Origin of the sequence: Ferrimonas aestuarii (genome assembly GCF_005116665.1) — a bacterium.
In the GTDB taxonomy this organism is placed as follows: domain Bacteria; phylum Pseudomonadota; class Gammaproteobacteria; order Enterobacterales; family Shewanellaceae; genus Ferrimonas; species Ferrimonas aestuarii.
Genome location: NZ_SWCJ01000011.1, coordinates 57,672 through 115,342, shown reverse-complemented (window position 1 = coordinate 115,342; position 57,671 = coordinate 57,672). Strand labels below are relative to the sequence as shown.

The following is a 57,671-nucleotide window of genomic DNA, read 5'->3' as shown; positions in this document are numbered from 1 at the left end:
AGATGTCAGACGAAATTCGCGTTACTGTTGTAGCAACGGGAATTGGTGCCGATAAGAAACCAGATATCCAAATCGTGGTTCCGCCAAAAGCGGCTACGCCAGCGCCTCAACAGACTCAGCCAGCACCAAAGCCTGCGATGGAGCAGCCTGCGGTGGCGATGCAGCCGATTCGTGTTGAGCCGACGGTAACCCCTGAGCCTGCACCGGCTCCGGCGCCAGCTCCCGCGGCCAACCCGCAGAGCAATGCAGCTCCAGCTCAGGCGCAAGACGCGCAGAAAGGCGCTTACTTGGATATTCCGGCGTTTCTGCGTAAGCAGCTGGACTAACCGCTAACTATCGGTAACCGTTCGGTATTCGCACAGATTTTGGTCTGGCCAGTTTTTTCTGGTAGAATACCGCCCCTAATTTTGAGACTTTCAGGAGAGCAGGACGAGTTATGAGTAAACAACGCACTCTACAACGCCCGGTTCAGACCACTGGAGTGGGACTACACTCTGGCAATAAAGTAACGATGAGTATCCTTCCGGCCGCCCCAGGCACCGGCATTGTGTTCCGTCGTACTGATTTGAATCCCGTTGTTGAGATCCCTGCTGCGGCAGATTTGGTGCGTGAAACCACTCTTTGTACTGGTCTAGTGAATGAGCAGGGGCACCGTATTGCCACTGTTGAGCACCTGTTGTCAGCCTTGGCTGGTCTCGGCGTGGACAACGCCGTGATTGAGGTGGACGCTCCTGAGATTCCAATTATGGATGGCAGTGCCAGCCCATTCGTCTTCCTACTTCAATCTGTTGGCTTAGTGGAACAGTCTGCGTCCAAACAGTATCTGCGTATCCGCAAGCCGATTCGCGTTGAAGAGGGTGATAAGTGGGCTGAGTTTCGTCCATACAACGGTTTCCGTTTGAACTTTGCCATTGACTTCGATCATCCTGAGATCGCTCGTAGTCAGCAAAAGATGGTGATGGAGTTCTCCTCCAGTGAGTACATTAAGCTGATTAGCCGTGCTCGTACTTTTGGCTTCATGCGTGACATTGAGTATCTGCGTTCCAATAATCTGGCTTTGGGCGGCAGCATGGAGAATGCGGTGGTTCTGGATGAGTTTAAGATTCTGAACCCAGATGGTCTGCGTGTGGACGATGAATTCGTGAAGCACAAGATTTTGGACGCGGTTGGCGACCTGTATTTAGGTGGTTACGCCATCCTTGGTGAGTTTACCGCCTATAAGTCTGGCCACGCTCTGAACAATAAGCTGATTCGAGCGGTGCTTGAACAGCAGGAGTGCTGGGAGTTAGTGAGCTTCGAGCAGCCTCAAGAGGTACCGATGACCTACTTGGCACCGGTAACCGCCTAACCCAAAGAATTATTTAATTGGCCGCCCCCCTAGGGCGGCCAATTTTTTTAGCTTCTCTCCCAAGCTGCCACCAACCGTTTCCGCCAGTTCATTTAGCCCTTTGGCTGCTTCAGGACTGATGGAATTGAGGTTTTTCTCTTGATGTCGCTCAACCCTAGAGAGCTTCGGGTTGACTTTGATCTCAATAGTGGTGAGCATTGGGTAGTTTTGTTGCCGTAAATGTTGAAGCAATTGCTGCTTCTGAAATTGCAGGCGAGTGGCCCAAGCGCCAGAGTTCGTCTCAATCACCAGCACCCCTTGGCGCAGGTTGGCAACACGATATCGGCCCTGCAGATCGTCGCCTAAAACTTGGCGGACGCTTTGCTCTAGTTGCTGTAGCGCGTGCGTGCGCTGCTGTACTTGAGACAACTTCTGTCCCATGAGTTCAGAGATGTCGGTCGGTTTAGATTTCATACAAATACACAACAATAGATAACGACTCCATGAGTGTAACAGTCTTTATTAAGGGAAAGAACGGCGTCAAGCGCTGGCAACCGGGAGCAGTATGGCTGCTACTTCCGGTCGCGCTAGTGGCCGCGAATCTCTACGCATGGTCGTCGTCTCGACAGCAAACCCAAGAGCTCGAAGCTCAACTCCAACTCTCCAAGCAAAACCAGCAAGAAGATCAACATCAGGTTGATGAGATCAAACAGCTGACCCAGACTCAATTAGCGACCCTTGCTATGCGTGTTGGTCGTCTGCAAGCGCAGATGAACCGCATTGAGTCTTTAGGCATTGCTATGGCTGATGAGGCGGAGCTTAGCGATCAGTTTAACTTCGATATTGAAGTGGGCTTGGGCGGTGCCAACGCCGACGAACTTGGGGATGTGGAACTCAAATCCCTGCTGCTCGAGATGGAACAGTTAGCCAAGCGTCTACAAAATTCAGATAAACAGTTGGCACTACTTGAAAGTGTCGATCGTAATCTCCATATCGACATACATAGCTTCCTGTCGGGCCGTCCCATCACCAAGGGGTGGCAGTCTTCCGACTATGGCATGAGAAATGATCCATTCACTGGGCGTCCTGCGATGCACAAAGGCATCGATTTTGCGGGTACTGAAGGTGGCGACGTAGTAGCAACCGGAGCGGGAGTGGTGACCTACTCTGGGGTGATGTCCGGCTATGGCAATCTCGTTGAGATTGATCATGGTAACGGTTTAAAAACCCGATATGGGCATAATAAAGCACTTCTGGTTAAAGCGGGTCAGGTTGTTGAGAAAGGCGATACCATCGCCGAACTTGGCAATACCGGTCGCTCAACGGGGCCACACGTGCATTACGAAGTACTGAAAAACGACAGACAGGTGGACCCAAACCGCTACGTTTATCGTAAGCCCCGTACCTGAACCCAATTGGTAACCTTTCCTAGCCCTGGCTAGGTTGCAAGAAAAGTGAATTAGAAACAATGTTTACACAACTCCTCACCAAAGTTTTTGGTAGTAAAAACGAGCGCACACTGAAACAGCTGCGCAAAGTAGCCGAAAAGGTAAACCAGTTGGAAGAAGCCTATGAGGCCCTGAGCGACGAAGAGATTAAGCAGAAGACTGAGGAGTTTAAAAAGCGCATTGCCGATGGGGCGGCGCTGGATGATATCCTGCCTGAAGCTTTTGCCACCGTACGTGAAGCGTCCAAGCGCGTGTTTGGTATGCGTCACTTCGACGTGCAGTTGATCGGTGGTATGGTGCTGCAATCTGGCCGCATCGCCGAGATGCGTACTGGTGAGGGTAAAACCCTGACCGCAACACTGCCAGCCTACCTAAACGCCCTGACTGGCAAAGGCGTGCACGTGATTACCGTGAACGATTATCTGGCCACTCGTGATGCCGAGTGGAACCGTCCACTGTTTGAATTCTTGGGCATGACCGTGGGCATCAACGTACCGGGTATGGCACCACAGGCGAAAAAAGACGCCTACGCCGCCGACATCACCTACGGTACCAACAACGAATTTGGTTTTGATTACCTGCGTGACAATATGGCGTTTTCTGCGCCAGAGCGGGTTCAGCGCCCACTGTTTTACGCCATCATCGATGAAGTGGATTCCATTCTGATCGATGAAGCTCGTACGCCACTGATTATCTCTGGTGCCGCGGAAGACAGCTCTGAAAGCTATATTAAAGTTGATAAGATCATTCCTCGCCTGACCCGTCAGGACAAAGAGGACACCGAGGAGTACACCGGTGACGGTGACTTCACCATCGATGAGAAAGGCAAGCAGGTTCACCTGACCGAACGCGGTCAAGAGAAGGTAGAAGAGCTGTTGGTAGAGATTGGGATGCTGCAAGAGGGAGATTCCCTGTACAGCGCCGCCAACATTTCGTTGCTGCACCACGTGAACGCTGCTCTGCGTGCCCACACCCTGTTTGAAAAAGACGTCGACTACATCATCCAAGAGGGTGAAATCGTTATCGTCGATGAGCACACCGGCCGTACCATGCAGGGACGTCGCTGGTCAGAAGGTCTGCACCAAGCGGTAGAGGCCAAAGAGGGCGTGAAGATCCAGAATGAAAACCAGACTCTGGCTTCCATCACCTTCCAGAACTACTTCCGCCTGTACGACAAGCTGGGCGGCATGACCGGTACGGCGGATACCGAAGCGTTCGAATTCCAAAGCATCTACGGTCTAGACACCGTGGTGATCCCAACCAACCGTCCAATGGCTCGTGACGATCGCCCTGATCAGGTTTACCTGACCGAGGAGGAGAAGTTTGAAGCCATCATCGCCGACATTCTTGATTGTCAGCAGCGCGGTCAGCCAACGCTGGTGGGTACCATTTCCATTGAAGCGTCTGAGCTGCTGTCTAACGCGCTACGTAAGGCTAAGATTAAGCACAACGTTCTGAACGCTAAGTTCCACGAACAGGAAGCCAACATCGTTGCGAACGCCGGTCTTCCTGGAGCGGTAACCATCGCCACCAACATGGCCGGTCGTGGTACCGATATTGTGTTGGGCGGTAGCTGGCAGGCTGAGCTAGAGCAACTGCAAGAGAAAGGTGCTGATGAAGCTCAGATCGAAGCGAAGAAGGCGGAGTGGCAGCAGCGTCATGATGCAGTTCTGGAAGCGGGCGGTCTACACATCATCGGTACCGAGCGTCACGAATCTCGTCGTATCGATAACCAGCTACGTGGTCGTTCCGGCCGTCAGGGTGATGCGGGTTCCTCTCGTTTCTACCTGTCGATGGAAGACTCCCTGATGCGCATCTTCGCCTCGGACCGTGTGTCAGGCTTGATGAAAAAGCTGGGCATGCAGCGTGGCGAAGCCATTGAGCACCCATGGGTGACCAAGTCCATCGAAGGGGCTCAGCGTAAGGTTGAAGCTCGTAACTTTGATATTCGTAAGCAGCTGCTTGAGTACGATGATGTTGCCAACGATCAGCGTAAAGTGGTGTACGCCCAGCGTAACGAGCTGATTGAAAGCGACAGCATTCAAGACACCATTGAGGTGGTTTGCCAAGACGTACTTTCTGGCGTGATTGACAGCTACATCCCACCTCAGTCTCTGGAAGAGATGTGGGACATTCCTGGCTTGGAAGAGCGTCTTAAGACTGAGTTCAACCTAGAGCTGCCTGTTGGCGAATGGTTGAAGGAAGATGACGATCTGCACGAAGAGACCCTGCGTGAGCGCATCATCGAAGCTTGGACTGCCGATTACAAGCACAAAGAGGAATCTGTGGGTGAGCCAGTTCTGCGTCAGTTCGAGAAAGCGATCATGCTGCAGACTCTGGACAACCTATGGAAAGAGCATCTGGCGGCCATGGATCAACTGCGTCAAGGTATTCACCTGCGTGGTTACGCTCAGAAGAACCCGAAGCAGGAGTACAAGCGTGAGTCTTTCGAACTGTTCGAAGGCCTGCTGGATAGCCTGAAGCACGATGTCATCAGTGTTCTGTCGAAGGTTCGCGTTCAGACTCAATCGGAAGTGGACGAGATGGAAGCCAAGCGTCGCGAGCAGGAGGAAGCTTTGGCCGCCCAGCGTAACTACTCTGGTGCTGGTGAACAGGAGCAGCCTCAGCAGCCTAAGGTTGGCCGTAATGAGCCTTGCCCTTGTGGCTCTGGTAAGAAATACAAGCAGTGCCACGGTAAGCTGGCATAACGCTTAGTAAGCTAGACAAATGCCAGCCCTAGGGCTGGCATTTTTGTAAGGAAGCAAAATGAAAAGACAACATATCGCCATCGGTCTGGTTGCGAACTCAGAGGGTAAGTATCTCATCAGCTTGCGACAGGGAGAGCAGCACTTGGCTGGTAAGTGGGAGTTTCCTGGCGGTAAGGTCGAAGCCGGTGAAAGTGAGCTAGAAGCCCTTAAGCGAGAGCTTGATGAAGAGGTTGGTTTAGAGGTTAAAACCGCAGAGCTTATTGAAACTAAGGCGTTTGATTTTCCCGATCTGCAGTTGCAGTTAAGCTTCTATCGAGTGACCGAGTATTTGGGGCAGGCCGAAGCCAAAGAGGGGCAACCGCTGCGCTGGGCCAGTGTGGACGAGCTTAAAGCATTGCCGTTTCCCAAAGCCAATGATTCGGTTATTGCGGTGCTTTAAGCGCTAAGAACGGGACAAAAACAGAAGGCCAGCATCTGCTGGCCTTTTGCTTTTTGTCAGAGTTAGTCTTCCTTGAAGAAGCCGCCCTCGTCATAGCCTAGATCATCTGGGATGTCGTCATTGAGCTGTGGTTCAACGGGAATGGCGTGCTTTTCGTCGGCCCAATCCCCTAAGTCAATCAGCTTGCAGCGCTCGCTGCAGAAGGGCTTAAATGGATGGTCGTTGTCCCAAGTTACTTTTGCGTCACAGGTTGGGCATTTTACTTCTAGGGTCATGGGGTCTCCACGGCCAGCGCCATTTCGAAAGGAATATCTCGGCATTCGGTGCTGGCGTTATCGTTCATCATGTTGATGCTAAAGCGGCTACGGTGACCACTGACAACGGGGTAAACCCCATGGAGAGTGTCCAGACGGATGCGCAGTAGAGCCAACGAATTGGGGTCATTATGGAGAAACTGCCCCTGCTTTGCCAGTTGCCCTTGCCAAGGGCTGCACTCGCGAATGAGCTGTAGCTGTTGGCCAATCACTTCTGGCATGGGAGCAAGAGCACCAAGCCATTGCTCCAGTTGTTGACGCCGTTTCGGTTCTGGCTGGTAGAGCCAATGTTGCAGCCGCGGTAGATCAAACCCCACTAAACCTCCGATGGCATTGAGGCGCTGCTTTACCTGACACAAAAACCGATCTTGCTTCAGAGTTTGCCCCGGTTTATCCATCTGGTGCAATTGTTGGCAATGCTCACCTAAACGATCAATAAGTTGCTGGAGCTGCTGCTGATCCACGCCAGGTAGCGATTGCCACTTTTTAAGCTGGGCACTGCTGAGCTCGACCTGTTTGAGCAGGTCCTGCTTGAGATCGCTGCGATCCAGCAGTTCGGCAAGGTCAAATAGGGGACGAAAGGCATCAAGGTGGCACTGACGGTCGCCGCTGGCCACGGCACGGCGAAGTTGCTGGGTCAGTTGTTCGACTCGTAGGTAGAGGCGAGTGCGTTCATTGAGTGGGTGTTCAAATAGATTGCTTTGGCTCATTCGCTGTGGCTAGGGTTAGGTAATGTTGGTGTAAACGTTCAACCTGTTGATTAAGTTGGTTTAGATTTGCGCTATTGTCAATGATATCGTCCGCAGCATCCAGTCGCTGCTGGCGGCTGGCTTGATTTGCCATGATCTTTTTAACCAAGGTTTCATCATTGTTATCGCGGCTGGCGGTGCGCTTAACTTGCTGACTTTCGTCAATGTCGACCACCAGAACCCGTTCCACTAAAGACTGTAACTGGTTTTCCACCAATAGGGGAATCACCAATAGGGCATAAGGGGATGTCGCCTTTTGGCCCTGTGCCACCATGGTTTGGCGAACCAAGGGGTGAATTAGCTCATTGAGCCACTTAAGATCTTCTGAGTTTTCAAAGACCTTCTGTCTTAATGCGGCGCGGTTAAGTTGGCCATTATCCAGAATTTCGTCGCCAAAGCGAGCCGTGATCGCATTTAGTGCTGGGGTGTTGGGGGCAACCACCTCCCGGGCGATGATATCGGCATCGATAAGTTCAATACCGCGCTCGGCAAATAGGTTGGCGACGGTGGTTTTTCCGGAGCCGATGCCACCGGTCAATCCAATCAGTAAGCTGCTCATAACCCTAATACCTGATGAAAGTACCATTGAATAATGTGATCGCCCCAAAGCAAAGCGATCCAGCCAGCAAGGATGATCCAAGGACCAAAGGGCATCGGATTGCCTTTTTGTTGGCGACCAAGGGCGATCTGAGCGATGCCGTAGATGGCGCCGAGTACCGAAGATAACAGGATGATAAGCAGCAGTGGCTGCCAACCGAGCCAAGCACCAAACAGTGCCATCAGTTTGAAGTCACCATATCCCATGCCTTCTTTACCGGTCAGTAGCTTAAAGCCTTGGAATACGCTCCACAGGCTTAAGTAACCGAACACGGCGCCCAGCACCGCATCTTCTAACGTGGCGATGCTGCCATTGAGGTTGATAAGTAGACCGAGCCACAGCAGTGGTAGGGTAATTTGATCTGGCAGCAGCATGGTATCGGCATCGATAAAAGCCAAGGCGATCAGCCCTAGGCTCAATACCCAAAGCCCAAGGAAAAGGGCATTGGGGCCAAAGTAGTGGGCTAAGGTCATGGAAACGGCAGCCGTTAATGCTTCCACCAGAGGGTAGCGCATGCCAATGGCGGATTGACAGTGATGGCAGCGGCCTTTGAGCCACAGGTAGCCTAGGATGGGCACATTGTATTTCGCCGGGATCTCACTTTGGCAGTGGCCGCAGCGAGAGCGTGGCACAGCGATGTTAAAGGGTTCAGGTAGGTCAGCTTGAGCAATGGGCTGCTCGCAGTACTCCTGACACTCTCGACGCCAATCTCGGTCCATCATCAATGGTAGGCGGTGGATCACCACATTGAGGAAGCTTCCCAGAATCAACCCGGTAAGACCAACTAAAGTGATAAAGAGGGCTGGGTGCTGACTAAAAAGGGTAATCCAATAATCCATCTTATTGTTTCTTTGAAAACTATCTCGATGGTTGATCCTAGCCGACCACGGCCCCTAATTGGAAGATCGGCAAGTACATTGCTACCACTAAACCGCCAACTAGGGTGCCCACTATGACGATAAGCAGAGGTTCAATGAGGGCTGATAGGCCATCTACGGCATCGTCGACTTCGGCCTCATAGATGGCAGCGAGGCGATTAAGCATCTCATCCAGTGCACCAGACTCTTCGCCAATCATCACCATCTGCACCATCATGTCGGGAAACTGGTGTTGCAGCTTTATGGCTTGATGAAGCTGTTGGCCGCTAATCACTTCCTGCTTTACCTGTGAAATTAAGTGTTGATAATGGCCATTGCCGGTGGCAGCACCGGCGGAATCCAGCCCTTCAATCAGTGGCACTCCCGCGGAGAACGTGGTGGCTAGAGTTCGAGAGAACCGAGCTAGAGCACCCTTGTGCAATATGGCACCGACAACGGGCAGCTTAAGGATGATTGAGTCTCGCTTTAGACGCAGTGCGGCAGAGCGTTTTAAACCAGTGACGACAATCCAACTGATGACCAACAGGCCGGCGACAGCGTACAACCAAGAGTTGCTTACCATTCGGGACAGTTCGATAACCAGTTGGGTAAAGATTGGAAGCGAGGCATTAAAGCTGGCGAAGATCGCTTCAAATTGAGGAACGACAAACAGTAATAAGATGGCGGTGACGATGATGGCCACGGCGATCACTGAGATTGGATAGATCATCGCCTTTTTGATTTTTGCTTTCAGTGCTTCCAGCTTTTCTTGATAGGTGGCAATTCGGTCAAATACCTGCGCGAGGGCACCGGACTGCTCTCCGGCGTCCACAAGGTCGCAATAGAGGGCGTCAAACTGTTTAGGATGAGGGCTGAGTGCTTGAGCTAGGGGCATACCCGCTTCAAGGTCGGCCAATACTAGGCCTAGCATCTGGCGTATGGCCCCGTTATTGTGGCTGCTAGCCAGCATCTGAATCACGGTGATAAGTGGCACCCCAGCGCTGAGCATGGTTGCGAGCTGACGGCTGATAATGGCGATCTCTTGGGGGCGGATACGAGGTTGGCGTTGAAATCTGGGGTTGGGTTTTGGCTGAAGCCGAATGCCTTTGAGTCCCCGTTTTTGAAGCTGACTGCGAGCCTCTTGCTGAGTGAGGGCAACGACCTCCCCCTGCTGCCGCTTTCCTTGAGCATTTTGTCCGCGCCAGATAAAGGTGGAGGCCCCTTGAGATTTGGTGGCTGAACTAGCGGCTAGTGACACGATTTACCTCCTCCAAGCTGGTGATTCCCTTCAGAACCTTGTTGAGGCCACTGCGGCGTAATGTCTGCATTCCTTCGCTTAAAGCCAATGTGGTGAGCTCATTCCCTGTGGCGCCTTTTAAGATCGCCTGCTCAAGAGGGGCGCTCATGGGCAGAAGCTCGTAAAGGCCGATGCGTCCTTGGTAACCGTCGGTGCAGTGTTTGCAGCCTTGAGGCAGATAAAGTTCGGGGAGGCTGTTGGCCGTGGCAGCATCAAAACCGGCGTCCATCAGTACTTGTGCTGGCAGCACATGCGGACGTTTACAGTGGTGGCAGAGCTTACGACATAATCTCTGGGCGATGATCAAACTCACTGAGGAGGCGATGTTGTAGCTGGCAACCCCCATATTGAGCAGTCGAGTTAGGGTTTCCGTTGCCGAGTTGGTATGCAGTGTCGATAGCACTAGATGCCCAGTTTGGGCTGCTTTGATGGCGATCTCTGCGGTTTCTAGGTCGCGGATCTCCCCTACCATCACCACATCGGGGTCTTGCCGTAGAAAGGCTCGAAGCGCGGTAGAGAAGTTCAGTCCGGCTTTGGGGTTTATCTGCACCTGATTGATGCCCGGGAGGTTGATCTCCACCGGATCCTCGGCGGTGGAGATATTGCGACTTTCGGTGTTGAGGATATTGAGGCCGGTATAGAGGGAAACGGTTTTGCCGGAGCCGGTGGGGCCGGTAACCAGAATCATCCCTTGGGGTTTGTTTAAGGTGTCTAGATACTGCTGCTGTTGTGCGTCTTCGTAGCCGAGCCCAGAGATATTCAGCATGGTCGATGAGCCATCCAATATCCGCATGACAATCTTCTCACCAAACAGGGTGGGCAATGTTGAGATGCGGAAATCGATGGCCCGTTTGGGGCCAATTTTCAGCTTGATTCGACCGTCTTGGGGCAATCTGCGCTCGGCAATATCGAGCTTAGACATCACCTTTAATCGAGCTGAGATGCGCCCGGCCAATGCCACTGGCGGCGTGGAGATCTGGTGGAGGATGCCGTCGATGCGAAACCGGACCCGATATTCCTGTTCGAACGGTTCGAAATGCAGATCCGATGCGCCTTTTTTAATGGCGTCGGTGAGCAGTTTGTTGATGTAGATAACGATGGGGGCGTCATCTCCGCTGCTGTCTGGCTCCGGGATGGTTTGCTGTTCTTGGACTTCGATTTGGCTCAGGCTTTGCTCGTCCAGATCGCCTAGCTCAAGTTGATCCAATTCATCTCCCAGCAGTTTGTCGATTACCTGTTGCAGCTGATTGGCGTCCACCAAAACGATGCTGGTCTTTAATCCCGTGTTGAACTCAAATTCGGTGAAGGCGCCGAACTGGCAGGGATCAGAGGTAGCGAGGAACAGGCGGTTATGCCGGTATGAAATCGGCAGGCAGCGATGAGTCTCCACCAGTTTATGATTGATAAACTCTAGGGGCAGCGTGTCGAGCTCAAGGGCGCTCAAATCGAACAGCGGCACACCATGCTGCTTAGCCAAGGCGAGAAGAGAATCGCTCATTTTTGAAGACTGGGCGCCGAGGCGCCCGAGTGATTAGCAGAGTCCGGCTGCAGCGCAGGTGCCGCTTTGTGCCCAAGTGATGGTGCCGTTATCAGCAGTGGGAGTTAAGATGTAGGTGTAGTCTGCATCGTCTGCGTCCTGACCAAAGGAGGCGGACTCTCCAGTGGCGACGATGCCATCATCTTCAGTAAAGGCCACGGACTCGACATGACTGCCGGAATCCGCGCCACTGGCGGAGACCAAACCACCACAGGCAGTGTGCACGGCGGCGTTATCACCATCGGTTCCCTTGGTTTGAACGCAAATCTCTATCTGGGTTTTTAGGGAGCCGGTGGCTGAGATCACCTCACTGAATTTGGCTCGTTTGGTGTAGGTTTGGTAAGCGGGCAGGGCGATCGCGGCTAGGATGCCGACAATGGCGACGACGATCATCAATTCGATTAGGGTAAAACCACGTTGGGATTGACGGATATGCATCAGGATACTCCTTTCCAATACAGGCTGTCCGTAAGCGATGTTCACCGATCATCTTGGTGAAAAGGCACGCATGGATTACTGAGATTAGATGAATATTCTGATTGGGTGCGTCAGGGAAGCGTAAGCAGGTGGTGGAAGCAAGCAAGGGCAGTTCTATGCAACTTGCTTGCTAACGTCGGATTATTTAAATCGCATCGATAGGTCGACAGCACGAACATGCTTGGTCAGTGCGCCAACGGAGATGTAATCGATGCCGGTGTGGGCAAAGCTGGCAATGGTATCGATGGTTACGTTGCCGCTGACTTCCAGTTTGGCTCGGCCTTGATTGAGCTCCACCGCTTGCACCTGCATGGTAACGTCGAAGTTATCCAGCATCACGATGTCAGCGCCTCCTTCAAGGGCTTGCTGAAGCTCGTCGAGGTTTTCCACTTCCACTTCCACTGGCTTGTCGGCATGCAGGGCGCGGGCGGCGACGATGGCATTGGCGATGCCACCACAGGCGTTGATGTGATTCTCTTTGATCAAAAAGGCATCGAACAAGCCAATACGGTGGTTTTTCCCTCCGCCGCAGGTAACGGCGTACTTTTGCGCCGTGCGCAGGCCGGGAAGGGTTTTTCGCGTGTCCAGTAACTGAGTTTGGGTGCCATCAAGCTTCGCGACGTATTGACCAACGATGGTGGAAACGCCCGATAGGGTTTGTACGAAGTTCAGTGCTACCCGTTCGCCGGTGAGCAAAATACGTGCGGGGCCTGCAAGTTCGCACAGCACTTGATTGGCGACGACCATATCACCGTCATCCACGTGCCAGTGCAGCGCCACATCGCCACCTAGCTGATTAAATACCTGCTCAACCCAGGCTTTGCCACAGAAGATGGCATCTTCACGGCTGATGATGGTGGCTTCGCTGTAGCGATCCGCTGGGATCAACTGGGCGGTAATGTCACCCTGAGCAGCATCAAGGCCGCCGAGGTCTTCATTGAGCGCGTTGGCCACGGCCAAGCGGATGTCGTTTTCCAACATAGAGTTACTTCCTAATGGTGAGCGTTTGCCCACGCTGTACCAATTCCAGATGGCGCAGCGCATTCATCCCAAGCAGAATGGTGTCATCCTGTTGACCTGGGTTGAGGCTGGCGTCGAGATTATACAGGGTTAGCGGCCCGATTTTCAGGCTTTGTACTTGAGTTCGGTAAACCGTCACCGTGCCATTGGCGGTGCTGACTGGGTAGGGGTGACCCGCTTCCAGTTGCAATCGGTTGGCAAGGTGAGCGGGAATTGAGGTGGTGGTGGCTCCGGTATCCAGCATCAAGGTGACCAACTTACCGTTGATCTCACCGTCAACCACGTAGTGCCCTTGTCGATTTTGCTCAAGGGTAATGGCACCGCCTTCAAACTGCAGATTTTGATTGGGGTTAAACCGGTTACTGAGGCTGTCATCAAAGTAGAGGTACAGCAGCAACAGCAAGGTCGCCCATGCCAGAAACATCATGGGCTTAGCGAATGGCGAGCGGGTATGTGTCTTGTTCATGGGTGACCTGATACAGTATAACTTCGCTTTATTATTGAGTTTTTGTATGCAAAAGGCCACTTTGCCACAGTTTCAATTGGAGCCCAATGGGCGTTGGTTTGAACAGATTCCGCTTCGGCTGTCGCCGTTTCAGAATGCCCGCCCTGCTGACGTTGACGTGGATACCCTAGTGATTCACAACATCAGTTTGCCGCCCGCGGTGTTTGGTGCCGACTATATTGAGCAGCTGTTTCTTGGTTGCGTACAGGTGGATGTGCCGATCTTAGAGGACGTGCGTGGGCTCAAAGTATCCAGCCATTTGTTGATTCGTCGCTGTGGCGAAGTGATCCAATATGTGCCCTTTGATCGCCGCGCTTGGCATGCGGGAGTGAGCGAGTTTCATGGGCGAGCGAATTGCAATGATTTCTCCATTGGCATTGAGTTAGAGGGCACCGATGAGCTGCCCTACTCCAGTTCACAATATCGCAGTTTAGTTGGGGTAACCCTATCTTTATTAGAGGCTTACCCTAGAATGACTGTAGACAGAATTTGTGGCCACAATCAGATTGCTCCGGGCAGAAAAACCGATCCCGGGCCAGCATTTGATTGGGCCTACTACCGACAGCAATTGAGTAAGGCAAGCTAGATGGCACTGTTTTCCCTATTGGTGGTTTTGATCCTTGAGCGGCTGAAGCTGGTTGGCGGCCTGCTGCAATTTGAAACGGTATTTGAGCGTTATCGTAGGGCAACCTTTGATGATTCGGCGCTGCGTTCTCCGTGGAAGTTGGCGTTGGTGTTGCTGGCACCGGCGCTGTTGGTGGCGTGGTTGGCGGACCTGCTGCAAGGCGTTCATCTTGGGCTGTGGCACCTGCTACTTTGGCTAGTGGTTGGGGTGGTGCTCTTTGGTAATCAGTCGCTGCGCCAGCGCTTTAAGCAGTATCTGGAGGCCGCTTGTCGCGGGGATCTTCAAGCGTGCTTTTTAAATGCAGACAAAGTGGATCCGGTGCCTTTTGAAGCCACCGACGAAGCGCAGCTTGGCCAGCGTATGGGCCAGGTTGCCGCTTGGCTCAATTACCGCTACTACGCGGCCACCGCCCTCTACTTCGTGCTGCTTGGCCCCGCCGCTGCAACCTTCTATTGCACCGTTCGTGGATACCATGATCACAGCCTTCGCCAGCAGCTGCATCGCCCTGTGCTAACTGGCTTGATGACGTTAATGGATTGGATTCCCAGTCGCATTGTCGCCTTTGGTTTTGCATTGACGGGGCATTTCAGTCGCGCGCTGTCGGTATGGCTGGCGCTGGTGTTTAAACCTGCGGTGTCGGCGAGGGAGCTTATCTATCGGGTGGCGGTGGTTGCCGAGGAGATCCCGCAAGAGTCTGAGGCGCCGGTTTGCGTCCAGTCTACTCTGGCGCTGTTAAAGCTGGCCAAGCGCAATGTGACTTTGCTGCTTCTAGTGGTGTCGATATTGACCATTCTTGGCTGGATAAACTGAGATTCAGCCTCGTGAACTAAGGAGCCGATTGGCTCCTTTTTCTTTGCCAATCTGTTAAAAAATAGACAGTTTTTAACCAATTGACCAAGGTTAGTGATCTAAATCTCGATTTTTGCGAACTGGTCGATTGATCTCACGCAAAAAGCGCGGATGATCCATTTTCATACCCAATTTCGACCTGAAGCAAAAGTTCCTATTTAACCCGATTTTCCTGAATCTGAGTGCAGCTGGTCAAACCATGCTCAAAACCAAGGCAGCACAAGGCTTGAACTTGGTTGAACTTTTGCCATTATCTGTGACGACGATCAAGAAGGTTGTCATCCAATAATGTGATCTGCTATAGTCCTTAGCAGTTAAATGGTCATACCAATTTACAATTTATAAAACTGAGAACTTATCCGACCATGGCCTACCAAAAAATTAGCCAACCTAAGCTATCCGACGTCATCGTAAAGCAACTTGAAAAGATGATCTTGGAGGGCAGCCTAAAACCGGGGCAAAAACTGCCTCCAGAGCGAGAGTTGGCCCAGCAATTTGAAGTGTCTCGCCCATCGCTGCGTGAGGCGATTCAGAAGCTGGAGGTAAAAGGCCTGCTATTCCGTCGTCAAGGCGGAGGCACTTATGTACAGGATCAGTTGTGGAACAGCTTGGCGGATCCCTTAGTGGAACTGCTGGCGGATAACCCAGAAACTCAGTACGACTTGTTGGAGTTCCGTCATGCGACTGAAGGCATGATGGCCTACTATGCGGCGCTTCGTGGCACAGATGCTGATCATGCCATCTTGAAGCAGCGCATTGAACGACTTGGTGAAGTACAGGGTCAGCTTGAGCTTGAAGCTCAGGCGATCGTGGACTTCTACCGAGCGGTTGCGGAAGCTTCCCACAACGTAGCTATGCTGCACGTGGTGCTGAGCCTTTCGCCTCTGCTCGTGCGTAATGTTGCTGAAAACCTTGAACTTTTATACCGACGCGAAGGTTCAGCGCAGCACGCAAACTTGCACAGAGAAGCCCTGTTAAAAGCGATATTAAATCGACAGCCCGAAGTGGCACGCAGAGCCTCTAATGAACACTTGGCCTACATTGAAGAGGTGACTCTCGAGGTGCGTCAAGAAGACAGTCGCGAGCAACGCAGCCTACGGCGGTTGCGCAACGACTTCTAACAAACTGCAAGAAAGGTGGCTGAACTTCAGCCTCCCCATCACAAGCAACGGAAGAGGAATTTTGTGATGCCGGAAATTTTGCCACACGATGTGGATCCGCAAGAAACTCAGGAATGGCTAGGTGCTCTGGCCGCGGTATTGGAACAAGAGGGTCCGGAACGGGCTCACTACTTATTGGAGCAGATGATCGATAAAGCCCGCCGCAGCGGTGCTTATCTTCCTTACAAAGCCACCACGGCTTATGTAAACACCATCCCAGCAGGTCAAGAGCCTGTGATGCCTGGTAACCTTGAGCTTGAAGGTCGAATCCGCGCTATCGTGCGCTGGAACGCCCTCGCTATGGTTTTGCGTGCATCCAAAAAAGATCTTGAACTTGGCGGTCACATCTCCAGTTTCGCCTCCAGTGCGACACTGTATGACGTCTGCTTTAACCACTTCTTCCGTGCTCCAAACGAGAAAGATGGCGGCGATCTGGTCTATTTCCAGGGTCACATCGCTCCGGGCATCTACTCTCGCTCTTTCCTTGAAGGCCGCTTGACTGAAGAGCAGCTGGATAATTTCCGACAAGAGGTTGATGGCAAAGGTATTCCATCCTACCCACACCCTCGTCTAATGCCTGATTACTGGCAGTTCCCAACCGTATCCATGGGTCTTGGCCCAATTGCGGCCATCTATCAGGCTCGCTTCCTGAAATACCTGACTGACCGTGGCATCAAAGATTGCTCCGAGCAGAAGGTGTACTGCTTCCTGGGTGACGGTGAAGTGGATGAGCCAGAAGCGCTGGGCGCAATCGGTCTGGCCGCTCGCGAAGAGCTGGATAACCTGATCTTCATCGTTAACTGTAACCTGCAGCGTTTGGACGGCCCGGTACGTGGTAACGGCAAGATCGTTCAGGAGCTGGAAGGTGAGTTCCGCGGCGCAGGCTGGGAAGTGATCAAGGTACTGTGGGGTCGTTACTGGGATCCTCTGCTGGCCCGCGACACCTCAGGCAAGCTGCTGCAGCTGATGGAAGAGACCGTTGACGGTGAGTACCAGAACTGCAAAGCCAAAGGCGGCGCTTACACCCGTGAGCACTTCTTTGGTAAATACCCAGAGACTGCCGAGATGGTGGCCAACATGTCCGATGCGGACATCTGGCGCCTGAACCGTGGTGGTCACGATCCAATTAAGGTTTACGCGGCACTGAAGAAGGCCAACGAAACCAAGGGTCGTCCAACGGTTATTCTGGCTAAGACCGTAAAAGGTCACGGCATGGGTGAAGCCGGTGAAGGTAAGAACATTGCCCACCAGGTTAAGAAGATGGACATGGAAGCGATTAAGCACTTCCGTGACCGTTTCCACATCCCACTGACCGATGAGCAGTTGGAAGACATTCCGTACTACCACCCAGGAGAAGACTCCGAAGAGGTGAAGTACCTGCGTGAGCGTCGTGAAGCCCTGAAAGGCTACATGCCAGCTCGTACCCCACAATTCACCGAAGAGCTGGTAACCCCACCTCTGAAGGCGTTTGATGCGGTACTCAAAGGCTCCAATGGTCGTGAAATCTCCACCACCATGGCGTTTGTTCGCGTACTGACGGCTCTGCTGAAAGACAAGCAGATCGGCAAGCGCATCGTTCCGATTATTCCGGATGAGGCCCGTACCTTTGGTATGGAAGGCCTGTTCCGTCAGGTGGGCATCTACGCCCACGAAGGTCAGAAATACACCCCGCAAGACCGTGACCAAGTGGCTTACTACCGTGAAGACAAGAAAGGTCAGGTACTGCAGGAAGGCATTAACGAACTTGGTGCGATGAGCTCCTGGTTGGCGGCGGCGACTAGCTACTCCACCAACGACTCGCCAATGATTCCGTTCTACATCTATTACTCGATGTTCGGTTTCCAGCGTGTGGGCGACATGGCTTGGGCAGCCGGTGATATGCGTGCTCGCGGTTTCTTGGTTGGTGGTACCTCCGGTCGTACTACCCTGAACGGCGAAGGCCTGCAGCACCAAGATGGTCACAGCCACATCATGGCCAACACCATCCCAAGCTGTATTACTTATGACCCAACTTACGGTTACGAAGTGGCAGTCATCGTTCAAGACGGCCTTGAGCGTATGTATGGCGATGACCAAGAGGACATCTTCTACTACCTGACCACCCTGAACGAAAACTACGAGCAGCCAGCCATGCCAGAAGGCGTGGAAGAGGGCATCATCAAAGGTATCTACAAGCTGGATACTCTGAAAGGCTCTGGTAAAGGTAAGGTTCGTCTATTGGGTTGTGGCTCTATTCTGCAGCAAGTTCGCAAAGCGGCGGATGCACTATCTAAAGACTTCGGTCTGGATGTCGACGTCTACAGCGTTACCAGCTTCAACGAACTGACCCGTGATGGTCAGGCTATTGAGCGCATCAACCTACTGAACCCAGAAGCTAAGCCTGAGCAGGCTTACGTGACTAAGGTGCTGGAAGGCGACGCTCCGGTGATTGCGGCTACCGATTACATGAAGTCCTACGCGGATCAGATCCGTGCTTGGGTTCCTGCAGACTATAAAGTGCTGGGTACCGATGGTTTCGGTCGCTCCGACAGCCGCGCTAACCTGCGTCACCACTTTGAAGTGGATGCACGCTGGGTAGTTCTGGCAGCACTGAAGTCGCTGGTTGACCGTGACGAACTGCCTGTGAAGGTGTTGACTGACACCATCGAGCAGTACGGCATTGATACCAACAAACCTAACCCTCTGTGGGCCTAAGGGGATAAGCGAATGGCGAATGTAAAAGAGATCCGCTTACCGGACGTAGGCGGGGATGCCGTTGAGATCATTGAGGTCTGTGTGGCCGCCGGTGATGCCATCGAAGCCGAAGGCGCACTGCTGACCGTTGAGACCGACAAAGCCACCATGGATGTGCCAAGCGAAGAGGCCGGCACTGTGGTGGAGCTGAAAGTACAAGTTGGCGACAAAGTTAGCGAAGGCGACCTGATTGCCCTAGTTGAAGTGGCTGGCGGCGAAGCGGCGGCAGAAACTCCTGCTCCTGCCCCAGCTGAAGAGCCTGCACCAGCACCGGTTGCAGAGGCGGCCCCAGTGGCAGAGCCTGTACCAGCTGCAGCACCGGCAACGGCCAGCGTTGAGTCAGTCGTGGTTCCAGACATCGGTGAGTCCGGTGAAGTGGACATCATCGAAGTGCTGGTTGCCGTCGGCGACACCGTTGAAGCGGAGCAGGGCCTAATTACTCTGGAAACCGACAAAGCCACCATGGAGGTGCCTGCACCTTTCGGCGGCGTGGTGAAAGCGCTGCACGTAAACGTGGGTGACAAAATCGGCGAAGGTGGTTTAGTCGCTGAGATTGAAACCGCAGCCTCGGCGCCAGCCGAAGCGCCAGCACCCGCACCAGCCCCTGCGGCGGAGCCTGCACCGGCCCCAGCGCCTGCGAAAGCGGACGCGCCAGCCAAGCGAGCGGCACCAGTTCCTCATCACCCATCTGCGGGTGCTCAGGCGCCATCTGGTGCGGTGTACGCTTCTCCGGCGGTTCGCCGTCTGGCTAATGAGTTTGGTGTTGATCTGACCAAGGTGACTGGTACGGGTCGTAAGAACCGCATCCTCAAAGAGGACGTTCAGGCTTACGTTAAGTACGAGCTGTCTCGTCCTAAGGCCAGCTCTGCTACTAGCACTGGTGCCGGTAACGGCCTGCAGGTGATTGAGCAGCCGAAAGTCGACTTTGCCAAGTTTGGTGAAGTGGAAGAGGTGCCACTGTCTCGTATCCAGAAGATCTCTGGTCCGAACCTGCATCGCAACTGGGTAACCATCCCTCATGTGACTCAGTTCGATGAGGCGGACATAACCGAGCAGGAAGCGTTCCGCAAGCAGCAGAACCAACTGGCGGCTAAGATGGACGACGGCGTGAAACTGACGCCGCTGGTATTCATCCTTAAAGCGCTGGCTCGTGCACTGGAGCTGCATCCTAAGTTCAACTGTTCGCTGTCGGCGGACGGTGAGAACCTAGTGATGAAGAAGTACGTGCACATCGGTGTGGCGGTCGATACGCCAAATGGTCTGGTGGTTCCTGTGGTACGTGATGTCAATAAGAAGGGCATCAACGAGCTGTCTAAGGATCTGGGTGAGCTGTCTGCCAAAGCACGTCAGGGCAAACTCAAAGCTCAAGACATGCAGGGCAGCTGCATTACCATCTCCAGCCTAGGTGGCATTGGTGGTACTCAGTTCACACCGATTGTGAATGCCCCTGATGTGGCCATTCTGGGTGTGTCTCGCTCTGAGATGAAGCCGAAGTGGGATGGACAAGCGTTCCAGCCACGCCTGATGCTGCCGCTGGCACTGTCTTACGATCACCGAGTGATCGACGGTGCCGATGCCGCACGCTTTATCACTACCCTGAGCCAGAATTTGGCGGATATCCGTCGATTGATTCTGTAAATCTGTAGATAAAGGTCAGCCCTTCGGGTTGGCCTTTTGTTTATCGAGCTTGGGCAGTACAATGCCATCACCCCCTTAGAGGGTGGCGTCTGCCCCAACGGAATGAAAATAAAAATAGAGGACAATATGAGCAACGAGATCAAAACCCAAGTCGTGGTTCTCGGTGCCGGACCTGCCGGTTACTCCGCAGCGTTTCGAGCTGCCGATCTAGGCCTTGAAACCGTCATTATCGAGCGTTTTAGCACCCTAGGTGGTGTGTGTCTGAACGTTGGATGTATCCCTTCAAAAGCACTGCTTCACGTTGCCAAAGTGATCGATGAAGCCAAAGCGATGGCTGATCACGGCGTGAGCTTTGGTGAGCCTCAGATCGATCTGGACAAAGTGCGTGCCCACAAAGAGAAGGTTATCGGTCAATTGACCGGTGGTCTGGGTGGCATGGCCAAGATGCGTAAGGTGAATGTGGTTAACGGTTTCGGTAAGTTTACCGGTCCTAACAGCATCGCCGTTGAAGGCGCAGACGGCACCACAGTGATCAACTTCGACCACGCCATTATCGCTGCCGGCTCTCGCCCAATCGAGCTGCCATTCATCCCTCATGAAGACCCACGTATCTGGGATTCTACCGACGCACTTGAGCTCAAAGAAGTTCCTGAAAAACTGCTGATCATGGGCGGTGGCATCATCGGTCTGGAGATGGGTACCGTATACCATGCGCTGGGTAGCCAAGTGGAAGTGGTTGAGATGCTGGATCAGGTTATTCCTGCGGCAGACAAAGACGTGGTTCGTGTGTTCACCAAGCGCATGAAGAACAAGTTTAACTTCATGCTGCAAACCAAGGTGACCACAGTAGAAGCCAAAGACGATGGCATCTACGTGACCATGGAAGGCAAGAAAGCCCCGGCAGAGCCTCAGCGTTACGACGCAGTATTGGTGGCCATTGGTCGTACACCAAACGGCAAGTTGATCGACGCCGACAAAGCTGGCGTGAAGATTGACGAGCGCGGCTTCATCAACGTTGATAAGCAGATGCGTACTAACGTTAACCATATTCACGCCATCGGCGACATCGTCGGTCAGCCAATGCTGGCGCACAAAGGTGTGCATGAAGGCCACGTGGCTGCGGAAGTGATTGCCGGTAAGAAGCACTACTTCGATCCTAAGGTGATCCCATCCATCGCTTACACCGATCCGGAAGTGGCATGGGTTGGTCTGACCGAGAAGGAAGCCAAAGAGCAGGGCGTTAACTACGAAACTGCGACCTTCCCTTGGGCCGCCAGTGGCCGAGCCATCGCTCAGGACGCTTCTGACGGCATGACCAAGTTGATCTTCGATAAAGACTCTCACCGCATCATCGGTGGCGCGATCGTAGGCAGCAACGGTGGTGAACTGCTGGGTGAGATTGGCTTAGCAATTGAGATGGGCTGCGATGCCGAAGATCTGGCATTGACCATCCACGCTCACCCAACTCTGCATGAGTCCATTGGCTTGGCCGCAGAGGTATACGAAGGCAGCATTACCGATCTGCCAAACCCAAAAGCTAAGAAGCGCTAACGGTTAAAGTAATTGAAATTAAAAAAGCGGCTTCGGCCGCTTTTTTTGTGGTTAAATACTGAGCAGGAGTTTGAACCAAAACTGAATATCGCGCACAAATTTCAACGATAAATAGATCTTTTCTAGCCGCATCTTTAAAGTGAGCGCTAGCAGACCACAAAAGTGCAATCCCGTGAAAACAATAACGACATTATTTTTGTGTCTGGCTCTTTTTTGTTCGTCGCTGATGGCGACAGAGTTAGTCACGCGACACTTTGACCAAGCCAATGGGCTGTCGGTTAATTCGATCTACGATATCGATATCGCTCACAACGGCATGGTGTGGGTGGCGTCCCATAATGGCCTCTATCGTTTGGCTAGCCACAAAACGCGTCGCATCGATGTCGCTTCTGGCTCCACCATGTTTGGTGACGGCATCATTCGTGCTGTGCGAGAGCTGACCCCCGAACTGCTGTTGGTTTCCACTGAACACGATCTCTATCTCTATTACCCCAATGAAGAGCGAACTGAGATGCTTGGGGTACAGCGTTTTGGCAACTTCCGCCGTTCCAGTAGCATTGCAATTAGTGAGATCAGCGACAACAAATTGTGGCTGGTGAATGATAAAAATGAGCTTTATCGACTCGATATTAGCGCCATGTCATTGCGTTTTCTTGGGGTGCTTCCGAGCGGCAGTGGCGTCGCTCACACCATCGTTCATCATGATCAGCAGGTGATCATAGCCTCGAGAGAGCGCTTGATTGGCTTTGATCTGGAGCAGGAGTCGTTTCACTCTATCCCGTGGTCGAAGGACAATGGCCGCATTTCGTCGATGTTTGTGGATGACCATCAGCAGCTGTGGTTATCGGGCAGCGAAGGTGTGTTCCTGCAACAGGGGGATGCATTTACCTTGTTGGCCAGAGAGTTTGGTGGGGTACGAAGTATTGAGCAAGGTCCCCAAGGGATGCTGTGGATGCTGGGCCAGCGGCACCTGTTAAAAGTGAATCCAGACACCAAGGAACTGACCACCCTTGGCGATCACGATAAGTTCTTCGCGGAGAGCAACAGCCTCTACAAGTTGCAGCTGGATCCTTTGGGCAACATCTGGCTTGCCACACTTAATGCGGGCGTGGTGGTGATGGAGCAACCGGAGCCCTATATTCTCGCTAAATATAACAGTCGAACCGAGCCTTCGTTATCCAATGAGCTGGTTTGGTCTACCTGGGGCGATGAAAACGGTTTTTACGTTGCCCATGAGAATGGTCTGGATGAGATCAACTTCGCCACTGGGGAACGCATAACCCATCAAATTCGCGATCTGGATAATGTAGATGCCGTATTTGGGCTGATGCCTGTAGGTAAAGACCAACTGCTGCTTGGTACCTCGAAAGGGCTGTTTCTGTGGAATCGACAGGATTACAGCCATCGATTATTGGTCACCGAAAACGGTGAATCGATGAGGCAGCGAGTGATCTTGGGCCTCCAACAAGGAAAAGACAGCATCTGGGTAAGTACCGATACCTTCTTTTACCGTTTCGATAAAGCCAGTGGTCAGGTGGAGCGGGTATTGGTTGATGGTAAACCCATTGAAAGTGTTCGAGTTGCCTATGAGCTTGGTGACACGCTGTGGATTGGTGGCATGCGCCGTTTTGGAGAGTTATCACTGACAACTGGAGCTTATCAGGACCGCCTGTATTGGCTCCCTGATACCAACGAGCAATACCACATAGGTAACATCATCGCTTTGAGTGATGAGCGCTTGCTGATCGGCAGTTATGGTGAGGGGGTGTTCGAGGTTGATATCCCTAAACAACAGGCCGTGAACAAAGACATTGAGTGGCAGGTCAATTGCCGTACCCCGTTTTCCATGCTGGCTTCAAAAGAGGGAGCCATCATCGGCTGCCTTGATCAGATCTTACTTTATCAGCCTGAGAAACATCAGCTTATTCCCTTGGGGGACGACCGAGGCCTGCATGGTTTGGAGGTCAGTGAAGGCGCTCTGTTTGAAGACAAGCAAGGCATCTTGTGGCTTGGTAGCACTTCAGGGCTGTGGAAGTTAGACCCATCCTTGATTGAGGAGGAGGCGTCACAGGGGCAACTGCTGATCGAATCGGTGCAGGTTCAGTACCCTCAGCGTAGTCGGTTATACCTCTCCCCTGGGCGTGAACCTGTGGTGATAGAGCCTAACTACAGCTTAGTGACCATCGGCTTTGGGGTGGAGGCGATCTCTGACGCCAATGGGGTGCCAGTGCGCTACCGATTGAACTTGAATGGCAAGGAAGCGCCCTTTGTGGAGATTCATGACGAAACCGCCGTGAATCTGTCCCAGTTGCCTGCGGGGAAACATCAGTTGGTGCTTCAGGGGCAGGTAAACGGTGCCTGGTACCCGAAATTGGTGACGCTGGATTTCGAGGTTCAGCAGTACTGGTGGCAATCTCGCGGCATTCAGATTTTATCGATCCTTCTGATCTTGGCGTTGGCCTTGTTACTAACCGAGTATTGGCGAAATCAGTTGAGGCGCCAACGACAAATTAACGATGCGCTGAAGCAGAGCCAGCATCGATTGCAGCTCGCCCTGCAGGGCAGCGGTTCAGACATCTGGGAGTGGGACGCCAGCAGCGACAGCTTCTATATCGAAAATCGGCAGTCGACGCTGTCTCATTCCACCCGGCCGATGCGCCTGCCTCGCAAGGGGATGAATCTGCATCGGTATGATCGTGATGCCGCTGAGCAAGCGTGGAATGCCATCGTAAATGGCGAGCAGCAGCGGCTTAATGTGGAGTTTCGAGTGATTAGCCCCCTAGGGGAGTGGCGCTGGTTATGGGTGTCGGGTACCGCCATTGAGCGCGATCTGGATACCGGCAAGGCCAAAGTGATTGCAGGGGTATTTACCGATAAAACCAATGTGCGTCAGATGGCACACCAGCACACGCTCTATGCGCACGCGGTTGAGAACACCTCCGAGGGGATGTTGATCATCGATGAACAGGGCTTGATTGGCGCCAACAACGCCTCCGCGGTATCCATTCTTGGTTACAGCGTTGGCGAGTTGATTGGGCGTCCGGCCCATCAATTGCTTCATGATTCTGAGGTTATCGCGTCCCTTCAGCAGAAGCATAACTGGGGCGGAGAGCTGGACCTGAAAACCCGAGCTGGTGGCACGGTGCCCGTGTGGCTGAACCTGTCCCGGATGACGGTAGACGACGGTGATGATTATTATGTGGCGCTGTTCTCGGACATCTCAGAGCGTAAAAAGCGAGAGATTGAGCTGAAGCAACTGGCCAACTACGACCGAGTGACTGGCCTGCCCAATCGCAGCTACTTCGATAAACTGATGAAAGGCTATCTGGTGGACGGCAACACCACTCAGTTAGCGCTACTGTTCCTCGATTTGGATCGCTTCAAACACATCAATGACACCTTCGGTCATGGTACCGGTGATGCATTGCTCCAAGAGATCAGCTCCTTACTGGCGGCGCGGCTTGATGATGCTGGAACGCTGTGCCGCTTTGGTGGTGACGAGTTCGTAGTGGTGGTGCCTGATGTGGCGTCCAAAGAGCAGGTGATGGAGCTTGCGCAGGGGCTGATCAACTGCTTAGAGCGTCCTATTAAGGTTCGCAGTCAGCAGTTTTACTTGTCGGTCAGTATCGGAGTGGCTTGCTACCCTGAACATGGCCAGCAAGCTGAAGAGCTGTTGAAAAACGCCGATCTGGCGATGTATCACGCCAAAGAGCAAGGGCGCGGCCAGGTGTGTTGTTACACGCCCGACAAAGACGCCAAAGCCACCTATCAGTTGGAGATGGAAACCGAATTGCGTCAAGCTCTGGCATTGAACGCTCTCGATATCCATTTTCAGCCAGTGCTGGATGTCACTCGCGGCAAGGTAGTGGCAGTGGAAGCCTTGATGCGATGGCGCCGCGAAGATGGCCAGCAGGTGTCTCCGCAGCGATTCATCGAGTTGGCTGAGTCCAGCGGTTTGATCATTGCGCTGGATCGCTGGATGCTCAAGCAAGCCTGTCGCCAATTTGTGAAATGGCCGAGCTATGATGAGATGACGCTGTCGGTGAACGTGTCTGCCAGCCACTTCTGCGAACACAACTACGTGGAAGTGATTAAACAGACTCTACAGCAGGTGGGCATGGATCCTCGGCGGTTGTGTCTTGAGATCACCGAAGGGGTATTGATGCAGCAGGTCGGTCTAGCTAAAGACCACCTCAAAGCCTTGAGAGAGCTTGGAGTGAGAGTGGCGGTGGACGATTTTGGTACTGGCTACTCATCATTGGCCTATCTGAGCCAGTTTGCGGTGACCAGCCTCAAGATCGACCGCTCTTTCATCCAATCTATGTTGGAAAACAAAGCGAATCGGGCTATTACTTGCAGTATTCTAGACTTAGGCCGAAACCTAGAGTTGTCGGTGATTGCGGAAGGGGTGGAGACACTGGCTCAACAGCAGTTTTTGATTGAGCAGGGCTGCCACTTTATCCAAGGATTCCGCTTTGCTCGGCCGATGCCGGAGCCTCAATGCCTAGCATGGATTGAAGGCTACAGCGAAAATAAACAGATGTCCCTAGAAGACGCGTTAGTTGATTGAGGAAGCCTGTGTTAATTCGATTATTGGTGATGGCCTTAGCCCTGTCTGTTGTTGGCCTACAAGCGAAAGAGCGCCCTGAAATTGGGGTTGTGCTCTCCGGTGGTGGTGCCAAAGGAGCCGCCCACATTGGGGTGCTGAGAGTGCTGGAGCAAAATCACATTCCGGTGGATCATATTGCGGGTACCTCAATGGGAGCCTACATCGCTGGCCTATATGCTTTGGGTTACAGTGCCGATGACATCGAAAGCATCATGATGTCGATGGATTTTAATACCGGCTTCGATGACGACGTGCCTCGAGAAGATCTCTCCTATCGACACAAGCAACAACATAATGAGTTTCCACTGCCCCTCAAAATGGGTTTTGACGGCAGCGAAGTGAAGTTTCCAAAGGGGGCGCTTCAAGGGCAGACCATGCGTTCGCTGATTCGGCGCTCGGTAGGTACCATCCCTGAGCTAAATCATTTTGACGATCTGGCGATTCCGCTGCGCACCGTGGCCACCAACTTGGCGGATCGCAGTGAAGTGGTGCTTGACTCCGGTAATCTGGTGGTGGCGATGCAGGCCAGCATGACCGTTCCTGGTGCGCTGGCTCCCATTGAATATCAGGGCAAGATGCTGGTGGATGGTGGCATGGCCAACAACCTTCCGGTGAGCGTGGTTAAGGAGATGGGGGCCGACATCATTATTGCCGTCGACATCGGCACCCCACTAAAGAGTCAAGATGAGCTGAAGTCGGTCTTCGATGTAGTCGATCAGTTAACGGGGTATTTGACCAACATGACTCGAGACCAACAGGTGACGTTGATGTCTGAACAGGACATCCTGTTGGTGCCTGAAATTGATGGTGTGGGAACCAGTGATTTTGACCTGATGCCGGAGATGATTCCTCGAGGTGAAAAGGCGGCGAAGGTAGAGTTAGCTCGACTGAAAGAGTTGTCCATTTCTGAGGAGGCGTATCGCGCCTACCAAGATCAGAAGATTGCGGTGCGAGAGTTTTGGTTGCGTAAGGGCCGTGGCGAACTGATGGCCGTGGAGCTCAACAACAACTCCTGGGTCAATGATGCGCACATCATGAATGCCTTAGGGGTGAAACCTGGGGAACTGCTTGAGCAGGACGAGATCGAAAACGCCATCGCCCGGGTGTATGCGTTAAATGAATTTGAGCAGGTGGATGCCCACATCGATGAGCGTCCCGAAGGCCACGTGCTGGTGTTGGATGTCGCTGGCAAGAGCTGGGGCCCCAATCTGCTTGAGCTTGGCCTGCGTTTTGAGGATAACTTCGATGATGTTTCTCGAGTTAACGTCGACGTGGCCTACACAGTAAACAACCTACACCTGTTCGGTGCCCAGTGGCGAAATGAGCTGGGGATCGGCAACGATCAGCGCGTTAAAAGCGAACTCTACTTGCCTTTGGAGACCACCCAGAAATGGTACCTTCGAGGTCACTTTGAGTATCACAAAGAACTGTGGGACAGCATCATTGAAGATGAGGCGTTTCCCTTTAAAGAGGTGCGTCGTGACAGCAGTAATTTCACTGTGGGTGCCGGCATCAATATCGGGACTGAGGCGCAGCTGGAGCTGTCCTACATGTACGAGACAGGCGATCTGGAAAACCAAAGCTCCAACTTTTTCAGCAACCTCGGCGAATACGAGGTTAATGGGGCGCGTTTAACGTTCGGCTATGATTCGCTGGATCAGTTTATGTTTCCCACCGAGGGAACCAAACTGTTGGTGAGTGTGGCTCACCTTGATGAGCGCTCAGATCTTACGTTCGATGATCAACCTCGGTCTAATGCCCGCTCCATCCAGTACGAGTTTCAATGGGTTGGCGCCACTCATTGGGATCAGCACAGCGGGTTCATTAAAACCGAATACCAGTCGGTGAATGAAGATGGAGTCAGCTTAAGTCAGCTGCAGTCTTTAGGTGGTTTCTTGAACCTGTCCGGATTCTATCGTGATTCTCTGTTTGGCAGTCACCGAGCACTGGCTGCGGGTGTGTACACCTACGATCTGTCAGAGGGCACGTTGGGGTTATCGATTCCAGTCTATGTGGGCTTCTCTCTCGAAGCCGGTAATGTTTGGCTAGAGAAAGACAGCGTGGATATGGGCGACCTTATCTACTCTGGTAGCTTGTTTCTCGGTGCGGAAACGAAATTGGGCCCCGCAGCATTGGCATGGGGTCATGCCGATACTGGGGACGACAGCTTCTACCTGTTCTTAGGTAAATCGTTCTAAGTCGAATTGCTGCAGGCTATCGAAGCGGTAGTCTGCAGCAGCAAATCGGGCGTCCTGCTTGTGGTCAGCATCGGGAATCGCTACGACAGCTAAGCGTCCTGCTTTGGCGGCGATTACCCCATTGAAAGAATCTTCAATCGCCAAACAGTGCTCAGGTGCAACGCCCAGTGCGTCGGCGGCATTGAGATACACCTGTGGGTGAGGCTTGCCTAATGGCAGGTGCTCTGCCGAGCAGGTAGCATTGAAGTAGCCCTGGATATTCAGCGCCTTAAGGGTGGTTTCCATCAAGCGATGAGGCGATGACGTGGCCACCGCCATGGGGATCCCTGCGGCTTTAATTGCATCCAGAGTCTGCATGACCCCTGGCATCGGCTGGCCTTGTGCTGCAATCACCTCCACCATGGTATCTAGAATTTCAGCTTCTACTTGAGCCAGATTGGGGTTTTCCCAAGGTTGGCGGTCGAACCAATACTTCACCACCTCGTCGATGCGAAGCCCTTGCGTCTTGAGGGTGTCAGCTAACGTTAATTCGACACCATAACGAGGAAATACAGCTAATTCAGCCTGTTGCCAGAAGGGTTCGGAGTCTACTAGCACCCCGTCCATATCGAAGATGATTGCTTGATACATAAAGCCTCGAATTCAGATGAGTTTTGTTCGTTTGCCATTGCCTTGAACGTGATTACCCTGCGTGTCTCCAACCTTATATTCATGGGTTAACTACACTTAAGGCTGGCGAAATATGACGCTTAGAATAGAGAGTTAGGACGTATATATGAACCGAAAACTTATCGCATTGGGATTGGGCTCCACTTTGGCTCTCGTTGGCTGTGGTGGTAGCAGCGGTGGAGGCGACTCCAGCCCCCAGGTGGGAAGCTTCTCTTTGGCGGTGTCTGATGCTCCTGTTGATGAAGCGTCTGAAGTGGTGTTGTTTTTCAATGAGGCAGTGTTAGTGCCACAAGGCGGTGGCGACCCAGTTTTGATTGATCTTAGTGGTGACGGTGCTGATAGCGTGGATCTGCTCAAGTATCAGGGCGATAACAGCAAGGCACTAATTAGCGGTCAAGAGTTGCCTACGGGCGTCTACACCATGTGTCTCTATGTACTAGATGGCAATGGGCAAATTGACCTTTCTTATGTAAACAGTGAATCTGATGGCATTCAGCCGCTGCGAGTGAACAGCAAAGGCAGTTGCAGTGGTGTGTCTGGTGATACCCAGAGTGCGGGGCGCATCTTTTTTAATCAGCCATTTACCATTAATGCAGGCAGCAACAGCTTTGTCGCAGAGTTTGATCTGCGCAAGGGGTTGGTGAACCCCGTGGGGCAGGCTGGCTATTTCATCAAACCAACTGCGGTACAGCTAGTGAATCTTGCTGGTGCGGGTACCATTACCGGCCAACTTCAAGATGAGCAGCGTCTAGCTTGTGAAGCCGATGAGTCGCAGCGACTCGGTGCCAGCAGTTTCCAGCATACGGCGTACCTTTATGCCAGTGCGCCGACCCTAGAGCAGATGGGAGATTTCATTGGTGAAGCGAGTTATCCAGAGGCAAGCGAACTTCAGGAGCCTATTGCGGCGGCGGACATCAGCCTAGATGACGTCACTGGAGAGTATCGTTATACCTTCGGTTTTATTGGTGAGGGTGACTATCAGCTCGGCTATACCTGTGTAGCCAATGCCGATCTGGCGGACAGTCATGAAACGCAATCTGAGGGCTTTGGGATCTATCAATCCTATGGTCCAGTAACCGTGCTTGCCGAGGCGGTTGTTGAACAAAATCTTACCCTGCCTGAATAAAATCCCAATGACCTCCCCATGGAGGCCATATTACGACTTTGGTGGAATCTTCGGTTATTTCCTCTGGCTAGGATTTAAACTTCTGTTTAAATTCGGATATACTGCGGGCAGCTCGAAAAAGGTGTGGCCTTAATCACAAAATTAGACTCAAATGCCACATCGGCCGAATCCCGTCTGCGCAATAACTAGGCAGAGGATGAGGTAATCATAATAGGACGAGCAGCTTCGTCGTAAGCCTGCCAGTAAAAGAGGATTTTTGCCGTGCTAGAAGCCTACCGAGAACACGTTGCCGAACGCGCACAACAAGGTATTGCCCCCAAACCACTCGATGCGGAGCAAACCGCCGCACTGATTGAATTACTCAAGAACCCACCTCAAGGAGAGGAAGCGGTTCTGATTGACCTACTGGAAAATCGCATCCCGCCAGGCGTGGACGAGGCCGCTTACGTAAAAGCCAGCTTCCTAACCGCCGTGGTACAAGGCGAAGAGACCAGCCCACTGTTGACCCAAGAGCGCGCTCTTGAGCTGCTAGGAACCATGCAGGGCGGTTACAACATCGAACCTCTGCTGCGTGCACTGGACAATGACAAGCTGGCACCGCTGGCGGTTAAAGCCCTGTCTCACACCTTGCTGATGTTCGACTCCTTCCACGATGTGGTTGAGAAGATGAACGCCGGTAATGACTACGCCAAGCAGGTGGTTCAATCTTGGGCCGATGCGGAGTGGTTCCTGTCTAAGCCACAACTGGCTGAGAAGATCACCCTGACTGTATTCAAAGTTAGCGGCGAAACCAACACCGATGACCTGTCTCCAGCTCCGGATGCGTGGTCACGTCCAGACATTCCGCTGCACGCCTTAGCGATGCTGAAAAATGCTCGTGATGGCATCACCCCTGATAAAGCCGGTGAAGTGGGTCCAATCAGCACCATTGAAAAACTGAAAGAGAAGGGACATCAGGTTGCCTACGTGGGCGACGTTGTGGGTACCGGCTCTTCCCGTAAGTCCGCCACCAACTCGGTGCTGTGGTTCATGGGGGATGACATCCCTTACGTGCCAAACAAGCGTGCCGGTGGTTTCTGCTTGGGTGGCAAGATCGCTCCGATCTTCTTCAACACCATGGAAGATGCTGGCGCTCTGCCAATCGAACTGGACGTAAGCCAGATGAATATGGGCGATGTGATTGAGATCTATCCCTATGAAGGCGTGGCGAAAAATGCCGATACTGGTGCCGAGCTGTGCCGTTTTGAACTGAAAACCGACGTACTGCTGGACGAAGTTCGCGCTGGCGGCCGTATCCCTTTGATCATTGGCCGTGGCCTGACTGACCGTGCCCGTGAGACTTTGGGCTTGGAAGTGAGCGACGTATTCCGTCGTCCTGCTGCCGTGGCTGACACCGGCAAGGGTTATACCCTAGCGCAGAAGATGGTGGGTAAAGCCTGTGGCGTTGACGGTATCCGCCCTGGCCAATACTGTGAGCCTAAGATGACCACAGTTGGTTCTCAGGATACCACCGGTCCAATGACCCGTGATGAGCTGAAAGACCTAGCCTGTCTGGGCTTCTCTGCGGATCTGACCATGCAGTCGTTCTGCCACACCTCTGCGTATCCTAAGCCAGTGGACGTGACCACTCACGCGACTCTGCCTGATTTCATCATGAACCGTGGTGGCGTATCCCTGCGTCCTGGTGACGGTGTAATCCACTCTTGGCTGAACCGCATGTTGCTGCCTGATACCGTGGGTACCGGTGGTGATTCTCACACCCGTTTCCCTCTGGGCATCTCTTTCCCTGCAGGGTCTGGTTTGGTGGCATTCGCCGCAGCGACTGGGGTTATGCCTCTGGATATGCCTGAGTCGGTACTGGTTCGATTCAAAGGCGAAATGCAGCCAGGTATCACTCTACGTGACTTGGTACACGCCATCCCTTACTACGCCATCCAAAGCGGTCTGCTGACCGTTGAGAAGCAGGGTAAGAAGAACATCTTCTCTGGTCGAGTGTTGGAGATCGAAGGCCTAGACAACCTGACCGTTGAGCAAGCGTTCGAGCTGTCTGATGCCTCTGCGGAGCGTTCAGCGGCAGGCTGTACCATTAAGCTGTCGGAAGAATCTATCGCTGAGTACCTGAACTCCAATATCGTGATGCTGAAGTGGATGATCGCCGAAGGCTATGGTGATCGCCGTACTATCGAGCGTCGCATTAAGGCGATGGAAGCCTGGTTGGCCAACCCTGAGCTGATGGAAGCTGATGCGGATGCGGAGTATACCGAGGTAATTGAGATCGACCTGAGCGAGATCAAAGAGCCAATTCTGTGTGCGCCAAACGATCCTGATGACGCTCGTCTGCTGTCAGAAGTGCAGGGTGAGAGCATCGATGAGGTGTTTATCGGAAGCTGCATGACCAACATTGGTCACTTCCGCGCCGCTGGTAAGCTGCTGGATAAATATAAGGGTGCGTTGCCGACTCGCCTGTGGGTGGCTCCGCCAACCAAGATGGATCAGCAGCAGCTGATCGACGAAGGCTACTACGGCATTTACGGTCGTGTAGGCGCTCGTACCGAAATGCCTGGCTGTTCACTGTGTATGGGTAACCAAGCCCGTGTGGCCGATGGGGCTTCTGTGGTGTCTACCTCTACCCGTAACTTCCCGAACCGTTTGGGTACCGGTGCGAATGTATTCCTTGCCTCAGCAGAGCTGGCGGCAGTGGCATCCATTACCGGTAAGCTGCCGACTGTGGCTGAGTACCTAGAGTATGCCAAAGAGATCGATGCTCAGGCGGCGGATACCTACCGTTATCTGAACTTCCATCAGATGGAGCAATACACCAAGCCTGCGGGCGAAGTGATTGTTCAATCAGCGGTGTAACACTGGTCTAAACCAGACAGCAAAAGCCCTGCAGATGCAGGGCTTTTTTGTGTAGGCTCGACAGCAGACTGAGCCCAAGGCTGAGGCGGATATTTAACTGCTGGGCTGCGCCTCTTCACTGTATTGCCGATGCAGTAGCTCCAGCATCTTATCTTCTAAGGCGAAGCGGTCTTCCAGTGCTTGGCCCAGTTTTGAAAGTTGCTCGTCTAACTGCAGCCATAACTCGTCGCTGCCGGTGACCTTCACCCCAAACTTATCGTTGAAGTCTAGTGCCAGCTCAGTGCTGTCGGTGATTTGCGGCAGTACCTGACTGACCAACTGCTGAGATTGTTGGTCACGCTTTTTGCATTCGGCGATCACCTGTTGGAACACTTCGAAATGGCCTTCTGATACGTAATCCACTAGGGAGTTACAGAAGTTATTGATGTCATTTGCTTCCGGCAAAGTGTCATTGCTGGTGTCGTATGGCGCTAGGGCGGCAATCTGGCAATACTGAATTAGTAGTTGGCGCCGGCTGTTTAGCCACTGATCGATAAGATCAATTTTCCCACCCCAAGCATTTTCTGCATGTTGTAGTTTTGTAAGCATGGGCTTCCCTCATTTTCTGCTGTCCTCGTGATTAGAAGTTAAGTAATAGTGTGTCGGTTAATCAATGTTTTTCGTCAAAAAAACTGTCGATTGGTTGAGGTCAGAGGAGAGAGGGTGGGAAACGGAAAAATAAAAACCCCGCAGCAAGGCTGCGGGGCTCAAGATATGGTCTTTCTGGGCTCGATTGTCACGAGCTTCTGCGTTATTTGCTAGCGCAGTATTTTTTATACCAAAGCTGAGGTTATCGTGCAACTCTCTGTTACAGAGAGTTCCCGTAATATTTGCAGAGCAGTTCAAAAATTTAGCACTAAAATTTGAGAAATTGCTCACGCCGATTGAGCCATATTCGGCAATCAAGATGTTACAATAGCGCCAATTTAACACCGCTTGCATTAGGGATGAGCGAAATGTCCGAATTGAAAAACGATCGTTATCTACGTGCGTTGCTGCGTCAGCCAGTAGATAAAACCCCTGTCTGGATGATGCGCCAAGCTGGACGCTATCTACCAGAATACCGCGCCACTCGTGCAGAAGCCGGCGACTTTATGTCCCTGTGTCGTAATGCTGAGCTGGCTTGTGAAGTGACTCTGCAGCCACTGCGTCGTTACCCACTGGATGCGGCGATTCTGTTCTCAGACATCCTGACCGTTCCTGATGCAATGGGCTTAGGTCTGTACTTCGAGCAGGGCGAAGGTCCTCGTTTTGAAACCCTTTGTGATAGCAAAGCCGTCATTGAAAACTTGCCTATTCCAGATCCAGAAGGTGAGTTGCAGTACGTGATGAATGCAGTACGCACCATTCGTCGTGAACTGAAAGGCGAAGTACCGCTGATCGGCTTCTCTGGCAGCCCTTGGACGTTGGCCACCTACATGGTTGAAGGCGGAAGCTCTAAAGACTTCGCTAAGATCAAGAAGATGGCATTTGCTGAGCCGCAGACTTTGCACCTGTTGCTGGACAAGCTGGCTGAGTCAGTGATCCTGTACTTGAACGCTCAGATCAAAGCGGGCGCTCAAGCGGTTCAGATCTTCGATACTTGGGGCGGCGCTCTGTCTGGCCCTGCTTACCGTGAATTCTCCCTACAGTACATGCACAAGATTGTGGATGGCCTGATCCGTGAGTATGACGGCCGTAAAGTGCCAGTGGTACTGTTCACCAAAGGCGGTGGTCAGTGGCTGGAGCAGATTGCTGACACCGGTTGTGATGCGGTTGGCTGTGACTGGACCGTCGATATGAAAGCCGCTCGTGAGCGTGTTGGCGATCGTGTTGCGCTGCAGGGCAACATGGACCCATCTTGGTTGTACGCGCCAGCGGATAAGATCCGTGGTGAAGTGTCTCGCATCTTGGCTGAGTTCGGCCACGGCAATGGCCACGTATTTAACCTTGGCCACGGTATTCACCAGCACGTGGATCCAGAGAACGCTGGTGCGTTCATCAATGCAGTTCACGAGCTATCTGAGCAATATCACAAGTAAGTGCTCACTTACTGGTGTATGCCAATTCAAATTAAGCCCGACTTCGAGTCGGGCTTTTTTGTATCTGTACCATCTCTGAGACGCCATTGGGGATAGAACTAGATCACGATTTATTCAAAAAGTACTCGATCTTTCAAACAGTCTGCCCTACCATGCAAACAATTGTTTGTGAGTCGGACAAAAGTTATGACGGAACGAGAGCAACAGATTCTGGCAATTCTTCGCCAGCAACCCATGATTCCTCAGCAAGAGCTGGCGGATCAACTTGGGATCAGCCGCAGCGCTGCCGCAGGCCACATCATGAACTTGACCCGCAAAGGGGTGATTCAGGGTAAAGGCTACATTTTGGCCCCAGATCGTTACGCGGTAGTGATCGGTGGTGCCAACATGGATTTGAGTGGCGTTGCTACCTCTGAGCTGGTTCATGGGGATTCCAACCCCGGGCATCTGGTCGCCAGTGCTGGAGGGGTGGGACGTAATATCGCTGACAACCTCGGCCGTCTGGGATCTTCGGTGCAGTTTATTGGTGTGCTCGGGGATGACCCTTGGGCTGATCAGCTAAAACAAGCCTGTCGGGAAGCTCAAGTTGGCGTGGATCACTGCTTGACCATCAATGGGGCGAGTACTAGCAGCTACCTGTCGATTCACGGTGCCGATGGCGAAATGGCGCTGGCCTTGAACGACATGGGGTTGATTGACTCTTTGACCGGTGAGCAGCTCGCCCGTCGTGATGGGGTGCTGCAGCGCGCATACGCGCTGGTGTTAGACGCCAACCTCAGCAGCGACGCACTGAGCTATCTGTTTGAGCGCCATGGTGACAAGGCGATCTTCGTTGACCCGGTTTCCAGCGTAAAAGCGCCGAAACTGAAGCCTTACCTCAATAAAATTCACACTCTCAAGCCTAATCGTCAGGAAGCGGCGCTGTTGTCGGGGCGTAGCATTGACCGCTTGGAAGACCTGCCTGACGTCGCGGCAGCGCTTCATGATATGGGCGTTCAACGACTGCTTATTAGCTTGGGAAGCGAAGGGGCTTACGCCAGTGACGGTGGCCAAGCCACCTTTATCGAAGCGAAAGCGACCAATGTTCACAACGTAACTGGTGCCGGCGATGCCTTGATGGCGGGTCTAACTCACGGTTATCTCTCTCATCGGGATTGGCTCGACAGTGTTCATTTTGCACTGGCGGCTGCCAATCTCGCGCTGTCTGCGGACAGCACCATTAACTCTACCATGTCAGAACAGGCGGTATTACGCCTGCAGCAGGAGCTTGCAAGATGCTAAATCAATACTTGGATATTCAACCAGAAGTGGCCGAAGCATTGGCGAACAACCAGCCAGTGGTTGCTCTTGAGTCCACCATTATCTCTCACGGTATGCCTTACCCGCGTAACGTTGAAACCGCGTTGATGGTAGAGGAAGCGATCCGTGAACAGGGCGCCATTCCTGCGACCATCGCCATTATCGGCGGTCGCCTGAAAGTGGGTCTAGATGAAGCTCAGATCCGTCACTTGGGCCAAGCAGGCCAACAGGTAACTAAAGTAAGCCGTCGTGACATTCCTTTCGTTGTTGCAGCAGAGAAAGACGGTGCCACTACCGTAGCGGCAACCATGATTCTGGCGGAAATGGCGGGCATTAAAGTGTTTGCAACCGGCGGTATTGGTGGCGTTCACCGTGGCGCACAGCAGACTTTCGATATCTCTGCTGACCTGCAGGAACTGGCTAACACCAACGTTGCCGTAGTGTGTGCCGGTGCCAAATCCATTCTGGATCTGGGCCTAACTCGTGAATACCTAGAGACTCAAGGTGTACCGGTTGTGGGTTACCAGACCGATAGCCTGCCAGCGTTCTACACCCGCGAAAGTGAGCACAGCGTTGACTATCGTCTGGAAACTCCAGAGCAGATCGCGGCAGCCCTGAAAGCCAAGTGGCAGATGGAACTAAACGGCGGCGTTGTAGTAGCAAACCCAATTCCAGAAGCTTATGCCATGGCGCCAGAGGTGATCACCAATGCCATTGAAACTGCACTGCGTGAAGCGGAAGAGCAGGGCATTGCTGGTAAAGCATCTACCCCATTCCTGCTGGCTCGCGTTTGCGAACTGACTGGCGGCAACAGCTTGGATGCCAACATCCAACTGGTTCTGAATAACGCCCGCCTAGGTGCGCAGATCGCTAAAAACTACTGCTAATCGCTGAGCGTTAGTTTACTGAGTTGCTGCTTGAGTAAGGGCAGCAGCTCAGCGTCAAACCAGGGATTACGTTTGAGCCACAGATTGTTTCTTGGTGAAGGGTGAGGCAATGCTAAAACCTCTTGTTGTGGCTGCTTAAGGTAAGCCAAACCACTTTGGGTCACACTCTGGAAGTCGGGCAGATAAGCTTTCTGTGCGTACTGTCCCAACAAAATTGTTAGTTTCACGTCAGTCATTCGCTGTTGCAGCGGCTGGTGCCATCTTCTGGCACATTCTGGCCGAGGCGGCTGGTCGCCACTTTTCCCCTTACCTGGATAGCAAAATCCCATCGGTATTATCGCCACTCTCTGGGGGTCGTAAAACACCGTTTTGTCCATATTTAACCAGTGTCTAAGCCGATCGCCACTGGGGTCGTCGAAGGGACGTCGTTTATCATGAGCTCGTAAACCTGGGGCTTGACCAATAATCAATAACTTCGCCTTATCAGACCACTGCAGAATCGGTCTAGGCTCCAATGGCAGCTGCGCCCGGCAGATCTGACACTGGCTAACTTGCTGATTTAACTGAATTGAATTTTCCGAGGTGTCGATCAGATCGGAACTTTTGTTGATAGTCATTTTAAATCTCAACGATTTTCGGTAACTTGGGTAAAGTTTGCAGGTTTGCCGGACGCCTTATTAGGCCATAATGAGTATCACCAAACGATTTGTCATCCAACTGTGTGCCATCGCTTTGCCGATCTTGCTGTTTGTCGGTTGTGCTTTGTATTGGCAGTTGGAAAGTGGCTTGTCGTCGATGACGGCGGATCTGCACAGTCAAACCTTGGCATCTGCTGCCAATGAGCTGGACTCTCGACTCGACATTCAGCAGAGAGAGTTAAGCGAGTTTGCCGACTCCGACCCATTGGTTCGTCCCCACCTGTTAGCCCATTATCACAGAGAGGGCTTGCAACTGCTCACCATTAACCATTATGGCGAGCTGCATTGGTTATTGCCCGATCTCAGTTATGTCGATGCCACTCGTCAGGGGTTGATTGATGAACTGCAAAAGCGCCTAAACATAACCTCTTTTCAACATGCAAAGAGTGGCCTTATCGAGATTGAGGGTAACTACTGGGGGTTAACGGTGTTGCCTCAGTCGACCCGGGAAAGCCGCGGCTTGGCGATGCTGTTTTTATTGAGTGAACCTGTGATGCAGAGCTTCAGTCATGGCAGCTCTCTGATCTCCAACCTACGTATTATCCCTACGGCGTCTACAGGCTCTCAAGTACACTTAGCCGTCACCAGTTTTCAGGGCAAGCCGCTGTCGATGGTGGGCGATTTTCAAAATTGGCAAAGTGCTCAGAAAAGCCAGCTATTGTTTTTGGTCTTGGGAAGCTTCGGAGCCGCCTTGGGACTGCTTTTGCTGATCAGTCTTACTCACATGCACAGACAGCTGGTGGCCCCGTCTCAACGTATGTTGGCCTATTTGAGTAAACACCGCCAAGACAGTGATTGGCGTCAGCCGATTAAACTCGACAACAAGGGAGCAACGGCAGCCATCGCTCAGGTGATCAATGAGTTATCGAGTGCTGCCAGTGAAAGTTATCGCTTTCATCGCAGCGCCCTGAGCACCATCTCGGATGCGGTGATCATGGTGGACGATCTGGGCCGAATCACTCAGCTAAGCCCAGTGGCACAGTTGCTGCTGGAGCGGGATGATACCGACGTGACCGGTCACTATCTTACCGACATCATGCCCGGCACATCTGGGGCACAGCTGGACGCCATTTTGGTGTCGATGCTCAATGGTGGGCCGTTGAATGAAGAGGGGCGGATACAACTGGCCAGCTCTCAAAAAGCCAAGATGGTCGACTTTAGCATTCGCCGGGTCGAGTCGGACAGTGGCTGCATTGGTGCGGTGGTTACTCTCAAAGACATCACCAGTTCCGAAGTGTTGAAACTTGAGCTCAGACGCAAATCTCAGCGGGATAGTGTTTCCGGCTTGTTTAATCGTCAGAGCTTTGATCATCAGTTGGCGCAGATGAATCACGATGAGGGGCAGCACGCCATCTGTTTCTTGGATTTGGCTCGCTTTAAGTTGATCAATGATAGCTGCGGCAATGACGCGGGCGATCGCATGTTGAAAGACGTCTCGGACGCCATGTTGCGCTCCATCAAGAAGAGTGACTTTCTGGCTCGTATTGGCGGCGACGAGTTTGGCCTTATTTTAAATCACACCACTGCCCAAGATGCCGCTCGTCAGCTGAAAACCCTGATGGACAAAGTACGGGGCATCACCCTGTACTGGGATTCCGGCAGTTACAACGTGGGCATTCATATCGGGGTGGCTTTCCATCGGGGCAACGGCAATCCGAAAGAGATTTTAAAAGACGCTGAGCTGGCTTGTGAAGTGGCGAAAACTAAGGGTGATAGTCAGATTCACTTCTTCGATGCCATGGATCAGGATCTGGCGCATCAGCGGAATGCGCCTGCATGGGCGATGAAGATTAACGAAGCCATTTTGAACGACAACTTGGTGCTGTTTTTCCAACCCATTGAGCAGGTGGCTGGCACCGCGACTCGTAAGCGGATGGAGATTCTGCTTCGAATCCAAGAGGAAAACGGCAGCATCTTGGCGCCGGGGCAATTTATTGAAGCGGCAGAACGCTTTAACTTGATGCCTGCGGTTGACCGAGTGGTGATTCGCAAAGCCTTCGAGTGGTTGGCGCGCCACCCTGAACTTTGGCCCTATCAAGTTATCTCTATCAACTTGTCCGGCACCACCTTGTCCAGTGATGGGCTGGTGGACTACGTGGACGACCTAACCAAGTCGCTGTCGGTACCGACAGAGTGCGTCTGTTTCGAGGTAACCGAAACGGCGGCCATCGCCAACGAGAATCGAGCGCTGGACATGCTGCATTCACTGCGTAAGCGCGGTTTTGCGTTTGCCTTGGATGACTTTGGTTCCGGTTTTGCCTCCTACGGCTATCTGCGTCAGCTGCCGGTGGATTACGTGAAGATCGATGGCTGTTTCGTGCGAAATCTGGCGACCAATGCCAAGGATTACGCCATCGTGAAATCGATTCACGACGTTTGCCGGGTGATCGGCATTGAAACGGTGGCGGAGTTTGTGGAAGACCAGGATACCTTGGATCAGCTTAAGGCCATTGGGGTGACCTACGCCCAGGGGTATGGCATCGGTCGACCTAAGGATCTGGAGACCTATGAGCCGGATCTGTCGATGCTAAAACAGGTGGACATGGCTTAACGTACGACGCATAACAGCTTATGGAGAAGCGATGAGTGGCCTACAGGGAAAAGTAGTGTTGTTAACCGGTGCCTCTGAAGGGATCGGCAGAGAGTTGGCCAAACAGCTGGTCGCCTCTGGTGCCAACCTCATGATGGCTGCCCGCAATTTAGAGCGATTGTACCAGCTCTACGGTGAGATGGATGGCGGCGAACAGGTGCGAGTGTGTGGCTGTGATGTCAGTGATCAGCAGCAGTGCCAAAACCTCGTGGCCATGACGCTCAAAGAGTTTGGCTGCATTGATGTGGTTATTAACAACGCCGGCATCACCATGTGGAGTCGCTTCGACGACACCCAAGACCTATCCATTTTTGAAAACCTGATGCGGGTCAATTATCTGGGGGCGGTTTACCTAACTCATGCGGCCTTGCCTTGTTTAAAAACGGCGAAAGGTCAGGTTGTCGCCATTGCCTCCGTGGCGGGGTTGACTGGCGTACCCAGTCGTACAGGCTATGCTGCGTCTAAACACGCCATGATCGGTTTCTTTGATTCCCTGCGTATTGAGCTCAAACAGGACGGTGTGGATGTTACCGTGATCTGTCCCGACTTCGTGGTGTCAGAGATCCATAAGCGGGCCATCGGAGCCGATGGCCAGCCCTTGGGAGACAGCCCGATGCAGGAAGCCAAAATCATGACCGCGGAGCAGTGTGCTCGGTTAAGCATCGAGGCCATTGCCAAGCGTCAGCGGCTACTGGTGACCTCTTTGAGAGGGCGGCTGGGGCGTTGGTTCAAGTTGTTGGCTCCGAGGTTTATCGATCACCTTGCGGACAAGGCGATACGGGATCGACACTAACTTAAAAGGCTACCTCTCCGTAAGGCCCCCAGCCGTAGAACAGAGACAGGGTCGCAATTAGGTTCATTAGCATGTGCAGGCCGATGCAAGGGAGTATCGAGCCGCCTTTGTGCCGCAAAAAACCGAGCAATAGGCCGTTAGTAAAGATATATGCCACGGCCCACATTGTGTATTGAGTGTGTATGATGGCCCACAGTGCTGAAGTGATTGTGCAGGTTAGCCATGGTTTATGCCATTTGTGCTCTAAGGATTGCCACAACATCTGCCGAAAGAACAGCTCCTCCACTAAGGGAGCTAAGATGACAATGCTCAATATGAGCAGAGGAATCGGGACGCCCTGACTTATGCTGAACATCCATCCAATGTCGGCTTCGATTCCCGGTAGATGCCAACTGACCCACTCCATTGCGGGGTAGGTGACCAAAGTCACCCCCAGTAGCAACCTCGAAGAAGCGGGACGAACCCAAGCCATGGCGGCGAGGACTCGATTGGCGTAGTACTTACGATAGGTGATTGCAAACCCTAATAGGGCGACACCCTGAAAGACCAAGCCACCTGCAGTTTCTACTAAATTTTCGTTGAAGCCTGGTATTAGGGCAAATACCGGAATCATTAACACCGTGCTGATAGCAAACACCATCAGGGCAAAACCGATGCTGTAATACAGGGGCAGGGCAAAATCTTCAGGGGCACAAGCGGTTTGTGCTGGAAGCGGAGTCGAGTTTGATGGTGCTTGGTTCATGTTTCATCCTTGAATTGTTATGGAGGTTACCGTCGCCAATAACCGCGGTGCAGTCAAGGCAAACCCCTAGCTAAAATGTGTCTATTTTTTAAACTTCGCCTATGGGGGCTGGGTCTGCTACAATCCGCGCCCTTACAAGCTGAGGTAGTACTATGATCCCGAAACCCAAATCCAAGCTGTTTGAATATCCCAAGTTCTGGGCCGAGTCTTTAGGTCCGGCACCCTTTATGCCAACCACGCGTAAAGAGATGGACAAACTGGGTTGGGACAGCTGCGACATCATCGTTATTACCGGTGATGCCTATGTGGATCATCCCTCCTTTGGCATGGCCATTGTTGGCCGCATGCTGGAAGCGCAGGGGTTCCGGGTGGGGGTTATCGATCAGCCGGACTGGACCAGCAAAGACGACTTCATGCGCCTAGGCAAGCCCAACCTATTTTTTGCGGTGGGTGCAGGCAACATGGACTCGATGATCAACCACTACACCGCCGACCGCCGCTTGCGACATGATGACGCGTACACGCCGGATAACGTCCACGGTAAGCGTCCCGACCGTGCGGTGGTGGTCTACACCCAGCGCTGTAAAGAGGCCTATAAAGAGGTGCCGGTCACCATCGGCAGCATCGAAGCCAGCCTGCGCCGAATTGCCCACTACGACTACTGGCAAGATAAAGTCCGTCGAGCCATTTTGTTCGATGCTAAGGCTGACTTGCTGATCTATGGCAATGCCGAGCGCCCCATTATTGAGGTGGCTCACCGTTTGGCTGCCGGTGAATCCATCGACAGCATGCGTGACATCCGCGGCACCGGTTTTTTGACCAAAGATGCCCTACCGGAGTGGACTGGTTTGGATTCCACCACCTTGGATACTCCGGGCAAAATTGATCCGATTCCGAATCCCTATGGTGCCGACGACATGGGCTGCGAGATGAGCTCCCAAGTTCAGGTTGAGCCTGCTCAGGCCAAGCCAGTCACGGTGCAGCCAGCCAAGCCCAAACCTTGGGAGAAGCAGTACATCCTGCTGCCCGCTTACGATCAGGTCAAAGTGGATAAGGTGTTGTACGCCCATAGCTCTCGAGTATTCCATCAGGAGACTAACCCGGGCTGTGCTCGTGCGCTGATGCAGCGCCATGGCGATCGTCATATTTGGCTTAACCCACCGGCGATTCCACTGGAAACCGATGAGATGGATTGGGTGTTTGGCCTGCCGTATCAGCGGGTGCCGCATCCTAAGTATAAGGGCAAGAAGATCCCCGCCTACGACATGATTAAGACTTCCATCAACATCATGCGTGGCTGTTATGGAGGCTGCTCTTTCTGCTCCATTACCGAGCATGAAGGGCGGATCATCCAAAGTCGGAGTCATGAGTCGATCATCAATGAGATCGAGGAGATCAAGCAGAAGGTCCCGGGCTTTACTGGGGTGATCTCCGATCTCGGTGGTCCGACAGCCAATATGTATAAGCTGCGCTGTAAGAGCCCGAAGGCGGAGTCCACCTGTAGACGCCTATCCTGTATCTATCCAGACATCTGTGGCCACATGGATACCGACCACACCCCAACCATCGAGCTGTATCGTAAAGCCCGTAAGGTGGAGGGCATTAAGAAGATCTTGATCGCTTCCGGAGTGCGTTACGATCTGGCAGTGGAAGATCCGCGCTATGTGAAGGAGTTGGCGAGCCATCACGTGGGCGGTTACCTGAAGATCGCCCCAGAACACACGGAAGAGGGGCCACTGTCGAAGATGTTGAAACCGGGGATGGGCAGCTATCACCGCTTTAAGCAGATGTTTGATAAGTACTCTAAAGAGGCGGGTAAGAAGCAGTATTTGATCCCGTATTTTATCTCGGCGCACCCGGGCACCACCATTAAAGACATGGCTAACTTGGCGCTGTGGCTAAAAGAGAACAACTTCAAACTGGATCAGGTGCAGAACTTCTATCCGTCGCCATTGGCAAATGCGACCGCCATCTGGCATACCGGATTGGATTCACTGCATAAGGTCAGTCACAAGTCGGAAAAGGTGGCGGTTGCCAAGGGCGGTCGTGAACGTCGCATCCATAAGGCAATTTTGCGCTACCACGATCCAGAAGGCTGGCCACTGGTTCGGGAAGGGCTGCGCAGTGCTGGTTTAGCAAAGCTCATCGGTAATGGCCCGAACTGTTTGGTGCCCGCTGAGGGCCAAGGGCGAGGGCGTGGTCATCAGAATCGCGGTCAAGGTCGCCCAGCGCTGTCGAAACACACAGGTTTAGGTCAGTTTGATAAGCCTCGTCGCAATGGTCAAAAGCCCAAGGCGGCAGGCCACGGCGGTAAAGGTATTGGTGCGGGCCAAGGTAAGCCAGCCGCCGCCGGGAAACCGAAAGGCAAACCAGCAAACCGAGCCAATGGTGGCGGCCAAGAGCAGGGCAATCGCAGCCGCCCGGGCAGTAAGCCTGCCGGTCGGGGCAAGCCAGCTCAAGGGGGCCGAGGTAAGCCAGCAAGTCGCCGTAAGCCATAGCGACAGAACGCAAAAGGGAGCCTAAGGCTCCCTTTTGTTTCACTGCGGTTTGTCTTGTTAGTGATATTTATCGATCACTAGGGTGATGCTGCTGCCATTGTGGGTGTGGCAGGTGCCCGCTTCGTACTCACGTTCTAGGGTAAACTGACACTGGCCTAGATGAGGATCGCTGAGGCTCAAGCGAGTGGCAACATCATCGACACTGATGGTGAGCTCCAGCACGCTGTCATCCTCCCGCTCCAAGGTGAGGTAGTAGGGCTTCACCAAGGTGATTTGGATCTCTTCGGCGTGCAGCAGTAACCCGTCTGGACCATGGATACCATAGAGTAATTTCACTTGAGGCGAGGTGCTGTCATAGGCTGTAGCGGCTGATGACAACAGTAGTGCTAGGGCAACGAACCATGGGCGCATAGGACGCCTCCGCATTATTCCTGTTCCCAAAGCTTAGTTGGCGGTGGCAGGCACCGCCAATCTCTCACACAGATTTTCCGAAACTTACCTTAGACTTTGGGCTACGGGCTCCGGCAGTTTGACCACCGCTTCTCCCTGAATGCACTCGATGCCCTCGGTGTTGATCACCAAGGTGATGAAGGTGGCGATGCCTTTGTCGATATTGAGATCCGACAAGTGGATAGTAGCCGTGACTCGCTCGCCTACGTAGACCGGATGCATAAACCTCAATGACTGGCCGAGATAGATGGTGCCCGGGCCAGGAAGCTGTTGACCAAGTAACCCAGAGAACAGGCTCGCCGATAGCATGCCGTGAACAATAGGGCGTTGGAATCGGGTGCTTTTGGCGTAGGTGGCATCCAGGTGCACTGGGTTGTGATCCAGTGCCAGATCCGCAAAGGTTTCCACATCGCTGGCGGTGATGGTTTTGTTGACCGAGGCGCTGTCTCCCAGTTTAAGCGTCATGGCTTGCCTCCTGGGGAGACGGTTGATCTAGGCGTCGCTGCACGTAACGTCCCGGTGCTGGCTCAATCTCCAGTGTCACTGGGCGTGCGTCGACCTGAGTCTTTGGGTTTTGAGCCACGAGCCACAGCTGCCAGGTTTGCCACCAAGATTCATCGGAGCGGGTGGCGGCTTTAAGCCAGTCGTCGCTGGTTTGCATCTGTTGTCCTTGATAGTGGCCGTACTTACCTCCAATGGGATTGATGATGCCAGCCACGTGGCCTGACTCACCTAAGATAAAGGTTTTTTCACCACCCAAAGCTTGTTGACTGGCGTAGCAGCTTTGCCACAGGGCGATGTGATCCTCTTGGGTGGCGACGGCGAAACTTGGGCTGGTGACTTTGGCGAGGTCGATGGCGGTATCGTGGACATGAAACGTCCCTTTTTGGACCAGCTGGTTTTGCCAGTACATCCGCTTCACCAAGCTTGTGTGACAAGGGCCGGTGACATTGGTGCTGTCACCATTCCAGTGCAATAGATCGAAGGCCATGGGGCTGTTGCCTTTCAGGTAACCTTCGACAAAGTAGTTCCAGTAGAGCTGGTTCTCTCTGAGCAGAGCAAAGCTGACCGCCAGTTGGCGACCGTCCATGAGCCCCAGTTGTTGATTTTGCGCTTCAATGGCAGCAACGCTGTGCTCGTTGATAAAGTGGCCGATGTCTCCAGGCTCGGAAAAATCCAGCAAGGTGGTAAACAAACTGGCGGAGACAATGCGTTTTTTCAGGCGCTTGGCGCTCATGTAGGCCATGGTTGTCGCCAGCAAGGTGCCGCCAATGCAATAACCAACGCCATTAACCTCTTTCTCACCAGTCAGGGTTTCAATGGCGTGCAATGCGGCCATGACGCCGTCGGTGACGTAGTGGTCAAAATCCAACTGTTGATGGCTCTGATCAGGGTTCACCCAAGAGATCATAAACACCGTATGGCCTTGAGCCACCAACTGGCTTACCAGTGAGTTTTTGCGGCTAAGATCCAGAATGTAGTACTTATTGATGAACGCTGGCACCATCAATACTGGCCGCTTGTACACCTTGTCTGTAGAAGGGGCGTATTGGATCAGCTGCAGGAGCTCATTTTCAAATACCACCGAGCCCGGGGTTGCCGCTAACTCCTTACCTAGGGTGAACGCTTGGTTGTCGTTCATGGCGATATTTAATTGGTCACCACTGCGAATCAGATCCTGCTGCAGCAGCTTAAGGCCATCTATCAGGTTTTGGCCCCCGGACTCTTCCGTCAATTTCAGGAGCTCAGGGTTAGTGGCAATGAAATTGGTGGGTGCTAGGGCGCTGAGCATCTGCCGAGCGATGAACTTCAGCCGCTGTCGCTGAGGCTGGTCGAGTTGCGGGTGCTGCTCAATGGCGCTAAGTATCTGGCGTTGAGTCAGTAGATAGCTGCGTTTGATGTAATCGAACCAAGGCGATTGTTGCCAAAGAGGGCTATTGAAGCGGCGATCTCCCTTTTCTGGTTCACTCAGACAGGGATCTAACTGAGTTTCTGAAGTTGTGCCCAGAGTCAGCTCTCCAAGCAGTTGCAGCTGTTGTTGCCAACACTCTAGTTGCCACTGCAGTTGCTCTGCGGGATCTTGTTGTGGGGACTGCCACAGCGTTAGCCATTGCTGATACCAATCTTGTTGTACCGCTTGATGGCTCAGGGAGGGGGTGCTTAAGCGTTGCCACAGCTGCTGCTGACACTGCTGGGCAAAGTTAAACCACTGCTGATGTTGGTGGAACATCTTGGGCTCCTGTTCGGCCGGTCTGCCATGATGGCAAGGGAGAGGGCCGCTCAGCGCTGCAGATAGGCTAAGCGGCGTTATTGCTGATGACTTAGGCGGGGCGAGTCATCTTGTCGACGGAGGTTTTGAACTCCTGACCGATCTCATTGAGTGCCTGCATGTCCTGCATTACGCGGCTTGAGATCTCATTCATTAGCTGCATCTGTTTGCTGGTAAAGGCCATCATGCTAGGGAGATCGGTAACTTCAGAGGCGGATTTTACCTGGTCGATGCCAAGCTCACCGTAGTGTTGGGCAGCATCCAATTGCAGACGAGATACACGCTGATAGTTTTCTGCCATCAGTTGGTTGAATTGGGTAACAGGGGCTTGAAAGGCTTGGCTTTGTTGCTGTAGCTGCTTGAGCATGTCCATATACATGATGGCTCTCCTTTGATTGGGTAGAGCCTCAATGTAGATAGGGCAATTGACAGTGCGGTGACAGTTTGGTGAGGGCTAAGTGACGGTTTCTCTACAGGTTCGTGAAGTTGATTCACACAACGGCGAGCAGCAACCCACCGATGGACAAGGCGGCTTTGGCAACCTGACCTGCGGTGTAGGTGTCGTCGTCGATCTCTTGAACCTGACTGGGATGATCCATGCCAAGAACGCCATAGGTGAAGCTTTCCGTGGCGGAGACTTCCGGCTTAGCCTTAGCTTCCCCTTGAGATTGAGCGGCTTGTTGCTGCTGATCTTGAGGGGGCGTGTAACTGTAACTGGTTTTGCTTTGTGGCGCTGAGTATTGGTTGTAGGCGCTGCTGTTCATCGAGACTGTCATTACACATCCTCATTGGTGGAAATACCCGCTGAGCAATATAGCAAACCTTGCTGAAATTGTCGGCAAATTTAATGAGTTAAACCCGTTAACTCTGTCTTTGGGAACTCTTCACTGCATTTTTAAAATTATCCCAATTCTGGCAACTTTTGGGAGCCCAAACTGTGTCCCAAATCACCCAAAATAGGGGTGAAAATTCAAGGTTGTAACCAGTGGGGAACGGGCTGGATTAGATCTGTTTACAAGTTGGCTTCATTTGTTCGGTGTTCAATATGGCTGACTCACAGTTTTGTTTTTGCGTCATTTTGCAATTGAGTTGGTCACAGAGCCAGAGTAGTGCAATCGCTAGCATCTCCCTTGCCCAATTTAGGGCCCAATCAAACCTGATTGAAGGGAAATGATGATGATGAATCAAAACTACAAAATAGCGATGCTGGCGACGGTGCTCGCGACAACGTTGTCGGCGTGTTCCGACGGTGATGATGGCGCCCCTGGAGAACCCGGTAAACCGGGAATCACGCCTCCGGTGCTGGCCAGCAGTGCAAGTGAACTGAATGTGGAAGTTGAACAGATTGAGGTGGGTGCCGATTCCAGTTTAACGTTCCGCGTAACTAATGAAGAGGATCTGGCGGTTGCTGGATTGGATAAGTTTGGCTTTATTGTTGCTGGCTTAGAGCAAGGGCGAGAAGGCGATGCCAACAGTTGGAAGCTGCTGAGTTCAGAATCTTGCCCAGCGTCGAAATACTCCGGTTGTGGTGAGTTGATTGACAATAAAGATGGCAGCTACCGCTATAAGTTCGACAAGGATCTCTCTTCGGTTGAGGCCTTTGAACTGACCGACAGCAAGACCCTGCGCTTAGTGGTTCGTACTGGTGGTGAATCGGTTGGCGTTTCGGAAGTACCTTATGACAATGCCATTCATGATTTTCGCCTGGATGGTGCCGAACTGGAGTACAGCAAAAATGTGGTGACGGAAGAGAACTGCGTTAGCTGTCATGACGATCTGGCGTTCCACGGCGGTAAGTACACCGAGGTGGAAACCTGTGTCGCGTGTCACGCCGATAACAAGGTAAGCGGCGAGGCGGTGTTCCCAGTGTTGGCCCACCAAGTTCACATTGGCGAGATCTCCGCGCCCGTGGGAGGCTGTGACAACTGCCACCAAGATACTGGAGTGGCTCAAGATTTCGGCAACTGGAAAGCGGTGCCGACGGCCGAGACCTGTTCAGTGTGTCACCAAGACGTCAACTTCGAAACCGGTGCCAACCACGTTGGTGGCCCTCGAGAAGACAACAGCACCTGCGCTCTGTGTCACAGTGAATCCGAGATTGAGATGAAGCACCTGTCGACCTATCAAGGACAGACTTCTCGCCGCGAGAATCTGCACCTGACCGTGGTTGACGCCAAGATGGTGGACGCCCCACAAGCACAGGAAAACATCGACTCTGGCCGAGATACCGACACCACCGGTTACGTTCAGTTGACCGTAGACATTCTGGATAAAGACGGCCAGTCCCTGAATCTGCAGCTGGATAAGGCGGACTTCTTCTACTACTCCGAGTTCTACATCAACTGGGGTGGTCAGGACATGGGCATGGAGCGCGGTAAGATTCTGCGTGTGTTCACCAATAAAGAGGAGACTGTAGACTCCGATTACGTGGCCAAACCGGTACTGCTTAACTATGCCAACGGCAAATCCACCTATGAGATCGGTCCATTCGATCTGCAGGACCGCTTTGACGGTGATCTGAACGACTCCTATGGCATGGTTACCCCTCGCATCTGGTTCTGCATGGATGCTGCCGGTGAAAACATCGAGTCTTGCTCAGAAACCTCCAGCGTCTGGGGCCAAGGTGCCGCCGGTTACAACTGGCTGCACTTCTTCGATAAGCAAGGCATGCTGGAGCAGCGTCCTCGCCGTCAGGTAGTGACCAATGAGAAATGTGGCTCCTGCCACGGCATGACCGAGCGTGACAGCGATGGCATGGCGCAGATGACCTTGAACTGCCGTTCTTGTCACCCAGTGACCAAGACCGACTTCTTCGGCACCACCTGTGCGTCTGGCTCCATCGATAGCGATGGCGACGGCCAACTGGATGAGCAGTTGATGATGAAGAGCATCACTCCTCGCGGTGAGCGTGACTGGACCACCGCCTCTAATGCTGCGGAAGAGTGTGTGGCTTGCCACAATGCCAACAACCCGCCAACTCAGGTGATTCGTGATTCTCATACCAAGCAAGGGGATGCGGATTACATCGAACAGCTGACCATGAGTCACCCGGATCACAAGGTATGGATCCACGCCATGCACGCCAACAACCGTGCTAACCAAGGTGGCGAAGGTTGGGTTCGAAACGTGGAGTATTCCGCGGATCTGGCCAACTGCGTTAAGTGTCACGAAGGGGACAGCTTTGATGCGAAATACCTAGTGGGCCGCAAGCCGCTGGCACTGGACTTGGACTACATGGACACCTATGACGGTCTGGATCCGGCGGACCCGAAAGACGTCAGTGGTAACAAGCGTTTTGCCATTGATGCCAAGGCCGATGCCTTTGTATCGCCAACGGCTGCCGTGTGTTTGAGCTGCCATGGTAAACGGGCACCACAAACCGGTGAAGACCGCCGTCAGGTACGAGCCGAAGTGGTGGCCCACATGAAGCAAAATGGGGCTCAGTTCGGTGTGACTGAGGGTGAGTACAACGGTGAAGAGTCCTGTTCAGTGTGTCATAACCTGGACAACCTCAAACAGGTTCACGGGCTGAAGTAACCTAGCTGTGGCGGAGCGCGTGATGCGCTTCGCCCCCTGCACAAAAGCAAAAATCAAACCTCGGCCTCATCATCCGAGGTTTTTTTATAAGGTTTCAGGGATTCGGGAGCTTGGTCATGCAAAACCTTATTCGCTGTCAGTATGATCTTCATTCTTTACCTTTTACAGTCACCGGCATATGGAGGACGGATGCAGCTATCTCAAAATTTGCGAATCGATGAAGCACGGCGAGAGTTGATTGATGCTCGAGATGGTTCTGCTCACCCCTTGTCCTTTGCCGAACTGGAGATTCTAAAGTCGCTGTACCTGAATTGGGGAGAGGTGGTCGATAAAGACACACTAACCCAAGCGGGCTGGCCCGGCCGAGTGGTGGCGCAGTCGTCATTGACCCAGTGCATCAGCACCCTAAGGCGTAAACTGCAAACCCACCAAGATCTTGAGCTCAAGACCATCCCTCGCCACGGTTATTGTCTGTGTAGCCATGAGTGTGCGCCCGACGACAAATCGGCGAGTGTGATGACTTCACCAGTGATTAAGCGAAAAGCCGTCAATTGGCGTCGGTTTGGCATGTGGGCAACGCTGCCTTTAGTGTTCGTCACCTTGGTGTTGCTGCACAGCAGTGGTTGGCTAGCCAGAGTGAAGCAGCGTTTACAGATGTTGGATGCCCCGAAAGTGGCCGAAGTCATGGTGGAGCCGATTCAGGTTGGGCACAACACCAACCTCGCTCATCAAGTGGTGTTTGACGTAGACCAAGGCATTGAGCCGGTGGGAGCGCAGCAGTTTGTGGCCAACTGGAATCACGTTGACCAGATGATGCCTAAGGCCAATCAGCAGCGCAGTTTCATCAAACAGAGTAACGACTTCGACTCCATCGCGCTGTGCATGGATTACCAAGGCGATTGCAAAGATCGCATTCCATTGAATCTGGTAAAACGCCATCGAACTGAGCCCCAATTGGATCTCTCTTGGCTACAGCGCACTAAATTGCGTATGGAGCAGGTTACCTACAACAAAATTTTACTGGACCGGTTTGAAGGCCCTGCCGATGGCCTGACAGAAGAGGTTTACCGCGCCGACGTCTACTACTATGGCGACAGTGACAATGTGGTTCGCAGTGACATGCGGTTCTCGTTGGTGTTTGAGTCTGAACACCGTGGCAAGTTGATTGTGGCGGCCTGCTTTACGGATGCGGTGAATTGGCAGACCAGCATGAGATATGAGTTTTCTGGCTCTTTTAATGCTTTCGACTCTCAGGTAGATGGCCGCCTAGTGAGACGCTTTCAGGTGGATGTGGACAATCAGCAGTTCAATCGACCCGGAGTGCTGACCGAGGAGATGGCAGTGATCTATCGAGAACTGCAGAAAGCGGTACTGTCGCAGAAGCAATTGGTGCTGCATCAACTGCAGCAGGATGAGGCCAGCGGAGTCTGGAGCTTACCACTGTGGGGAGATACCATGGTGTGGGCGACCAGAGCTGAGCTAAAACTGTAAATAAATCAATAAAAAGGAGCCAAAGGCTCCTTTTTTGTGATGGTCTTTTGCCTCAGTCGCGAACGACGGTGATGTTGCTGAAGCCTTTCTGCTTAATGTAATTGTCGCGAAAGTTACGGTGAGTTTTTTTGTCTCGGGTCGACATCTTCACCGCTTGTTCCATCGCAAGGTAGTCGCTGGTATCGATCCCTTCGGCGGCAGCGACCGCCTCAAAGGCATCGTGGAATTTATCGTTGGCGTAGCCGATGGTCTTCTGTTTGCCTTTAAAGGTGTAGCTGATGGTCAGTGCCATTAGTTGCCTCCTTTAAGGCGGATGCCGTCCGGATCGATCTGGATGCGGCCACTCTTAAACAGATCCCCGAGGGTGCGCTTGTAGACCTTCTTGCTGACGCGGAAGATGCGTTTGATCACCTCAGGATCCGCTTTGTCCCCAAGGGGGCTAAAGCCATCATTGCGCTCTAGGTGCGCCAGAATTTTTTGTCCCAGTTCATCCACCTGCTTGTGTGCTGGCGGATTCAGGGTGAGGTCGATGCCGCCATCTTCGCGAACTCGCTTGATGAAGCCTTTGACGCGTTGGCCAACACGGACCTCTTTGAACAGCTCATTGTGATACAGCACGCCCCAGTAACTGTCGTTAACGATCGCTTTAAAGCCAAGGTCGGTCTTATTGGTCAGCAGCAGATCCACTTCCTGCATATGCTTGAACTTGCCCGGCTTTTCGGAAACGAAACGGTCCAGTTTACTGGAGGCTGCCAAACGTTCGGTGTGGCGATCTTGATAGATGTACACCACGTAGTGGCGTCCTTTCTCCATCGGGATCTTCTGTTGGTTGTAAGGCACCAGCAGATCTTTATCTAGGCCCCAATCCATGAAGGCGCCGGCCTTGTTGACGTCCACGACCTGCAGCAGCACAAACTCGCCCAGAGAGCCTTTGGCTTTCTGAGTGGTGGCGATCAATTGATCTTCGGAGTCGAAGTAGAGAAATACGTCGACTTCGCTGCCGATGTCAGTGCCTTCTGGCACGTATTTATTGGGAAGAAGAACGTGGCCGAAGTTTCCGCCGTCTAAAAATACCCCGTAGTCGCTTAAGCGAGCGACCTTGAGGCGATTGTAATGACCAATCTTTGCCATGATGCTGAACCTGAAAAAGGGATGCTGCCCACTAAGGGGAGGAGAATGGAGCAGAGTATAAACGATGGCAAGGCCAGCCCCTAACGCCAAAGGCGCTTTGCTTGTAATTCAGTACTAGGCTGAGTAAGTTATCAGCTGAATACTGTATACCAAATGGTGAGAGAGAATGAAAAAAGGAATTTGCGTAGCCGTGGCAGCACTGATGGCTTCGCCACTTGCCCTCGCGCACGGCGAGGCCGTGGGTGAGGTTTTGTCGCAGACTCACAAATGCAGTGAGACCTTAATTTTACGATCTCAGTCTCTGACTGAGGATCAGCTGCAACAAGCCTGTACCATGCTGGGGGCGCAGGAGCAGCGATTTCACGACATTTTTCAGACCTTAGGCAAACCGGTGGCCCATGACAACAACCATGCGATGCGCGCCAATATCTATTCGGATCGAGATAATTACGTTAAATACGTTACCAAGCACTTCGATGTGCCCAGTGACAATGGCGGCATGTATTTAGAAGGGCTGCCGCACCTTGAGGGTAACCAAGCGGAGTTTGTGGCCTACGAGAAGGGCGGTCAGATCTGGAATCTCGCTCATGAGTATGTGCACTACCTCGATGGTCGCTTCAACCTTTATGGCGACTTCTGTGCTAGCCTCCATGACAGCCACAGTGCGCCGGAATACTGCCCTGAGCCTGCGCCGATGTACCCGCATCTGGTGTGGTGGTCTGAAGGGGTGGCGGAATACATCGCCATGGGCAACAACAATCCTAAGGCGATTAAACTGGCGAGTCAGAATAGCTTTACCTTGAGTCAGTTGTTTGACACCAGCTATGAAGCCAACGGCGGTGCCGACCGAGTGTATCGCTGGGGCTATCTGGCGGTGCGCTACATGCTCGAGAACCAAAAGGACAAGCTGGAGCAGATGTTGGTGTTTACCCGTAAGGGAGATTACGTCAGATACCAAGCTTTGGTGCGCCAATGGGGCACCAGCATGGATGAGGATTTTTCCAATTGGCTGAAAGCGTTAAAGTGAGACTCGGGTAACGGTTGTAAACTGAAATTGGCGGCAAGCTAGGGGAGGTGTCCAAGGAGGATCACATGGAATCGACCCTAACTGTTGTCTTGCTGCTACTGGTTGCTACCTTAGCCATTGGCTACTTTCTCATACCCCATCGACGTAAACATCGGCCGCTGACGCCGGTCTCAAATCGAAGTCGCAAAAAGCGCGCTAGAAAGAAGACGGCGAAAGCCAAGGCATAAAGAGGGCCGCAATTGCGGCCTTTTGGGTTATCGATTTAAGGTAATGCTGGCAAAACTGGGGTCAGAGTTAAATGCAATTCTAATTACGGTCTCTTCCCCCTGTTTATCGTTAAATCGTTGCACAAAACCTGAAGCATGGCGTGGGCCATCATTAAGGAATGAATCCGTTAACTGGGAGATAGCTTCGCCATTTATTCCTCTAAACTCTGCAAGACAAAATTGATTATCACAGCCAAGGGCGTAATTAGATAGCTCAGAGTACAGTGGCGAATGGTTTATAAAGCCGCTTAGCTCATCGATTAATTTTTTAGTGTCTTCGCTTTGTGGCTCACGACTTTCTAAAATGTTTATGGAGTCGACAAACTTCTGTTGCGGTAGTATTAGCACTTCGGGAATTCGTGTTGTTGAGGCATTGCCTTGTGGATAGAGTAGTTCACTAACATCACTAACAGTGAGTTGCGCACCTTCTTCAATACTTGTATTAGGTTCGGCACGCTGTTCTCCACTTAAAGTGACCAAGTCAGTTGATGGCGAAACAGCTCGATTTACATTGTCTTCCGCGACCAATGTGCTGTTGTTACTATGATCATCAATATCGGTTGCTTGGTGCCGAGTATCATTGCTATTTGGAAATAAAAACAAGGCCGTTGTAATAATAACTACCAAGGCAATGATGATAGAAAACTGTTTCACACTATTCTCCTACTAGCTATGGGGCACCAGGCTCACCTCTTTCAATGGTTGCAGTAACAGTGCCACCACAACAGTCGGCAACCGTAACAACGCCGGTCCTCATATCTACAGTGGTAACGCAACTATTGCTGCAGGTATAGGTTACTTTCGTTGCGAATGCGAAGAAGCTGATTGAGGTTAGCAGCACAATAGATATTTTCTTAAACACTTAATTAATCTCCTTATTTATGGTGTTCTCAAGGAGGTTAATTATTTAATAATGAAGAGCTTCGTTTAAGAATATATCTACCACTCAACTTGTGGGATATTGTATGCAAAAATGGCGAGAGCCATCATAATTGAGGCTCTCGCTGGTTCTGGCTACTGTTCGCGGGCGATGGCGCGGTAGGCGATGTCATCACGATGGAACATGCCATCCCAATGGATGGTTTTAGCCAGTTCATAGGCGGACTTCTGAGCTTCGGTCACGGTGTTGCCCAGGGCGGTGGCACAGAGTACACGGCCACCGTTGGTAACGATATCGTTACCTTGAGCCTTGGTTCCGGCGTGGAACACCTTGGCGTCGCTTTGACCCAAAGAGTCAGCGCCTTGAATCACTTTGCCCTTCTCATAGCTCGCTGGGTAGCCCCCTGCCGCGAGTACGATGCCTACGGCGGCGCGAGGGTCATACTTAGCCTCTTTGCCTGCCAGCTCTCCCTTGCAAGCCGCCAGGCACAGCTCGACCAGATCCGATTGCATGCGCATCATGATCGGTTGAGTTTCTGGGTCTCCGAAACGGCAGTTGTATTCGATCACCTTTGGGGTGCCGTCGGCGGCGATCATCAGACCGGCATAGAGGAACCCAGTGTAAGGGTGGCCCTCAGCTTTCATGCCGTTGACGGTTGGCAGAATCACCTCGTCCATGATGCGATGGTGGATCTCTGGGGTGACCACTGGCGCAGGCGAGTACGCGCCCATGCCACCGGTATTGGGGCCGGTATCACCGTTACCAACTCGCTTGTGATCTTGGCTGGTGGCCATTGGCACAACGTTGTCACCGTCGACCATTACGATAAAGGAGGCCTCTTCGCCCTCCAAGAACTCTTCGATCACCACGCGATGGCCCGCATCGCCAAAAGCGTTGCCTGCCAGCATATCTTTGATGGCCGCTTCGGCTTCATCCAGAGTCATGGCAACGATAACGCCCTTGCCTGCGGCCAAGCCATCGGCTTTGACCACAATGGGAGCTCCTTGCTGACGCACGTAAGCCAGTGCCGGTTCGATCTCGGTAAAGTTCTGGTAGCTGCCGGTAGGGATTTGGTGACGAGCGAGGAAATCTTTAGTGAAGGCTTTGGAGCCCTCCAATTGAGCCGCAGCTGCCGTTGGGCCAAAGATGGTGAGTCCCGCGTCCTGGAAGGCATCAACAACACCCTCGACCAGTGGCGCTTCTGGGCCAACAATGGTCAGGGCAACTTGGTTCTCTTTGGCAAAGCGCACTAAGGCATCATTACCGCTCACGTTGACGTTGGCCAGTTTGGGTTCCAGGGTGGTACCCGCATTTCCTGGCGCCACAAATACCGTCTCCACCTGAGTGGATTGAGCCGCTTTCCAAGCCAGTGCGTGCTCGCGGCCGCCACTGCCGATTACTAGTACTTTCATTTTCCGTTAATCCTTTTGTGGTGCCATTGAGCATCTTGAGTCGTTGCCATGACGCCGCCTATCGCTCGCTGCGCAAGCGAGTATGGAAATCATAAAGCGCAGCTCAAACCGATGCAGAACTGGAAGCCCTCTCCGCAGACCTCTGAGAAATGATGAGGTTGAGGACAGAGAGGGACGCCGTTATGTGCGGTGTGAGCAAGCGCCCTCAAATCAATTAGTGTTTGAAATGACGTTGACCTGTAAAGATCATTACCATTCCATGCTCATTGGCCGCATCGATCACTTCCTGATCGCGCATCGACCCGCCTGGTTGAATCACGCACTTGATGCCCGCTTCAGCAGCGGCAT

General features: G+C 52.7%; 49 protein-coding genes (2 of these 49 cut by a window edge). 25 read left to right on the top strand and 24 right to left on the bottom strand.

Annotated elements, in window-relative coordinates:
- On the top strand, positions 1-326 hold the 3' portion of the coding sequence (ftsZ, locus tag FCL42_RS14190; RefSeq protein WP_136864082.1) for a cell division protein FtsZ. The gene continues 904 nt to the left of window position 1, outside the view; 326 of the gene's 1,230 nt are visible here — the last part of the coding sequence; its start codon lies beyond the left edge, outside the window; it ends in the stop codon at positions 324-326.
- Between the two features lie 110 nt (positions 327-436).
- Positions 437-1,348 (top strand): UDP-3-O-acyl-N-acetylglucosamine deacetylase, encoded by a 912-nt coding sequence (gene lpxC / locus FCL42_RS14185; protein WP_136864081.1) that lies wholly within the window; start codon positions 437-439, stop codon positions 1,346-1,348.
- 9 nt (positions 1,349-1,357) lie between these two features.
- Here lpxC and FCL42_RS14180 read toward each other — a convergent pair whose 3' ends face one another.
- Complete coding sequence (locus FCL42_RS14180; RefSeq protein WP_136864080.1) at positions 1,358-1,801, bottom strand: DUF721 domain-containing protein; 444 nt, start codon at positions 1,799-1,801, stop codon at positions 1,358-1,360.
- A 29-nt stretch (positions 1,802-1,830) separates the two neighbouring features.
- On the opposite strand from FCL42_RS14180, the gene FCL42_RS14175 reads away from it, so the two are divergent.
- Genes FCL42_RS14175 through mutT form a run of 3 tightly spaced genes read left to right on the top strand, consistent with a single transcriptional unit; the run spans position 1,831 to position 5,922 of the window.
- Complete coding sequence (locus FCL42_RS14175) at positions 1,831-2,736, top strand: M23 family metallopeptidase (protein ID WP_136864079.1); 906 nt, start codon at positions 1,831-1,833, stop codon at positions 2,734-2,736.
- 59 nt (positions 2,737-2,795) lie between these two features.
- The gene (secA, locus tag FCL42_RS14170; RefSeq protein WP_136864078.1) at positions 2,796-5,483 is read left to right on the top strand and encodes a preprotein translocase subunit SecA; all 2,688 of its coding nucleotides are present in this window, start codon (positions 2,796-2,798) and stop codon (positions 5,481-5,483) included.
- Positions 5,484-5,541: 58 nt separating this feature from the next.
- Positions 5,542-5,922, top strand: a complete 381-nt coding sequence (gene mutT, locus FCL42_RS14165; protein WP_136864077.1) for an 8-oxo-dGTP diphosphatase MutT — start codon at positions 5,542-5,544, stop codon at positions 5,920-5,922.
- 62 nt (positions 5,923-5,984) lie between these two features.
- On the opposite strand, the gene yacG is transcribed toward mutT, so the two are convergent.
- The 9 genes from yacG to FCL42_RS14120 all read right to left on the bottom strand — a co-directional run bounded on the left by yacG (position 5,985) and on the right by FCL42_RS14120 (position 13,237).
- Complete coding sequence (gene yacG / locus FCL42_RS14160) at positions 5,985-6,197, bottom strand: DNA gyrase inhibitor YacG (protein ID WP_136864076.1); 213 nt, start codon at positions 6,195-6,197, stop codon at positions 5,985-5,987.
- Positions 6,194-6,946: a cell division protein ZapD gene (zapD, locus tag FCL42_RS14155; RefSeq protein WP_136864075.1), complete on the bottom strand. Its 753-nt coding sequence runs from the start codon at positions 6,944-6,946 to the stop codon at positions 6,194-6,196. The genes yacG and zapD overlap by 4 nt, the downstream gene beginning before the upstream one ends.
- A complete protein-coding gene (coaE, locus tag FCL42_RS14150) occupies positions 6,924-7,544 on the bottom strand; it encodes a dephospho-CoA kinase (protein ID WP_136864074.1) in 621 nt (206 codons plus the stop codon). Before coaE ends, zapD begins: the two co-directional genes overlap by 23 nt.
- A complete protein-coding gene (locus tag FCL42_RS14145; RefSeq protein ID WP_136864073.1) occupies positions 7,541-8,422 on the bottom strand; it encodes a prepilin peptidase in 882 nt (293 codons plus the stop codon). Before FCL42_RS14145 ends, coaE begins: the two co-directional genes overlap by 4 nt.
- A 37-nt stretch (positions 8,423-8,459) precedes the next feature.
- Positions 8,460-9,698 (bottom strand): type II secretion system F family protein, encoded by a 1,239-nt coding sequence (locus FCL42_RS14140; protein ID WP_136864072.1) that lies wholly within the window; start codon positions 9,696-9,698, stop codon positions 8,460-8,462.
- Entirely contained in the window at positions 9,682-11,235 is a 1,554-nt protein-coding gene (pilB, locus tag FCL42_RS14135; RefSeq protein ID WP_136864071.1) for a type IV-A pilus assembly ATPase PilB, read from the bottom strand. Before pilB ends, FCL42_RS14140 begins: the two co-directional genes overlap by 17 nt.
- Before the next feature lie 33 nt (positions 11,236-11,268).
- Positions 11,269-11,712, bottom strand: coding sequence for a pilin (locus FCL42_RS14130; protein ID WP_136864070.1), 444 nt, complete (start codon positions 11,710-11,712; stop codon positions 11,269-11,271).
- A 180-nt stretch (positions 11,713-11,892) separates the two neighbouring features.
- Complete coding sequence (gene nadC, locus FCL42_RS14125) at positions 11,893-12,732, bottom strand: carboxylating nicotinate-nucleotide diphosphorylase (RefSeq protein ID WP_136864069.1); 840 nt, start codon at positions 12,730-12,732, stop codon at positions 11,893-11,895.
- A gap of 4 nt (positions 12,733-12,736) precedes the next feature.
- A complete protein-coding gene (locus FCL42_RS14120; RefSeq protein WP_136864068.1) occupies positions 12,737-13,237 on the bottom strand; it encodes a retropepsin-like aspartic protease family protein in 501 nt (166 codons plus the stop codon).
- Between the two features lie 46 nt (positions 13,238-13,283).
- Between FCL42_RS14120 and ampD the strand changes: the two genes are divergently transcribed.
- The 8 genes from ampD (at position 13,284) to FCL42_RS14080 (ending at position 28,639) form a co-directional block, all read left to right on the top strand.
- Complete coding sequence (ampD, locus tag FCL42_RS14115) at positions 13,284-13,862, top strand: 1,6-anhydro-N-acetylmuramyl-L-alanine amidase AmpD (protein ID WP_136864067.1); 579 nt, start codon at positions 13,284-13,286, stop codon at positions 13,860-13,862.
- Entirely contained in the window at positions 13,863-14,711 is an 849-nt protein-coding gene (ampE, locus tag FCL42_RS14110) for a beta-lactamase regulator AmpE (protein ID WP_136864066.1), read from the top strand. It abuts the gene before it with no gap.
- Positions 14,712-15,115: 404 nt separating this feature from the next.
- On the top strand, positions 15,116-15,871 hold the full coding sequence (gene pdhR, locus FCL42_RS14105; protein ID WP_136864065.1) for a pyruvate dehydrogenase complex transcriptional repressor PdhR: 756 nt from the start codon (positions 15,116-15,118) through the stop codon (positions 15,869-15,871).
- A gap of 66 nt (positions 15,872-15,937) precedes the next feature.
- Positions 15,938-18,604 carry a pyruvate dehydrogenase (acetyl-transferring), homodimeric type gene (gene aceE, locus FCL42_RS14100; protein ID WP_136864064.1) on the top strand — a complete coding sequence of 889 codons (2,667 nt, stop codon included), beginning with the start codon at positions 15,938-15,940 and terminating at the stop codon, positions 18,602-18,604.
- 12 nt (positions 18,605-18,616) lie between these two features.
- On the top strand, positions 18,617-20,281 hold the full coding sequence (gene aceF / locus FCL42_RS14095) for a dihydrolipoyllysine-residue acetyltransferase (RefSeq protein ID WP_136864063.1): 1,665 nt from the start codon (positions 18,617-18,619) through the stop codon (positions 20,279-20,281).
- A 126-nt stretch (positions 20,282-20,407) separates the two neighbouring features.
- On the top strand, positions 20,408-21,832 hold the full coding sequence (gene lpdA, locus FCL42_RS14090) for a dihydrolipoyl dehydrogenase (protein ID WP_136864062.1): 1,425 nt from the start codon (positions 20,408-20,410) through the stop codon (positions 21,830-21,832).
- A gap of 226 nt (positions 21,833-22,058) precedes the next feature.
- Positions 22,059-26,402, top strand: a complete 4,344-nt coding sequence (locus FCL42_RS14085) for an EAL domain-containing protein (protein ID WP_136864061.1) — start codon at positions 22,059-22,061, stop codon at positions 26,400-26,402.
- An 8-nt stretch (positions 26,403-26,410) separates the two neighbouring features.
- Positions 26,411-28,639 carry a patatin-like phospholipase family protein gene (locus FCL42_RS14080; RefSeq protein WP_136864060.1) on the top strand — a complete coding sequence of 743 codons (2,229 nt, stop codon included), beginning with the start codon at positions 26,411-26,413 and terminating at the stop codon, positions 28,637-28,639.
- On the opposite strand, the gene hxpB is transcribed toward FCL42_RS14080, so the two are convergent.
- Entirely contained in the window at positions 28,622-29,269 is a 648-nt protein-coding gene (gene hxpB, locus FCL42_RS14075; RefSeq protein WP_136864059.1) for a hexitol phosphatase HxpB, read from the bottom strand. The genes FCL42_RS14080 and hxpB overlap by 18 nt on opposite strands.
- 145 nt (positions 29,270-29,414) lie before the next feature.
- On the opposite strand from hxpB, the gene FCL42_RS14070 reads away from it, so the two are divergent.
- Together FCL42_RS14070 and acnB are read left to right on the top strand one after the other, a co-directional pair.
- The gene (locus tag FCL42_RS14070; RefSeq protein ID WP_136864058.1) at positions 29,415-30,434 is read left to right on the top strand and encodes a DUF4382 domain-containing protein; all 1,020 of its coding nucleotides are present in this window, start codon (positions 29,415-29,417) and stop codon (positions 30,432-30,434) included.
- 261 nt (positions 30,435-30,695) lie between these two features.
- The gene (gene acnB / locus FCL42_RS14065) at positions 30,696-33,293 is read left to right on the top strand and encodes a bifunctional aconitate hydratase 2/2-methylisocitrate dehydratase (RefSeq protein WP_136864057.1); all 2,598 of its coding nucleotides are present in this window, start codon (positions 30,696-30,698) and stop codon (positions 33,291-33,293) included.
- Between the two features lie 93 nt (positions 33,294-33,386).
- Here acnB and rsd read toward each other — a convergent pair whose 3' ends face one another.
- A complete protein-coding gene (gene rsd / locus FCL42_RS14060; protein ID WP_136864056.1) occupies positions 33,387-33,881 on the bottom strand; it encodes a sigma D regulator in 495 nt (164 codons plus the stop codon).
- Positions 33,882-34,288: 407 nt separating this feature from the next.
- On the opposite strand from rsd, the gene hemE reads away from it, so the two are divergent.
- From hemE to FCL42_RS14045, 3 genes are all read left to right on the top strand, one after another.
- Positions 34,289-35,353 (top strand): uroporphyrinogen decarboxylase, encoded by a 1,065-nt coding sequence (hemE, locus tag FCL42_RS14055; RefSeq protein ID WP_136864055.1) that lies wholly within the window; start codon positions 34,289-34,291, stop codon positions 35,351-35,353.
- Positions 35,354-35,539: 186 nt separating this feature from the next.
- Positions 35,540-36,634 (top strand): PfkB family carbohydrate kinase, encoded by a 1,095-nt coding sequence (locus tag FCL42_RS14050; RefSeq protein WP_136864054.1) that lies wholly within the window; start codon positions 35,540-35,542, stop codon positions 36,632-36,634.
- Complete coding sequence (locus FCL42_RS14045) at positions 36,628-37,539, top strand: pseudouridine-5'-phosphate glycosidase (RefSeq protein ID WP_136864053.1); 912 nt, start codon at positions 36,628-36,630, stop codon at positions 37,537-37,539. Before FCL42_RS14050 ends, FCL42_RS14045 begins: the two co-directional genes overlap by 7 nt.
- Here FCL42_RS14045 and FCL42_RS14040 read toward each other — a convergent pair.
- Positions 37,536-38,156: a uracil-DNA glycosylase family protein gene (locus FCL42_RS14040; protein ID WP_136864052.1), complete on the bottom strand. Its 621-nt coding sequence runs from the start codon at positions 38,154-38,156 to the stop codon at positions 37,536-37,538. The two genes, FCL42_RS14045 and FCL42_RS14040, sit on opposite strands and share 4 nt — an antisense overlap.
- A gap of 70 nt (positions 38,157-38,226) precedes the next feature.
- Between FCL42_RS14040 and FCL42_RS14035 the strand changes: the two genes are divergently transcribed.
- Positions 38,227-40,788: a putative bifunctional diguanylate cyclase/phosphodiesterase gene (locus tag FCL42_RS14035; protein ID WP_136864051.1), complete on the top strand. Its 2,562-nt coding sequence runs from the start codon at positions 38,227-38,229 to the stop codon at positions 40,786-40,788.
- A gap of 31 nt (positions 40,789-40,819) precedes the next feature.
- The gene (locus FCL42_RS14030; protein WP_136864050.1) at positions 40,820-41,620 is read left to right on the top strand and encodes an SDR family oxidoreductase; all 801 of its coding nucleotides are present in this window, start codon (positions 40,820-40,822) and stop codon (positions 41,618-41,620) included.
- 1 nt (position 41,621) lies between these two features.
- Here the strand turns inward: FCL42_RS14030 and FCL42_RS14025 are convergent, their stop codons facing one another.
- Positions 41,622-42,362, bottom strand: coding sequence for a CPBP family intramembrane glutamic endopeptidase (locus FCL42_RS14025; RefSeq protein ID WP_136864049.1), 741 nt, complete (start codon positions 42,360-42,362; stop codon positions 41,622-41,624).
- A 152-nt stretch (positions 42,363-42,514) separates the two neighbouring features.
- Between FCL42_RS14025 and FCL42_RS14020 the strand changes: the two genes are divergently transcribed.
- Positions 42,515-44,860, top strand: coding sequence for a YgiQ family radical SAM protein (locus FCL42_RS14020; protein WP_136864048.1), 2,346 nt, complete (start codon positions 42,515-42,517; stop codon positions 44,858-44,860).
- A 57-nt stretch (positions 44,861-44,917) separates the two neighbouring features.
- Here the strand turns inward: FCL42_RS14020 and FCL42_RS14015 are convergent, their stop codons facing one another.
- The 5 genes from FCL42_RS14015 to FCL42_RS13995 all read right to left on the bottom strand — a co-directional run bounded on the left by FCL42_RS14015 (position 44,918) and on the right by FCL42_RS13995 (position 48,355).
- Positions 44,918-45,271, bottom strand: coding sequence for a hypothetical protein (locus FCL42_RS14015; protein WP_136864047.1), 354 nt, complete (start codon positions 45,269-45,271; stop codon positions 44,918-44,920).
- An 84-nt stretch (positions 45,272-45,355) separates the two neighbouring features.
- Entirely contained in the window at positions 45,356-45,775 is a 420-nt protein-coding gene (locus FCL42_RS14010; protein WP_136864046.1) for a MaoC family dehydratase, read from the bottom strand.
- Positions 45,765-47,540 (bottom strand): class I poly(R)-hydroxyalkanoic acid synthase, encoded by a 1,776-nt coding sequence (phaC, locus tag FCL42_RS14005; protein ID WP_136864045.1) that lies wholly within the window; start codon positions 47,538-47,540, stop codon positions 45,765-45,767. Before phaC ends, FCL42_RS14010 begins: the two co-directional genes overlap by 11 nt.
- Before the next feature lie 91 nt (positions 47,541-47,631).
- Complete coding sequence (locus FCL42_RS14000) at positions 47,632-47,958, bottom strand: phasin family protein (RefSeq protein WP_136864044.1); 327 nt, start codon at positions 47,956-47,958, stop codon at positions 47,632-47,634.
- A gap of 112 nt (positions 47,959-48,070) precedes the next feature.
- Positions 48,071-48,355 carry a hypothetical protein gene (locus FCL42_RS13995; RefSeq protein ID WP_205729270.1) on the bottom strand — a complete coding sequence of 95 codons (285 nt, stop codon included), beginning with the start codon at positions 48,353-48,355 and terminating at the stop codon, positions 48,071-48,073.
- 400 nt (positions 48,356-48,755) lie between these two features.
- Between FCL42_RS13995 and FCL42_RS13990 the strand changes: the two genes are divergently transcribed.
- Entirely contained in the window at positions 48,756-51,116 is a 2,361-nt protein-coding gene (locus FCL42_RS13990; protein WP_136864043.1) for a multiheme c-type cytochrome, read from the top strand.
- 189 nt (positions 51,117-51,305) lie between these two features.
- Complete coding sequence (locus tag FCL42_RS13985; RefSeq protein WP_169308399.1) at positions 51,306-52,607, top strand: winged helix-turn-helix domain-containing protein; 1,302 nt, start codon at positions 51,306-51,308, stop codon at positions 52,605-52,607.
- A gap of 52 nt (positions 52,608-52,659) precedes the next feature.
- Here FCL42_RS13985 and FCL42_RS13980 read toward each other — a convergent pair whose 3' ends face one another.
- Both FCL42_RS13980 and FCL42_RS13975 read right to left on the bottom strand, forming a co-directional pair.
- Positions 52,660-52,899: a DUF2960 domain-containing protein gene (locus FCL42_RS13980; RefSeq protein ID WP_136864041.1), complete on the bottom strand. Its 240-nt coding sequence runs from the start codon at positions 52,897-52,899 to the stop codon at positions 52,660-52,662.
- Positions 52,899-53,738, bottom strand: a complete 840-nt coding sequence (locus FCL42_RS13975) for a CvfB family protein (RefSeq protein WP_136864040.1) — start codon at positions 53,736-53,738, stop codon at positions 52,899-52,901. Before FCL42_RS13975 ends, FCL42_RS13980 begins: the two co-directional genes overlap by 1 nt.
- A gap of 202 nt (positions 53,739-53,940) precedes the next feature.
- On the opposite strand from FCL42_RS13975, the gene FCL42_RS13970 reads away from it, so the two are divergent.
- Together FCL42_RS13970 and FCL42_RS21710 are read left to right on the top strand one after the other, a co-directional pair.
- Positions 53,941-54,765 (top strand): collagenase, encoded by an 825-nt coding sequence (locus tag FCL42_RS13970; protein ID WP_407644377.1) that lies wholly within the window; start codon positions 53,941-53,943, stop codon positions 54,763-54,765.
- Positions 54,766-54,830: 65 nt separating this feature from the next.
- On the top strand, positions 54,831-54,992 hold the full coding sequence (locus FCL42_RS21710; RefSeq protein WP_169308398.1) for a hypothetical protein: 162 nt from the start codon (positions 54,831-54,833) through the stop codon (positions 54,990-54,992).
- A gap of 27 nt (positions 54,993-55,019) precedes the next feature.
- Here the strand turns inward: FCL42_RS21710 and FCL42_RS13965 are convergent, their stop codons facing one another.
- From FCL42_RS13965 to purH, 3 genes are all read right to left on the bottom strand, one after another.
- Positions 55,020-55,685 carry a hypothetical protein gene (locus FCL42_RS13965; RefSeq protein WP_136864038.1) on the bottom strand — a complete coding sequence of 222 codons (666 nt, stop codon included), beginning with the start codon at positions 55,683-55,685 and terminating at the stop codon, positions 55,020-55,022.
- Between the two features lie 360 nt (positions 55,686-56,045).
- On the bottom strand, positions 56,046-57,323 hold the full coding sequence (purD, locus tag FCL42_RS13960) for a phosphoribosylamine--glycine ligase (RefSeq protein WP_136864037.1): 1,278 nt from the start codon (positions 57,321-57,323) through the stop codon (positions 56,046-56,048).
- A gap of 214 nt (positions 57,324-57,537) precedes the next feature.
- On the bottom strand, positions 57,538-57,671 hold the 3' end of the coding sequence (gene purH / locus FCL42_RS13955; protein WP_136864036.1) for a bifunctional phosphoribosylaminoimidazolecarboxamide formyltransferase/IMP cyclohydrolase. Its footprint extends 1,459 nt past the window's final position; 134 of the gene's 1,593 nt are visible here — the last part of the coding sequence; the start codon falls outside the window, past its right edge; it ends in the stop codon at positions 57,538-57,540.

What these genes read in the sequence shown, in the direction of transcription:
- lpxC (WP_136864081.1), top strand. Translation starts at nt 437, where the DNA reads ATGAGTAAACAACGCACTCTACAACGCCCGGTTCAGACCACTGGAGTG.
- FCL42_RS14180 (WP_136864080.1), bottom strand. Translation starts at nt 1,801, where the DNA reads ATGAAATCTAAACCGACCGACATCTCTGAACTCATGGGACAGAAGTTG.
- FCL42_RS14175 (WP_136864079.1), top strand. Translation starts at nt 1,831, where the DNA reads ATGAGTGTAACAGTCTTTATTAAGGGAAAGAACGGCGTCAAGCGCTGG.
- secA (WP_136864078.1), top strand. Translation starts at nt 2,796, where the DNA reads ATGTTTACACAACTCCTCACCAAAGTTTTTGGTAGTAAAAACGAGCGC.
- mutT (WP_136864077.1), top strand. Translation starts at nt 5,542, where the DNA reads ATGAAAAGACAACATATCGCCATCGGTCTGGTTGCGAACTCAGAGGGT.
- yacG (WP_136864076.1), bottom strand. Translation starts at nt 6,197, where the DNA reads ATGACCCTAGAAGTAAAATGCCCAACCTGTGACGCAAAAGTAACTTGG.
- zapD (WP_136864075.1), bottom strand. Translation starts at nt 6,946, where the DNA reads ATGAGCCAAAGCAATCTATTTGAACACCCACTCAATGAACGCACTCGC.
- coaE (WP_136864074.1), bottom strand. Translation starts at nt 7,544, where the DNA reads ATGAGCAGCTTACTGATTGGATTGACCGGTGGCATCGGCTCCGGAAAA.
- FCL42_RS14145 (WP_136864073.1), bottom strand. Translation starts at nt 8,422, where the DNA reads ATGGATTATTGGATTACCCTTTTTAGTCAGCACCCAGCCCTCTTTATC.
- pilB (WP_136864071.1), bottom strand. Translation starts at nt 11,235, where the DNA reads ATGAGCGATTCTCTTCTCGCCTTGGCTAAGCAGCATGGTGTGCCGCTG.
- FCL42_RS14130 (WP_136864070.1), bottom strand. Translation starts at nt 11,712, where the DNA reads ATGCATATCCGTCAATCCCAACGTGGTTTTACCCTAATCGAATTGATG.
- nadC (WP_136864069.1), bottom strand. Translation starts at nt 12,732, where the DNA reads ATGTTGGAAAACGACATCCGCTTGGCCGTGGCCAACGCGCTCAATGAA.
- FCL42_RS14120 (WP_136864068.1), bottom strand. Translation starts at nt 13,237, where the DNA reads ATGAACAAGACACATACCCGCTCGCCATTCGCTAAGCCCATGATGTTT.
- ampD (WP_136864067.1), top strand. Translation starts at nt 13,284, where the DNA reads ATGCAAAAGGCCACTTTGCCACAGTTTCAATTGGAGCCCAATGGGCGT.
- ampE (WP_136864066.1), top strand. Translation starts at nt 13,863, where the DNA reads ATGGCACTGTTTTCCCTATTGGTGGTTTTGATCCTTGAGCGGCTGAAG.
- pdhR (WP_136864065.1), top strand. Translation starts at nt 15,116, where the DNA reads ATGGCCTACCAAAAAATTAGCCAACCTAAGCTATCCGACGTCATCGTA.
- aceE (WP_136864064.1), top strand. Translation starts at nt 15,938, where the DNA reads ATGCCGGAAATTTTGCCACACGATGTGGATCCGCAAGAAACTCAGGAA.
- aceF (WP_136864063.1), top strand. Translation starts at nt 18,617, where the DNA reads ATGGCGAATGTAAAAGAGATCCGCTTACCGGACGTAGGCGGGGATGCC.
- lpdA (WP_136864062.1), top strand. Translation starts at nt 20,408, where the DNA reads ATGAGCAACGAGATCAAAACCCAAGTCGTGGTTCTCGGTGCCGGACCT.
- FCL42_RS14085 (WP_136864061.1), top strand. Translation starts at nt 22,059, where the DNA reads ATGGCGACAGAGTTAGTCACGCGACACTTTGACCAAGCCAATGGGCTG.
- hxpB (WP_136864059.1), bottom strand. Translation starts at nt 29,269, where the DNA reads ATGTATCAAGCAATCATCTTCGATATGGACGGGGTGCTAGTAGACTCC.
- FCL42_RS14070 (WP_136864058.1), top strand. Translation starts at nt 29,415, where the DNA reads ATGAACCGAAAACTTATCGCATTGGGATTGGGCTCCACTTTGGCTCTC.
- rsd (WP_136864056.1), bottom strand. Translation starts at nt 33,881, where the DNA reads ATGCTTACAAAACTACAACATGCAGAAAATGCTTGGGGTGGGAAAATT.
- hemE (WP_136864055.1), top strand. Translation starts at nt 34,289, where the DNA reads ATGTCCGAATTGAAAAACGATCGTTATCTACGTGCGTTGCTGCGTCAG.
- FCL42_RS14050 (WP_136864054.1), top strand. Translation starts at nt 35,540, where the DNA reads ATGACGGAACGAGAGCAACAGATTCTGGCAATTCTTCGCCAGCAACCC.
- FCL42_RS14045 (WP_136864053.1), top strand. Translation starts at nt 36,628, where the DNA reads ATGCTAAATCAATACTTGGATATTCAACCAGAAGTGGCCGAAGCATTG.
- FCL42_RS14040 (WP_136864052.1), bottom strand. Translation starts at nt 38,156, where the DNA reads ATGACTATCAACAAAAGTTCCGATCTGATCGACACCTCGGAAAATTCA.
- FCL42_RS14035 (WP_136864051.1), top strand. Translation starts at nt 38,227, where the DNA reads ATGAGTATCACCAAACGATTTGTCATCCAACTGTGTGCCATCGCTTTG.
- FCL42_RS14030 (WP_136864050.1), top strand. Translation starts at nt 40,820, where the DNA reads ATGAGTGGCCTACAGGGAAAAGTAGTGTTGTTAACCGGTGCCTCTGAA.
- FCL42_RS14025 (WP_136864049.1), bottom strand. Translation starts at nt 42,362, where the DNA reads ATGAACCAAGCACCATCAAACTCGACTCCGCTTCCAGCACAAACCGCT.
- FCL42_RS14020 (WP_136864048.1), top strand. Translation starts at nt 42,515, where the DNA reads ATGATCCCGAAACCCAAATCCAAGCTGTTTGAATATCCCAAGTTCTGG.
- FCL42_RS14015 (WP_136864047.1), bottom strand. Translation starts at nt 45,271, where the DNA reads ATGCGCCCATGGTTCGTTGCCCTAGCACTACTGTTGTCATCAGCCGCT.
- FCL42_RS14010 (WP_136864046.1), bottom strand. Translation starts at nt 45,775, where the DNA reads ATGACGCTTAAACTGGGAGACAGCGCCTCGGTCAACAAAACCATCACC.
- phaC (WP_136864045.1), bottom strand. Translation starts at nt 47,540, where the DNA reads ATGTTCCACCAACATCAGCAGTGGTTTAACTTTGCCCAGCAGTGTCAG.
- FCL42_RS14000 (WP_136864044.1), bottom strand. Translation starts at nt 47,958, where the DNA reads ATGTATATGGACATGCTCAAGCAGCTACAGCAACAAAGCCAAGCCTTT.
- FCL42_RS13995 (WP_205729270.1), bottom strand. Translation starts at nt 48,355, where the DNA reads ATGACAGTCTCGATGAACAGCAGCGCCTACAACCAATACTCAGCGCCA.
- FCL42_RS13990 (WP_136864043.1), top strand. Translation starts at nt 48,756, where the DNA reads ATGATGAATCAAAACTACAAAATAGCGATGCTGGCGACGGTGCTCGCG.
- FCL42_RS13985 (WP_169308399.1), top strand. Translation starts at nt 51,306, where the DNA reads ATGCAGCTATCTCAAAATTTGCGAATCGATGAAGCACGGCGAGAGTTG.
- FCL42_RS13980 (WP_136864041.1), bottom strand. Translation starts at nt 52,899, where the DNA reads ATGGCACTGACCATCAGCTACACCTTTAAAGGCAAACAGAAGACCATC.
- FCL42_RS13975 (WP_136864040.1), bottom strand. Translation starts at nt 53,738, where the DNA reads ATGGCAAAGATTGGTCATTACAATCGCCTCAAGGTCGCTCGCTTAAGC.
- FCL42_RS13970 (WP_407644377.1), top strand. Translation starts at nt 53,941, where the DNA reads ATGGCTTCGCCACTTGCCCTCGCGCACGGCGAGGCCGTGGGTGAGGTT.
- FCL42_RS21710 (WP_169308398.1), top strand. Translation starts at nt 54,831, where the DNA reads ATGGAATCGACCCTAACTGTTGTCTTGCTGCTACTGGTTGCTACCTTA.
- purD (WP_136864037.1), bottom strand. Translation starts at nt 57,323, where the DNA reads ATGAAAGTACTAGTAATCGGCAGTGGCGGCCGCGAGCACGCACTGGCT.